At 55.8% G+C, this 57671-nt stretch carries 56 protein-coding genes and 1 tRNA gene (2 of these 57 only partly in view); 20 read left to right on the forward strand and 37 right to left on the reverse strand.

Annotation, left to right across the window (positions count from 1 at the left end; genetic code table 11):
* Positions 1-341, forward strand: partial view of an FAD:protein FMN transferase ApbE gene (apbE, locus tag M2406_RS18265; RefSeq protein WP_259190973.1) — the end only. 691 nt of this gene lie to the left of the window's left edge; the window shows 341 of its 1032 coding nt (coding positions 692-1032); its start codon lies beyond the left edge, outside the window; it ends in the stop codon at positions 339-341.
* Positions 342-388: 47 nt separating this feature from the next.
* Here apbE and M2406_RS18270 read toward each other — a convergent pair whose 3' ends face one another.
* The 7 genes from M2406_RS18270 to fabB all read right to left on the reverse strand — a co-directional run bounded on the left by M2406_RS18270 (position 389) and on the right by fabB (position 8889).
* Entirely contained in the window at positions 389-3508 is a 3120-nt protein-coding gene (locus M2406_RS18270; RefSeq protein ID WP_012146076.1) for an efflux RND transporter permease subunit, read from the reverse strand.
* Positions 3505-4956 (reverse strand): efflux RND transporter periplasmic adaptor subunit, encoded by a 1452-nt coding sequence (locus tag M2406_RS18275; RefSeq protein ID WP_259190974.1) that lies wholly within the window; start codon positions 4954-4956, stop codon positions 3505-3507. Before M2406_RS18275 ends, M2406_RS18270 begins: the two co-directional genes overlap by 4 nt.
* Positions 4953-6212, reverse strand: coding sequence for a TolC family protein (locus M2406_RS18280; protein ID WP_017893529.1), 1260 nt, complete (start codon positions 6210-6212; stop codon positions 4953-4955). The genes M2406_RS18275 and M2406_RS18280 overlap by 4 nt, the downstream gene beginning before the upstream one ends.
* Positions 6213-6222: 10 nt before the next feature.
* Positions 6223-6546, reverse strand: a complete 324-nt coding sequence (locus tag M2406_RS18285) for a copper-binding protein (RefSeq protein ID WP_012146079.1) — start codon at positions 6544-6546, stop codon at positions 6223-6225.
* 68 nt (positions 6547-6614) lie between these two features.
* The gene (locus M2406_RS18290; RefSeq protein ID WP_259190975.1) at positions 6615-7037 is read right to left on the reverse strand and encodes a hypothetical protein; all 423 of its coding nucleotides are present in this window, start codon (positions 7035-7037) and stop codon (positions 6615-6617) included.
* A gap of 204 nt (positions 7038-7241) precedes the next feature.
* Positions 7242-7463 (reverse strand): hypothetical protein, encoded by a 222-nt coding sequence (locus tag M2406_RS18295; RefSeq protein WP_004947462.1) that lies wholly within the window; start codon positions 7461-7463, stop codon positions 7242-7244.
* A 211-nt stretch (positions 7464-7674) separates the two neighbouring features.
* Positions 7675-8889 (reverse strand): beta-ketoacyl-ACP synthase I, encoded by a 1215-nt coding sequence (gene fabB, locus M2406_RS18300; RefSeq protein WP_012146081.1) that lies wholly within the window; start codon positions 8887-8889, stop codon positions 7675-7677.
* A gap of 170 nt (positions 8890-9059) precedes the next feature.
* Here fabB and mnmC point away from each other — a divergent pair, with 170 nt between their 5' ends.
* Positions 9060-11081, forward strand: coding sequence for a bifunctional tRNA (5-methylaminomethyl-2-thiouridine)(34)-methyltransferase MnmD/FAD-dependent 5-carboxymethylaminomethyl-2-thiouridine(34) oxidoreductase MnmC (gene mnmC / locus M2406_RS18305; RefSeq protein WP_259190976.1), 2022 nt, complete (start codon positions 9060-9062; stop codon positions 11079-11081).
* Positions 11082-11125: 44 nt separating this feature from the next.
* On the opposite strand, the gene M2406_RS18310 is transcribed toward mnmC, so the two are convergent.
* The 6 genes from M2406_RS18310 to prmB all read right to left on the reverse strand — a co-directional run bounded on the left by M2406_RS18310 (position 11126) and on the right by prmB (position 15778).
* Positions 11126-11407: a YfcL family protein gene (locus M2406_RS18310; protein WP_012146083.1), complete on the reverse strand. Its 282-nt coding sequence runs from the start codon at positions 11405-11407 to the stop codon at positions 11126-11128.
* A gap of 31 nt (positions 11408-11438) precedes the next feature.
* Complete coding sequence (locus M2406_RS18315; RefSeq protein ID WP_012146084.1) at positions 11439-11996, reverse strand: elongation factor P hydroxylase; 558 nt, start codon at positions 11994-11996, stop codon at positions 11439-11441.
* A gap of 64 nt (positions 11997-12060) precedes the next feature.
* Positions 12061-12861 (reverse strand): sulfite exporter TauE/SafE family protein, encoded by an 801-nt coding sequence (locus M2406_RS18320; protein WP_012146085.1) that lies wholly within the window; start codon positions 12859-12861, stop codon positions 12061-12063.
* 3 nt (positions 12862-12864) lie between these two features.
* Entirely contained in the window at positions 12865-13692 is an 828-nt protein-coding gene (gene mepA / locus M2406_RS18325; RefSeq protein WP_012146086.1) for a penicillin-insensitive murein endopeptidase, read from the reverse strand.
* 5 nt (positions 13693-13697) lie between these two features.
* Positions 13698-14783: a chorismate synthase gene (aroC, locus tag M2406_RS18330; RefSeq protein ID WP_012146087.1), complete on the reverse strand. Its 1086-nt coding sequence runs from the start codon at positions 14781-14783 to the stop codon at positions 13698-13700.
* Between the two features lie 62 nt (positions 14784-14845).
* Positions 14846-15778 carry a 50S ribosomal protein L3 N(5)-glutamine methyltransferase gene (gene prmB, locus M2406_RS18335; RefSeq protein WP_037410747.1) on the reverse strand — a complete coding sequence of 311 codons (933 nt, stop codon included), beginning with the start codon at positions 15776-15778 and terminating at the stop codon, positions 14846-14848.
* Between the two features lie 170 nt (positions 15779-15948).
* Between prmB and smrB the strand changes: the two genes are divergently transcribed.
* The gene (gene smrB, locus M2406_RS18340; protein WP_012146089.1) at positions 15949-16479 is read left to right on the forward strand and encodes an endonuclease SmrB; all 531 of its coding nucleotides are present in this window, start codon (positions 15949-15951) and stop codon (positions 16477-16479) included.
* A gap of 65 nt (positions 16480-16544) precedes the next feature.
* On the opposite strand, the gene sixA is transcribed toward smrB, so the two are convergent.
* From sixA to M2406_RS18360, 4 genes are all read right to left on the reverse strand, one after another.
* A complete protein-coding gene (gene sixA / locus M2406_RS18345) occupies positions 16545-17027 on the reverse strand; it encodes a phosphohistidine phosphatase SixA (protein ID WP_115184144.1) in 483 nt (160 codons plus the stop codon).
* A 405-nt stretch (positions 17028-17432) separates the two neighbouring features.
* The gene (gene fadJ / locus M2406_RS18350; protein ID WP_259190977.1) at positions 17433-19598 is read right to left on the reverse strand and encodes a fatty acid oxidation complex subunit alpha FadJ; all 2166 of its coding nucleotides are present in this window, start codon (positions 19596-19598) and stop codon (positions 17433-17435) included.
* Complete coding sequence (gene fadI, locus M2406_RS18355; protein ID WP_259190978.1) at positions 19598-20908, reverse strand: acetyl-CoA C-acyltransferase FadI; 1311 nt, start codon at positions 20906-20908, stop codon at positions 19598-19600. The genes fadJ and fadI overlap by 1 nt, the downstream gene beginning before the upstream one ends.
* Before the next feature lie 191 nt (positions 20909-21099).
* Positions 21100-21396: a YfcZ/YiiS family protein gene (locus tag M2406_RS18360; RefSeq protein WP_012146093.1), complete on the reverse strand. Its 297-nt coding sequence runs from the start codon at positions 21394-21396 to the stop codon at positions 21100-21102.
* Between the two features lie 405 nt (positions 21397-21801).
* Between M2406_RS18360 and fadL the strand changes: the two genes are divergently transcribed.
* Positions 21802-23124: a long-chain fatty acid transporter FadL gene (gene fadL, locus M2406_RS18365; RefSeq protein WP_012146094.1), complete on the forward strand. Its 1323-nt coding sequence runs from the start codon at positions 21802-21804 to the stop codon at positions 23122-23124.
* Positions 23125-23236: 112 nt separating this feature from the next.
* Here the strand turns inward: fadL and mlaA are convergent, their stop codons facing one another.
* The 10 genes from mlaA to ccmA form a co-directional block, all read right to left on the reverse strand.
* Positions 23237-23995: a phospholipid-binding lipoprotein MlaA gene (gene mlaA, locus M2406_RS18370; RefSeq protein ID WP_012146095.1), complete on the reverse strand. Its 759-nt coding sequence runs from the start codon at positions 23993-23995 to the stop codon at positions 23237-23239.
* Positions 23996-24030: 35 nt separating this feature from the next.
* Entirely contained in the window at positions 24031-25242 is a 1212-nt protein-coding gene (ccmI, locus tag M2406_RS18375; RefSeq protein ID WP_012146096.1) for a c-type cytochrome biogenesis protein CcmI, read from the reverse strand.
* Positions 25242-25715, reverse strand: a complete 474-nt coding sequence (locus tag M2406_RS18380) for a cytochrome c-type biogenesis protein (RefSeq protein ID WP_012146097.1) — start codon at positions 25713-25715, stop codon at positions 25242-25244. The genes ccmI and M2406_RS18380 overlap by 1 nt, the downstream gene beginning before the upstream one ends.
* The gene (locus M2406_RS18385) at positions 25712-26263 is read right to left on the reverse strand and encodes a DsbE family thiol:disulfide interchange protein (protein WP_259190980.1); all 552 of its coding nucleotides are present in this window, start codon (positions 26261-26263) and stop codon (positions 25712-25714) included. The genes M2406_RS18380 and M2406_RS18385 overlap by 4 nt, the downstream gene beginning before the upstream one ends.
* Positions 26260-28230: a heme lyase CcmF/NrfE family subunit gene (locus tag M2406_RS18390; protein WP_259190981.1), complete on the reverse strand. Its 1971-nt coding sequence runs from the start codon at positions 28228-28230 to the stop codon at positions 26260-26262. The genes M2406_RS18385 and M2406_RS18390 overlap by 4 nt, the downstream gene beginning before the upstream one ends.
* The gene (gene ccmE / locus M2406_RS18395) at positions 28227-28721 is read right to left on the reverse strand and encodes a cytochrome c maturation protein CcmE (protein WP_012146100.1); all 495 of its coding nucleotides are present in this window, start codon (positions 28719-28721) and stop codon (positions 28227-28229) included. The genes M2406_RS18390 and ccmE overlap by 4 nt, the downstream gene beginning before the upstream one ends.
* Positions 28718-28954 (reverse strand): heme exporter protein CcmD, encoded by a 237-nt coding sequence (ccmD, locus tag M2406_RS18400; RefSeq protein WP_012146101.1) that lies wholly within the window; start codon positions 28952-28954, stop codon positions 28718-28720. Before ccmD ends, ccmE begins: the two co-directional genes overlap by 4 nt.
* Positions 28951-29688: a heme ABC transporter permease gene (locus tag M2406_RS18405; RefSeq protein WP_012146102.1), complete on the reverse strand. Its 738-nt coding sequence runs from the start codon at positions 29686-29688 to the stop codon at positions 28951-28953. Before M2406_RS18405 ends, ccmD begins: the two co-directional genes overlap by 4 nt.
* 118 nt (positions 29689-29806) lie before the next feature.
* The gene (ccmB, locus tag M2406_RS18410; protein ID WP_012146103.1) at positions 29807-30466 is read right to left on the reverse strand and encodes a heme exporter protein CcmB; all 660 of its coding nucleotides are present in this window, start codon (positions 30464-30466) and stop codon (positions 29807-29809) included.
* On the reverse strand, positions 30466-31098 hold the full coding sequence (gene ccmA, locus M2406_RS18415) for a cytochrome c biogenesis heme-transporting ATPase CcmA (protein WP_112363914.1): 633 nt from the start codon (positions 31096-31098) through the stop codon (positions 30466-30468). Before ccmA ends, ccmB begins: the two co-directional genes overlap by 1 nt.
* Positions 31099-31349: 251 nt before the next feature.
* Here ccmA and M2406_RS18420 point away from each other — a divergent pair, with 251 nt between their 5' ends.
* The 4 genes from M2406_RS18420 to dsdC all read left to right on the forward strand — a co-directional run bounded on the left by M2406_RS18420 (position 31350) and on the right by dsdC (position 34322).
* Positions 31350-32279 carry a formate/nitrite transporter family protein gene (locus M2406_RS18420; protein WP_135345105.1) on the forward strand — a complete coding sequence of 310 codons (930 nt, stop codon included), beginning with the start codon at positions 31350-31352 and terminating at the stop codon, positions 32277-32279.
* A 130-nt stretch (positions 32280-32409) separates the two neighbouring features.
* Positions 32410-32484: transfer RNA gene (locus M2406_RS18425), tRNA-Arg, on the forward strand.
* A 185-nt stretch (positions 32485-32669) separates the two neighbouring features.
* Positions 32670-33209 (forward strand): DUF2058 domain-containing protein, encoded by a 540-nt coding sequence (locus tag M2406_RS18430; RefSeq protein ID WP_041419001.1) that lies wholly within the window; start codon positions 32670-32672, stop codon positions 33207-33209.
* Between the two features lie 183 nt (positions 33210-33392).
* On the forward strand, positions 33393-34322 hold the full coding sequence (gene dsdC / locus M2406_RS18435; RefSeq protein WP_259190982.1) for a DNA-binding transcriptional regulator DsdC: 930 nt from the start codon (positions 33393-33395) through the stop codon (positions 34320-34322).
* A gap of 337 nt (positions 34323-34659) precedes the next feature.
* Here dsdC and M2406_RS18440 read toward each other — a convergent pair whose 3' ends face one another.
* Together M2406_RS18440 and M2406_RS18445 are read right to left on the reverse strand one after the other, a co-directional pair.
* Positions 34660-35583 carry a DMT family transporter gene (locus tag M2406_RS18440; protein ID WP_259190983.1) on the reverse strand — a complete coding sequence of 308 codons (924 nt, stop codon included), beginning with the start codon at positions 35581-35583 and terminating at the stop codon, positions 34660-34662.
* 90 nt (positions 35584-35673) lie between these two features.
* Entirely contained in the window at positions 35674-35964 is a 291-nt protein-coding gene (locus M2406_RS18445; RefSeq protein WP_017893546.1) for a hypothetical protein, read from the reverse strand.
* Between the two features lie 422 nt (positions 35965-36386).
* On the opposite strand from M2406_RS18445, the gene M2406_RS18450 reads away from it, so the two are divergent.
* Positions 36387-37538, forward strand: coding sequence for a porin (locus M2406_RS18450; protein WP_259190984.1), 1152 nt, complete (start codon positions 36387-36389; stop codon positions 37536-37538).
* 56 nt (positions 37539-37594) lie between these two features.
* Here the strand turns inward: M2406_RS18450 and mltB are convergent, their stop codons facing one another.
* Positions 37595-38680 carry a lytic murein transglycosylase B gene (gene mltB, locus M2406_RS18455; RefSeq protein ID WP_026142471.1) on the reverse strand — a complete coding sequence of 362 codons (1086 nt, stop codon included), beginning with the start codon at positions 38678-38680 and terminating at the stop codon, positions 37595-37597.
* 289 nt (positions 38681-38969) lie between these two features.
* Between mltB and M2406_RS18460 the strand changes: the two genes are divergently transcribed.
* Together M2406_RS18460 and ypdK are read left to right on the forward strand one after the other, a co-directional pair.
* Positions 38970-39410: a hypothetical protein gene (locus M2406_RS18460; protein ID WP_259190985.1), complete on the forward strand. Its 441-nt coding sequence runs from the start codon at positions 38970-38972 to the stop codon at positions 39408-39410.
* Positions 39411-39968: 558 nt separating this feature from the next.
* Complete coding sequence (gene ypdK, locus M2406_RS18465) at positions 39969-40043, forward strand: membrane protein YpdK (protein ID WP_112349011.1); 75 nt, start codon at positions 39969-39971, stop codon at positions 40041-40043.
* Between the two features lie 234 nt (positions 40044-40277).
* On the opposite strand, the gene alaC is transcribed toward ypdK, so the two are convergent.
* Positions 40278-41513, reverse strand: coding sequence for an alanine transaminase (gene alaC, locus M2406_RS18470; protein WP_012146114.1), 1236 nt, complete (start codon positions 41511-41513; stop codon positions 40278-40280).
* A 121-nt stretch (positions 41514-41634) separates the two neighbouring features.
* On the reverse strand, positions 41635-42174 hold the full coding sequence (locus tag M2406_RS18475; protein ID WP_259190986.1) for a GNAT family N-acetyltransferase: 540 nt from the start codon (positions 42172-42174) through the stop codon (positions 41635-41637).
* Positions 42175-42362: 188 nt separating this feature from the next.
* On the opposite strand from M2406_RS18475, the gene M2406_RS18480 reads away from it, so the two are divergent.
* The 5 genes from M2406_RS18480 (at position 42363) to M2406_RS18500 (ending at position 48390) form a co-directional block, all read left to right on the forward strand.
* Entirely contained in the window at positions 42363-43610 is a 1248-nt protein-coding gene (locus tag M2406_RS18480; RefSeq protein WP_112363875.1) for a DUF1479 domain-containing protein, read from the forward strand.
* 109 nt (positions 43611-43719) lie between these two features.
* The gene (locus M2406_RS18485; protein ID WP_135345200.1) at positions 43720-45411 is read left to right on the forward strand and encodes a sensor histidine kinase; all 1692 of its coding nucleotides are present in this window, start codon (positions 43720-43722) and stop codon (positions 45409-45411) included.
* Positions 45408-46142, forward strand: a complete 735-nt coding sequence (locus M2406_RS18490) for a LytTR family DNA-binding domain-containing protein (RefSeq protein ID WP_112363872.1) — start codon at positions 45408-45410, stop codon at positions 46140-46142. The genes M2406_RS18485 and M2406_RS18490 overlap by 4 nt, the downstream gene beginning before the upstream one ends.
* Positions 46143-46466: 324 nt before the next feature.
* On the forward strand, positions 46467-47693 hold the full coding sequence (locus M2406_RS18495; protein ID WP_017893556.1) for an OFA family MFS transporter: 1227 nt from the start codon (positions 46467-46469) through the stop codon (positions 47691-47693).
* A gap of 181 nt (positions 47694-47874) precedes the next feature.
* Complete coding sequence (locus M2406_RS18500) at positions 47875-48390, forward strand: DUF4823 domain-containing protein (RefSeq protein WP_259190987.1); 516 nt, start codon at positions 47875-47877, stop codon at positions 48388-48390.
* Positions 48391-48478: 88 nt separating this feature from the next.
* On the opposite strand, the gene glk is transcribed toward M2406_RS18500, so the two are convergent.
* A complete protein-coding gene (glk, locus tag M2406_RS18505; protein ID WP_112363913.1) occupies positions 48479-49444 on the reverse strand; it encodes a glucokinase in 966 nt (321 codons plus the stop codon).
* Positions 49445-49784: 340 nt separating this feature from the next.
* On the opposite strand from glk, the gene M2406_RS18510 reads away from it, so the two are divergent.
* Positions 49785-51032: an ion channel protein gene (locus M2406_RS18510; protein WP_017893558.1), complete on the forward strand. Its 1248-nt coding sequence runs from the start codon at positions 49785-49787 to the stop codon at positions 51030-51032.
* Here the strand turns inward: M2406_RS18510 and M2406_RS18515 are convergent.
* On the reverse strand, positions 51029-51721 hold the full coding sequence (locus M2406_RS18515; RefSeq protein WP_259190988.1) for an aspartate/glutamate racemase family protein: 693 nt from the start codon (positions 51719-51721) through the stop codon (positions 51029-51031). The genes M2406_RS18510 and M2406_RS18515 overlap by 4 nt on opposite strands.
* A 66-nt stretch (positions 51722-51787) precedes the next feature.
* On the reverse strand, positions 51788-52240 hold the full coding sequence (locus M2406_RS18520) for a multidrug/biocide efflux PACE transporter (RefSeq protein ID WP_012146123.1): 453 nt from the start codon (positions 52238-52240) through the stop codon (positions 51788-51790).
* A 99-nt stretch (positions 52241-52339) separates the two neighbouring features.
* Between M2406_RS18520 and M2406_RS18525 the strand changes: the two genes are divergently transcribed.
* Positions 52340-53230 (forward strand): LysR family transcriptional regulator, encoded by an 891-nt coding sequence (locus tag M2406_RS18525; RefSeq protein WP_012146124.1) that lies wholly within the window; start codon positions 52340-52342, stop codon positions 53228-53230.
* Here the strand turns inward: M2406_RS18525 and M2406_RS18530 are convergent.
* Positions 53206-54867, reverse strand: a complete 1662-nt coding sequence (locus M2406_RS18530) for an alpha-keto acid decarboxylase family protein (protein WP_259190989.1) — start codon at positions 54865-54867, stop codon at positions 53206-53208. The genes M2406_RS18525 and M2406_RS18530 overlap by 25 nt on opposite strands.
* A gap of 248 nt (positions 54868-55115) precedes the next feature.
* Between M2406_RS18530 and mgrA the strand changes: the two genes are divergently transcribed.
* On the forward strand, positions 55116-56105 hold the full coding sequence (gene mgrA / locus M2406_RS18535; RefSeq protein ID WP_259190990.1) for an L-glyceraldehyde 3-phosphate reductase: 990 nt from the start codon (positions 55116-55118) through the stop codon (positions 56103-56105).
* Between the two features lie 230 nt (positions 56106-56335).
* Positions 56336-56737 (forward strand): DUF2502 domain-containing protein, encoded by a 402-nt coding sequence (locus tag M2406_RS18540; protein ID WP_012146127.1) that lies wholly within the window; start codon positions 56336-56338, stop codon positions 56735-56737.
* Positions 56738-56958: 221 nt separating this feature from the next.
* On the opposite strand, the gene M2406_RS18545 is transcribed toward M2406_RS18540, so the two are convergent.
* Positions 56959-57671 carry the 3' portion of an Nramp family divalent metal transporter gene (locus tag M2406_RS18545; RefSeq protein ID WP_259190991.1) on the reverse strand. The gene runs 520 nt beyond the window's last position, so only the last 713 of its 1233 coding nucleotides appear in the window; its start codon lies beyond the right edge, outside the window — the gene reads right to left on this strand; the stop codon is at positions 56959-56961.

Consider the following 57671-nt stretch of genomic DNA (forward strand, 5'->3'; position numbering starts at 1 on the left):
ACCGCGAAAATGCAGTACAGGCTTTGGTCGATTTACAAGGTTATGGCATCAGTACCGCCGGTAGTTACCGCAATTATTTCGAACAGGATGGCCAGCGCTATTCGCACGTGATCGATCCCACCACCGGCCGGCCGATAACCCACCGTCTGGTGTCCGCCACGGTGATCGCCCCGACCGCGCTGGAAGCCGACGGTTGGGATACCGGACTGATGGTGCTGGGGACGGAAAAGGCCCTGAAACTGGCGCAGGAAAAAGGGCTGGCGGTCTATCTGATCAGCAAAACCGACGAGGGATTCAGCGCCGTGATGACGCCGCAGTTTAAAGCCTTCCTGGTAAAGTAATTTCTGGTTCGGTATTAAGGGGCGCAGCATACCGCGCCCCCTCTCCATCATCCCTTACGGTGCAACAACAAATACACCACCGGGACCACCAGCATCGACAGCAGCGGTGCACTGACCATGCCGCCAATCATCGGTGCCGCAATGCGCCGCATCACCTCCGAGCCGGCACCATCGCCCCACATGATCGGTAATAACCCGGCCATAATGGTGGCGACGGTCATTACTTTCGGCCGCACGCGCAGTACCGCCCCCTCGCTGATGGCCGCCATCAGCTGTTGTTGGGTTAACGGTTGCCCCGGTTGACGGTGTTTTTCCAGCGCATGGTTCAAATACAGCACCATAATCACGCCAAACTCCGCCGCCACGCCAGACAGGGCAATAAAACCGACGGCCCCGGCCACCGAAAGGTTGTAGTTCAGCAGGTACAGCAGCCACACGCCGCCGATCAGCGCAAAAGGCAGCGTCGCCATGATCAACAGCGCATCGCGCACGTTGCTGAAGGTGACAAACAGCAGCACGAAAATGATCGCCAGCGTCACCGGCAGCACGATTTTCAACTGGGCGCTGGCGCGTTCCAGATATTCAAACTGTCCGGACCAGCTCAAAGAGACACCGGCCGGTAACCGCACCTGCTGCGCGACCGCCTGCTGCATTTCTTCCACCGCCGATTTAAGATCGCGTCCGCGCAGATCGACATAAATCCAATTGGAGAGCCGTGCGTTTTCACTTTTCAGCATTGGCGGCCCTTCGGTCACCCGAATATCCGCCAACATCGACAACGGCACCTGACCTCCACTGGCCGTGAGTACCGGCAATGCCTGCAGTTGTTGCACCGAATCACGGATTTCGCGTGGGTAACGCACATTGATCGGATAGCGCGCCCGGCCCTCAATGGTTTCGCCAATGTTTTCACCGCCCACCAGCGTCGCCACCATCGATTGCAGCTCCTTCACCGAGACGCCATAGCGCGCAGCCCGCTGACGGTCGATATCAATATCCACATAGCGCCCACCGGTGATGCGCTCTGCCAATGCCGAGGTGACGCCCGGCACCCGTTTCACCACTTGTTCAATCTGCCCGGAAATCCGTTCGATATCGGCCATGTTATTGCCGTTGACCTTGATGCCGACCGGGCTTTTTATGCCGGTGGCCAACATATCCAGCCGATTGCGAATGGGTGGAACCCAGACGTTGGCGATGCCCGGCACCTTGACCACGCTGTCCAATTCCGCCACCAATTTGTCCATGGTCATGCCTGGCCGCCATTGGTCACGCGGCTTGAAACGAATGGTGGTTTCCAGCATGGTCAGCGGCGCCGGGTCGGTAGCGGTTTCCGCCCGCCCTGCCTTGCCGAATACCGTCGCCACCTCCGGCACGGTTTTGATCAACCGGTCGGTCAGTTGCAACAGCCTGCTGGCCTCGCGTGCCGACATGCCCGGCAATGACGATGGCATATACAACAGATCGCCTTCATCGAGCTGCGGCATAAATTCGCTGCCCAACCGGCTAAGCGGATACAGGGTCAACAGCAGCAATAGTAACGAAACCCCGAGCGTGGTTTTCGGGCGTGCCAACACCGCCGCCAGCACCGGCTGATAGCAACGAATCAGCCAGCGGTTGATCGGGTTGGCATGCTCATCGGGAATGCGGCCACGGATGAAGTAACCCATCAACACCGGCACCAACGTAATGCCCAGCCCGGCCGCCACCGCCATGGCGTAGGTCTTGGTGTAGGCCAACGGAGAGAACATCCGCCCTTCCTGCGCCTGCAGGGTGAAGACCGGAATGAAGGACAACGTGATAATCAGCAAACTGCAAAACAGCGCCGGCCCCACTTCCACCGCCGCCTGCTCCGAAATGCGCCAGTAATCCGTTGACGTCGGCTGTTGCCCTGGATGACGCTGTCGCCACTGCTCCAGCACCTTATGCATGTTCTCGATCATCACGATCGCCGCATCCACCATCGCGCCTATCGCGATGGCTATCCCGCCCAGCGACATGATATTGGCGTTCACCCCCTGATAATGCATCACCACAAAGGCACCGAGAATACCCAGCGGCAACGTGATCATCGCCACCAGCGCCGAACGGAAATGGAACAGGAACAGAGTGCAGACCAGCGCCACCACGATAAACTCTTCCAGCAGCTTGTGGGACAGGGTTTCGATGGCGTGTTCAATCAGCTGAGAGCGATCGTAAACCGTAACGATTTCCACTCCCGGCGGCAGCGTCCGCTGAACCTCCTGCAGTTTCACCTTCAGCGCGTTAATGGTTTCCAGCGCATTTTTACCGTAGCGCATCACCACAATGCCGCCCGCCACTTCCCCTTCCCCGTTCAGTTCCGCCACGCCCCGACGGATCTCCGGCCCTTCACGCAGCGTCGCCACCTGCGACAGCAGGATCGGCACGCCATCGCGCACGGTGATCACCACATTGGCAAAATCACTGAGTTTTTTCAGGTAGCCCGAGGTGCGCACCATGTATTCCGCCTCGCCCATTTCCAGCAGCGCTCCGCCACCTTCCTGGTTGGCGTCCTGAATGGCCGTCACCACCTGTTGATGGGTGATATTCAACGCACGCAGGCTTTGTGGGTCCAACACCACCTGATATTGGCGCACCATACCGCCCACGCTGGCCACCTCTGCCACGTTAGGGACGGTTTTAAGCTCAAACTTCAACGTCCAGTCCTGTAATGCACGCAGGTCGGCCAGGCTGTGCTTGCCGGTTTTATCCACCAGGGCATATTCGTAAACCCAGCCCACACCGGTGGCATCCGGCCCCAGCGCCACCTTCACCTGCTCAGGCAATGAGGATTGCACCTGACTGAGCGATTCCAGCACCCGCGAACGCGCCCAGTAAAGATCGGTGCCGTCCTCAAACAGCACATAGACGTAGGCATCGCCAAACATGGAAAAACCACGCACCGTTTTGGCCCCCGGCACCGTCAACAACGTGGTAGTCAGCGGATAAGTGACCTGATCTTCAATCACCTGCGGTGCCTTGCCTGGGTAAGTGGCACGGACGATGACCTGAACGTCGGACAGGTCCGGCAGCGCATCCAGCGGCGCTTTCTGCAGTGCCCACACACCCCAACCGGCCAACAACACCGAGGCCAATAACACCAGCAGCCGGTTGCGCAGCGACCAGCGGATCACGAATGCAATCATAAGTGGCCTCCGTGCCCGGCATTGATCGGCAGAACCTGGCTGATATGTGAACCGCTGTCGTCGACGCTAAAGTGAATTTTTACCCGGTCGCCAGGCTTGATGCCTGCCGGTAATCCCCCCGGCGGCAGAGCAAAATCCATGGTCATCGCCGGCCACTGCAATTCCGGCACTGGTCCGTGGGACAACGTCATGGTGTCGCCATTGAGTGCCTCAATCACCCCTTCGGCCTGATACTGTTTAACTTCGGTTTGTGCCGCCATCTGCGGCAAGGCACTGCGCATACTGGCCTCGGAGTCGATCAGGAACTGACCGGAGGTCACCACCTGTTGCCCGGCGCTCAGCCCGCGTTTGATCTCCACCCAGCCATCCTGTACGCGCCCGGCCACCACCTCCACCGGCGTGAAATGGCCGTTACCTTCGGCAACCAATACCCGGTTACGATCGCCGTTATCTATCAGCGCCTCCTGCGGGATTGCCAGCACCGGTTTGCCGACGGCGTTCTGCGATAGCGTCAGTTGCAGGTACATGCCTGGCCGCAGCCTTTGCTGAGGATTTTTTAACAGAATGCGCGCTTTGAAGGTGCGGGTTAGCGGATCGACATTGGCCAGCAGTTCACTCACCTCGCCTGCAAACCTTTCCCCCGGCCAGCTGGCAGAAGCGGCCTGCACCTTGTCGCCCACCTTGAGTAACCCGGCCTGCGCCTGCGGATAGTCGGCCACGATCCACACCGGATCCAGCCTCGCCAGCTCAAATAACCCCTGCGCCGCGGTCACCTGAGCGCCCTCAAGCACGCTTAGCTTGTTCACATATCCGCTCTCCGGCGCCAGTATCTTAATACGTGGCTCGGGCTTCCCCGTGCGCTCAACCTGCCGTATCACCGCCTCGGGCATAAATAACAGCTGCAACCGCTGGCGGGCGGCGGCGGTCAATGCGCGATCGCCCAGTTGCCGTATCGCCAAATACTCCTGCTGCGCCGCACTCCACTCCGGGATCCACAACTGTGCCAGCGGCTGGCCTTTTTTCACCTGCTGCTGGCTGGCACGGACATAGAGTTTTTCCACCAGCCCATTGGCACGGGCGGCAATAATCTGCACCCCACGCTCATCCGTCGCTACGCTGCCAAAAGCGTCAAGCTGCTGATCCAACGCGCGCAACTGAGCGGTCTCAATACGTACCCCCAGATTCTGCTGCTGGCGCGCACTGATGGTCACACCGCCCTGCATCTCGGCCTCATCGGCATAGCGCGGCACCAGTTGCATATCCATAAAGGGGGATTTCCCCGGTTTATCAAAGCGCTGGGCAGGCATCATCGGATCGTACCAATACAGTACCTGTCGTTCCGTTTTGTCTGCCTGCGGCGCGGCCTCCCCCGCCGAACCCAACCCATACCCGGCCAGCCCACCGCCGATCAACGCCGCTAACAGCGCCAGCTTAAATGGCATTCTCATTGCATTGCCTCCTGAGGGGTGAGATAGCGGATGGCAGCCCAAATCTGCGCCAGTCCACGGGCGGCTTTACCGGCGCTGAGGCGGCTGTCGAGCAGCGCCCGCCGTGCCTCCAGCAGCGCAGACAAGTCGCTTTTTCCACTGCGATATTGCGCCAACAGCAAAGTCACTCGCTGTTGCTGCAGGGGGATCGCCTGTTGCTGCTGTCGCTGCCATTGCGCCTGCGCCGCCTGGTACTGTGCCAACAGCGTGTCGAGCTGCGCCTGATGATCGCGGATCAGCAACGTCAGCCGATCGTTGGCCTCCATGTTGCGGGACACGTCAGCGGCATAGTCTTTATCCTGCCGCTGCGAACGAAATAGCGGCAGATCAACGGTAAACATCACCCCGGCCAGATCCTCATAATCGTCGGCGCGCTTGCCGTAATACACCTCAACCCCCACGTCCGGTATGGCCGCCACCTCTGACTGTGCCGAACGCGCCCTGGCCACGTCGGCCTCGCGACTGGCCTGCTGCACCTCAGGATGTTGTTTGATTGCCTGGCGCAAGACGTCGCTGTCGGCCGGCAAACGTTCAAAGCGTGGCATTGCCCCGGCAGTGTCCGTGGTTGCCTGACCGGTCAGTTGCGTCAGGCGTGCCTGCGCTACCGCAACGTCGCGCTGCGCCTCACTGATGCGGTCCTGCATGGCCAGCAGCGTCAGTCTGGCGTCCAGCACGCCGCTGGCAGGAGTGCCGCCACCGGCCACACCGGCATGCTGAGTGGCTATTTGGCGTTCACTCTCCGTAACCAGTGCGGTGGCGTCACGCAAGGTTTGCCGGCTCAGCGCCAGTTCCAGCCACGCCTGCGCAGTTTGCTGCTGCAAACGGGCACGGATGGTAGCGCTGCCGGCATCCGTCTGGCTGGCTTCGGCACGCAGGGTATCCGCCTTGCGCTGGCGTTTGGTGCTGCTGACGTAATCCTGCATGATGCCGACCCGCCCCATCGTCATACCTTCACGGGTGAGTCGCCGGGCGTTGCCACCCTGCACCGGCACGTTTTCAATCCCGAACTTCAGTTTGGGATCGGGCAATTGCATCGCCGAATCCGCCATGTTCTCCAGAGCATTCACCTGATGCCGATTGGCCGAAAGTTCCGCCGAATAGCGTTCCGCCGCCGTCAACGATTGTTGCAGCGTCAATTCCGCTGCCAGGCTGGCCGGTGCCCAACAGGCAAGCAGCAGCCAGCCCACCCGTAAAGGGTGAGAAAGGATAATGGTCATGACGCCTCCGTTATTGCCGAGCGGTTGCGATAGCAATCAGCCGATAACCGCCGTCGACCGGCAGGAAGCTGAAATCAACCGCCGTTCCCACAGGCAGTACGGTGAGCGATGGCGATGAGGGGAGCTGGAAACTCATGGTCATGGGCGGCCAGTTGAGCGCCGGAATGGCCTGGTGTGCGATGGATACCTTGCGCTCATCCCAGGCCTTGATGACGCCCTGGCTATGGATTTCGACGGTAGGTTTTACGGCAGAATGCTGCATCGCCATATCGGCGGCGCTGACGGCAGAGGAGAAAAACAGGGTGATCAGTACAGCGGCAAATAAATTACGCATAACGGGTACTCCATTAAATAGTTAACAAACGCGGGTGGCCGTCAGGGACGGCAAAGCGGTTGTCAGAGCTATTCACGGAACCGGCAGAAAACAATCTCCGCCGGCGGACCTGTTATCGGTGGCGTTTGCCAGGTGTTAAGTGGGATAGAAATTAATGGGGAAAGAGCAATAACGGCCAATTCGCTGCTGACCGGCAAGGCGGCTAACGTCAGGCTGGCATGATCCTGTTGAGCGGACTCAGGGACACAATGCTTCTCGCACAGCGGCCCCTGAGTTTGCATCTGGTCTGACGAAGGCAGGCTGTTTTGCATATGCATCATATGCTGGGCCATGGGGGCTTCACCGCTGAACTGCAGGTTGCAATTATGGCTGGCCAACGCCAATTGGGTATTCAACAACAGCCAACTGACGACCAATAGCCATGCACAGGCCCGCTTTTTAGCGAAGCGCAAACGGTGCATGGATAAAGAGATGGACGCCAAAGCCGACATCAGGTGATTCCAGAGTGTGGGATAGCCGGAGTATATCGGCCAAGCGCTTGCGCAGGAATGGAATTTACACCCGCTGACAAAGCCGTGTTTGCCAACTGACTGGAAATAAAAATACTTTGATATCAATCAACCGGCGGTGTCTCAGCCAAAGAAAAACCCAGCGCGGAGGCTGGGCTTGATACGGGGAAACTCACCGACGGAAGGTTATTTGGTTAACGCGATAATACCCAGCGTCAGACCGGCAACCGCCGCTGCACCACCGGCGATAGCGCCTGCGGTTTCCCAGTTATCCTGAGTGGTGCCTTTCATGCAGGTGTTGGTGTGCACCAAACGCCCCTGATCGTCATAGACCGGGACACAAGGTGATTCAGTCGCGCACCCAGCCAAAAATACCGACAGCAGCCCAACTGCAATTAACTTTTTCATACTATTGCCTCAATGTTCGGTCACTCTGAAATGCTACGCCGAGTGATATTCGCGCTATTGAGCCATTGTATGCGCAAAAGGCTGAACGAAGCGTTAATGATCCGTCAGAAGATGTAATTTGAGATAACTCCGAGCGGCCAACCGGCAGGATCGACAGGCATTAAAAAGCCCGCGAAAAGCGCGGGCTTGATCCACAATCTTGAAGCCGGAATTACTTCTGCAGCTTACGCATTACCAGCGTGGCGTTGGTGCCGCCGAAACCGAAGCTGTTGGACATCACGGTAGTCAACTCGCGTTGAGTCGGCTGAGTCACGATGTTCATGCCTGCGGCTTTCTCATCCAGGTTTTCGATGTTGATGCTCGGCGCAATAAAGCCGTGCTCAACCATCAACAGGCTGTAGATCGCTTCCTGCACGCCGGCGGCGCCCAGTGAGTGACCGGTCATGGCCTTGGTGGAGGAGATTGCCGGGGTGTTGTCGCCAAACACTTCACGGATAGCACCCAGTTCCTTCACATCGCCAACCGGCGTAGAAGTCCCGTGCACGTTCATGTAGTCGATTGGGGTGTCAACGCCCTGCATTGCCATCTTCATGCAACGCACTGCGCCTTCGCCTGATGGCGCAACCATATCGGCACCGTCGGAGGTCGCACCGTAGCCGATGATCTCAGCGTAGATGTGTGCGCCACGCGCCAGAGCATGTTCCAGCTCTTCTACTACCACCATACCGCCGCCGCCGGCGATGACGAAACCGTCACGCGCTGCATCATAGGTACGGGAAGCTTTTTCCGGAGTGTCGTTGTAGCTGGTGGACAGAGCGCCCATCGCATCGAACTCACAGGCCATTTCCCAGCACAGTTCTTCACCGCCGCCGGCAAAGACTACGTCCTGCTTGCCCAGTTGGATCAGTTCAACCGCGTGGCCAATGCAGTGTGCAGAGGTTGCGCAGGCAGAGCTGATGGAATAGTTAACGCCACGAATTTTGAACGGGGTTGCCAGGCAGGCGGAAACGCCTGAAGCCATGGCTTTGGTCACCATGTACGGGCCAACGCCGCGCAGGCCTTTGGCACGCATGCCGTCGGATCCGGCAACCTGGTTGCGCGGAGAGCCGCCACCTGAGCCAACTACCAGACCGGTGCGATCGTTGGAAACCTGATCGGCAGCCAGACCTGAGTCTTTGATGGCTTCTTCCATGGAAAGATAGGCATAAACGGACGCATCGCTCATAAAGCGCATCACTTTACGGTCGATCAGACCTGTGGTGTCCAGTTTAACATCGCCCCATACGTGACTACGCATGCCGGAATCTTTCAGTTCCTGGGAGAAAGTGATCCCAGAACGTCCTTCCTGCAGGCTCGCCAGGACCTCCTGCTGGTTGTTACCAATGCTGGAGACGATTCCCAGGCCAGTAATCACTGCACGTTTCATTCAGTACCTCTTCCACATTTTTACATTCGGGATTTTGCATCGCACTTTAGCGTACAGATGTACGCCGAACAAGTCCGATCAGCGTTTTTCAGCTTTATTCTTATCCAGTTTGCGCCATAGCGCCAGCGCCGTTAGAATCCCGTCACCCCTTGAGTTACGAGCAACCAACCGTGAGCCACGCCCCGATCCAAACCGCAGCGTTATCCTGGAATGAACAGGGTACACCTGTTTCGAAACAGTTTGATGACGTCTACTTTTCTAATCAGGATGGGCTGGAAGAAACCCGCTACGTGTTTCTCAAGGGCAACCGGCTGCCGTCACGTTTTGCCGAACACCCTCGCCCGCTGTTTATCGTGGCGGAAACCGGCTTCGGCACCGGACTTAATTTTTTAACCCTGTGGCAGGCCTATGCCGATTTTCATGCCACAACGCCGGATGCCACGCTGCAGCGGCTGCACTTTATCAGCTTTGAAAAATTCCCGCTGCTGCAGGCCGATCTGGCGGCGGCACATGCCCGTTGGCCAGAGCTGGCTCCCTATGCCGACGAGTTACGCGCCCAATGGCCGTTGCCGCTGCCGGGCTGCCACCGCCTGTTGCTGGCGGAAGGCCGCATTACGCTGGATCTGTGGTTCGGTGACGTGAACGAATTGCTACCGCACTTCGACGCCAGCATGCACCGCCAAATCGATGCCTGGTTCCTCGACGGCTTCGCCCCGTCGAAAAATCCGGATATGTGGACCGAGCAATTGTTCGCCGCCATGGCGCGCTTTGCCCGGCCGGGGAGCAGCCTGGCCACCTTCACCGCAGCAGGTTTTGTTCGGCGCGGGCTGCAGCAGGCCGGATTTGAAGTCATAAAAAGCAAAGGTTTCGGCCAGAAACGTGAAATGCTGATTGGCGAGCTGCCTGCCGATGCACCAGCGGTGGCCCACCCCACGCCCTGGTTACTGCGCCCGGCAGCCGACAATACCGACGATATTGCTATCATTGGCGGCGGCGTTGCCAGCGCCTTGACTGCCCTCGCCTTGCTGCGCCGTGGTGCGAAGGTCACGCTGTATTGTGCCGATCCTCAGGCGGCCGAAGGGGCATCGGGCAACCGTCAGGGGGCGCTCTACCCGTTGTTGAACGGTCGGGGAGATGCACTGGAAAACTTCTTCAGCGCCGCTTTCCTTTTTGCCCGCCGCCAGTACGATGCGCTGGTAAAACAGGGCGTGACGTTTGACCACCAGTGGTGTGGCGTCAGCCAATTGGCCTATGATGAAAAAAGTGCCGGGAAGATTGCCAACATGCTGGCGGTTGAATGGCCACAACAACTGGCCGTGGCGGCCGATCGCACCACGCTCAGCGCCCTGTGCGGTATCGACAGTGGTTTTGGCGGCATTAACTACCCGCAGGGTGGCTGGCTGTGCCCGGCCGAGCTGACGCGCAATGCCATAGCCCTGGCGCAACATCAGGGGTTAAGCTGTCACTATGAGTCTGACGTCAAGGCCCTGACCGCCACCGACAGCGGCTGGCAGCTCAGTTTCAACCAGGGAGAAACCCGACAGCATGCGACGGTGATCCTGGCCAACGGCCACCGGCTTGGCGAACTGGCGCCCAGCGAAGCGCTGCCGGTTTATGCGGTGCGCGGTCAAGTCTCCCATATTCCCACCACCCCAGCGCTGAGCGAATTGAAACAGGTGCTGTGTTACGACGGCTATCTGACGCCGGTCAATGTCAACAACCAACAGCACTGCATCGGTGCCAGCTACCAGCGCGGCGAAACCGCCACCGAATACCGCGAGGAAGAACAGCAAGACAACCGTGCTCGCCTGCTGCGCTGCCTGCCGGAACAGACCTGGCCAGCACAGGTTGATGTCAGCGGTCAGCAGGCCCGCTGCGGCGTGCGCAGCGCCACCCGCGATCACCTGCCGATGATCGGCGCAGTACCGGACTATCAGGTTACGCTGACGCAGTATCAGCATCTGCAGCGCCAGCATCAACGCGGCGAGGCTATCGCCAATGCGCCAGGATACCCCAATCTGTTTGTGATTGGCGCGTTGGGCTCCCGTGGCCTGTGCTCAGCACCGCTGGCGGCGGAAATTTTGGCGGCGCAGCTGTTCGGCGAACCCTTGCCGGGCGACGCAGACATGCTGGCGGCATTGAATCCGAACCGGATGTGGGTAAGGAAACTACTGAAGGGACGTGCGGTTTAATGGCGGTGTTACGAGGCGCTGTTTTCAGCGCCTCGTAAAACGGATCAGGCGGTCGGTAGTGCGGTTTGGTACAGATTTTCCCACATGCCATACACCAACACCTGGTCCGGCGGCGACAGCTCACCGGCAGCAATGGCTTTATGCAGGCTGCTTTCCACCTGCGTTTTCAGCGCTTCGGCGCTGTGTTCGCCCAGCTCTTCCACTTCGGCAACCGCCAATGTCAGATGACCGCGCAGGTAGCCACCGGCAAACAGTTCATCATCGCTGGCGTGCTCTACCATGTCATCAATCAGCGCCAAAATGCGCGCTTCGAATTCTGCGATCATCAAATTTCCTCATTAAATAACAACCTGACGGTCAGTTGAGATCTTCCGGATAGGGGAAAAGCTCAGCCGTCAGCGGTGGCGTATTGTAAAACGATTGTAACGCCTGAATAAAGCGCGCAGGTCTTGTGGGTATTCCCTGTTCCAACAGCAACAGTACCCGTTCGCGTACCTTACGCTGGAAGGCGATGCGATCCGGTTCGCAGTCACCGTTCAGGTTGTCGCAACTGACGTTGAACGGGAATCCCGCCGCCACGCAGAACATCCACTCCAGCGACTGCGGTTTAATTTCTACCGCTTCAAATTCGCTTTGCGTCTGTGCGTCGCGCCCGTCCGGGCAGTACCAGTAACCGAAATCGACCAGTTTACGGCGCTGCTCACCGGCAATGCACCAGTGAGAAATCTCATGCATGCCGCTGGCGTAATAGCCGTGAGCGAAGACAATGCGGTGGTACGGCAGTTGGTCGTCGGCCGGCAAATAAATCGGCTCATCGTCGCCTTTAACCAGCCGGGTGTTGTAATCATCACTGAAGCACTGATTAAAGATATCAATCAGCTGTTCGTATTGATGGGTAGCCTGTGTGTCTGACATAAACAAATCCAATAACCACAAAAATAAAGCGGTAATTATTTCATGTTACCGCTCGCTTGGCATGCTAAAAATGCAACGCCAGCCACTGCTGAATTTCCGTACCGTGATTGTCGTACAACAGCTTGCAGCTCATCACCAGAGAAACGATGACGATCATCGGGCGGATCAGCTTTTGCCCACGAGTCATCACCATATGCGCCCCGAGGCGCGCCCCCAGCACCTGCCCTACCAGCATCACCAGACCGATACTCCACACCACCTTGCCGCCGATGATAAACAACACCAGGCTGCCAAAATTGGAAGTGAAGTTCAGCACCTTGGCGTGAGCGGTAGATTTGGCCAGGTTAAAGCCGCACAGCGTCACATAGGCCAGCGCGTAGAAGGAACCGGCGCCAGGGCCAAAGAAGCCGTCATAAAAGCCCACGCAGCCCCCGGCCACCAGCCCGAACGGCAAGGCACTCAAACGACGCTGCCGGTCACTCTCCCCCAGACGCGGGGTCAGCAGAAAGTACAGGCCGATGCCGATCACCAGCAACGGCAACATTTGCCGTAGCAGATCGGCACGCATGTGCTGCACCAGGATCGCCCCGGCGACAGAACCGATCAGCGCCAACAGAATTGTCAGCTTTTGATCGTTGAGATCAACGGCTCGTCGGCGAATGAAGTACAGGCTGGCGGATAAGGAACCACCCACCGACTGCAGTTTGTTGGTTGCCAGCGCCTGCGCGGGAGACACCCCCACCGCCAGCAGTGCCGGTACGGTCAACAACCCACCCCCACCGGCAATGGAGTCGATAAAGCCCGCCAGCAATGCCACCACAAACAAAACCCCGAGCATCTCGGGGCCAACAACGAACCAATCCATTTATTATTCCGCAGCGAAATGGTTATTCAGCAAAGCCTGACAGGTAGGCGGTAATGGCGGCGGTACCGGTTTACCCGGCTTGGCACTCGGCTGATGCGGAATGAACCAACTTGCCAGTTCGGCACCACAGCCGTCGCCCGGCGGTGGGGTATCCTGTTCTTTACACTCCAGGCTACCGGCCGGACAACGAAGGCGCACATGCATGTGCGCACGATGGCCAAACCACGGCCGCACCTTGTGCAACCAGTCACGATCGGCACCGGCATCCAGGCACAGGCGCTGCTTGATCGCCGGGTTGACGAAGATCCGCGTCACTTCCTGATCCTGCGCAGCTGCTTTGATCAAGGTTTCAATCTGCGGCTGCCACTGGCGTGCGACCACCTGCTTGCCGTCACTGGAAACCAAATCGATCGGTTGCGGCTTCAGTAATTGCTGTGCACTCCAGCGTTGACGCGGCAACTGTAACCAGATGTCGACATCAAGCCCTGACTGATGGCTGGCATGGCCACTGCTGAAGCGCCCACCGGCCGGCATCGCCATATCGCCAATCAGTACCGTACCGAGGTTTTTTTGGTTCGCCTTACTGCTCAGGCGCTGGATAAACGCCAGCAGATCCGGATGGCCGAAATAGCGGCGTTGATCGGGGCGCATCACCTGATAATCCGGCGAGTTCAACGGCAGCGGCTGGGCACCGATAATGCAACCATTGGCAAAACCGCCCACCGCCTGCGGTGAACCGGCCACCGGGTTCTCGATTTTCTGCCACGGCGTCAACGCCATGGCGGAGCCCGAAGCCATCAGGGCAAGGATGCCCAACATCCAGTTTTTCATGGTGATTACCAGCGTGGGACGTTAGAAACTACATCACCGTTCTGCGCACGTTGGCGCAACAGGTGATCCATCAGCACAATCGCCATCATCGCTTCGGCAATCGGTACCGCACGGATGCCTACGCAAGGGTCATGGCGACCACGGGTAACCATTTCCACCGCTTCGCCCTGGCGATTGATGGTTCTGCCAGGCACCATGATGCTGGAGGTCGGTTTCAGCGCCAAATGGGCGATCACCGCCTGCCCACTGCTGATACCGCCGAGGATGCCGCCCGCATGGTTGCTCTGGAAACCTTCCGGGGTGATTTCATCGCGGTTTTCGCTGCCGCGCTTGGTCACAACGCTAAAGCCGTCGCCAATTTCCACGCCTTTTACCGCATTGATGCTCATCAGCGCATGTGCCAAATCCGCGTCAAGGCGGTCAAACACCGGTTCACCAAGGCCTACCGGCACGTTTTCTGCCACTACGCTGACCTTGGCGCCAATGGAGTCGCCCTCTTTCTTCAATGCGCGCATCAGTTCGTCCAGGGCTTCCAGCTTGTCCGGATCCGGACAGAAGAACGGGTTCTGTTCGACCTGCTCCCAGTCTTTCAGCTCGCAGACCACGTCGCCGATCTGCGCCAGATAGCCACGCACCTGTACGCCAAATTTCTGCTGCAGGTATTTCTTGGCAATCGCCCCCGCTGCAACACGCATGGCGGTTTCACGCGCCGAAGAACGGCCGCCACCACGATAGTCGCGCACGCCGTATTTTTGTTCGTAGGTGTAGTCTGCATGCCCCGGACGGAACACGTCTTTAATCGCACCGTAGTCCTGCGAGCGCTGGTCGGTGTTTTCGATTATCAGCCCGATGCTGGTACCGGTAGTCACACCTTCAAACACGCCGGAAAGAATACGGACCTGATCCGGCTCGCGGCGTTGGGTGGTATAGCGCGAGGTGCCTGGACGACGGCGGTCCAGATCGTGCTGCAAATCAGCTTCGGTAAGCGGAATGCCCGGTGGCACACCGTCTACGATACAGCCCAGCGCCACACCGTGAGATTCACCAAATGTGGTGACGCGGAAAATCTGCCCAATACTGTTTCCTGCCATCGCGGATCCTTACCCTTAATTATTATCTTTGTTGGGCCCGCGAGGACAGGCCCGGAGAATGCTTAGCTGCGGTAGAGGCTGAAATGCTCTTTGCAATCTACCAGTTGCTGTTTGGTCAGCATGAACACCCCGTCACCGCCGTTTTCGAACTCCAGCCAGCTGAACGGAATATCCGGATACTGTTCCATCAGATGTACCATGCTGTTACCCACTTCACAAATCAGCACGCCGTCGTCGCTCAGGTAATCCGGCGCACAGGCCAGAATGCGACGCACCAGCTTCAGACCGTCGCTACCCGCCGCCAGACCCAGTTCAGGTTCAAAGCGGAACTCTTCCGGCAGATCAGACATGTCTTCTGCATCAACGTACGGTGGGTTGGTGACAATCAGATCGTACTGGATCGCCGGAAGATCGCGGAACAGATCGGAACGGATCGGAGTCACCTGCTGTTCAACGCCCAGCGCCTGAATATTGCGCTCGGTCACCGCCAGCACGTCGGCGGAGATGTCTACCGCGTCCACTTCCGCATCCGGGAAAGCATAGCCGCAGGCAATGGCAATACAGCCGCTGCCGGTACACATGTCGAGAATATGGCTCGGCGAATGAGGGATCAGTGCGCTGAAGCGATCGTTGATCAGTTCGCCAATCGGGGAACGCGGTACCAGCACGCGCTCATCGACATAAAACTCCAGGTCGCAGAACCAGGCTTTGTTGGTCAGGTAGGCTACCGGAATACGCTCATTGACGCGGCGGATCACGCGTTCAACGATGCGGTGGCGTTCGCTGGAGGTCAAACGTGCAGTGTGCATGTCCTCTGGAATATCCAGCGGCAGGAACAGGCTTGGCAGCACCAATTGCACCGCTTCGTCCCACGGATTATCGGTTCCGTGACCATAGTAGATATCGGCGGCGTTAAAACGGCTTACTGTCCAACGCAGCATATCTTGAATGGTGTGCAGTTCATTCACTGCTTCCTCGACGAAAATTTTGTCCAATTTGCCCTCCGGCAGGCACTGTGATTCATGATTTAGCCGCATAGTTTGCCATGAAGCCCGCGACAAATCACGCTAACCCCTTGCGCTTTTCATTTTGGCGCGAATTTTGCGTCGACAGATACCCGCGACACGGTAAACTACCGCGATAAATGATTTCCGGTGAATGAAAAATGAAGAACAAGCACCCTCTGAGCAAAGATGAATTGCAGCTCTTCAGAGAGTCGGTAGTAGACGCAAAAAAGCTGCGTCAGGACACCATTGTCCACCGTAAACCCAAGCCAAAAACCAAACAGATTGCCCCGCAGCGCCTGCTGCAGGAACAGGTGGACGCCAGTCATTATTTCTCGGATGAATACCAACCGCAGTTGGAAGAGGAAGGCCCGACGCGCTATGTTCGCCCAGGTTACAGTGCTTTTGAGCTGAAAAAACTGCGCCGCGGTGACTATTCACCGGAGCTGTTTCTCGATTTGCACGGCCTGACCCAAATGCAGGCCAAGCAGGAACTGGGCGCACTGATCGCCGCTTGCCGCCGCGAACACGTGCACTGTGCCTGTGTGATGCACGGCCACGGCAAGCATATCCTTAAACAGCAAACACCGCTGTGGCTGGCGCAGCATCCCGACGTATTGGTGTTCCACCAGGCGCCCAAGGAATGGGGCGGGACCGCGGCCATCTTGCTGCTGGTCGAACTGGCCGAGTAAACTGCAGAAATGACAAAAGGGCGATATTTAACATCGCCCTTTTGTTTGGAACCGGCCTGCGGCCCCTACACTTTAGCCATCACCTGCGACGGACTGACCTGCCATTCAAATTTACCGTAGCTACCGTCTGCCGCCAAATCAACGTTGGCGATTGCCGAGGTGGCAAACATCGGCGGACATTCACCCGGGCAAAGCTCAGCCACCAGGTAACCCACCAGCGGCAAGTGAGAGACAATCAGCACCGAGCTGATCCCCTGCTGTGCCAGCACCTGCAAATAACTGCCCACCTGGCTGGCGTCCCCGCCCGGCGTCAACTCAGGCAGCACTTCTTCGCTCGCCGGCAAGGTCAAGGCTTCGCGCACCGTGGCCAGCGTCTGCTCGGCCCGCAGATAGGGGCTGACCAGCACTCGTTCAATATCCACAGACTTGGTATTTAACCAGGCCGCCATCTGACGTGACTCATCACGGCCACAAACAGTAAGAGGTCTTACCGAATCGCTGGCCGCATCGAGTGCCGCCTCTCCGTGACGCATAATCAAAACTTGCATATTGCACCGCTGTTGTTGACAAAATAACGCTATACAGAAACGCCGAGCGTGCTGTATCGCCGAGTTTTACAACCCCAAAGCAAAAGCTTTGAAACGATAACGCGCCGTCTCTCTATGGCGGCCGGGCATTTTGCCTGAAAGTTCACGTAAAGAAAACGCTGTTTTTTACATCAAAGGCGTCTCGACACGAATTCAATGCTCACATAACAACCAATTCAACAGGTTAAATTTTAACCTTCTCAACATGAATTTTATTGATGGCGGCCAGTTTTACACCGCCATCGGGCTACGTTACCTCGTCCCTATCCCCCTGTACAGCGAGTGGAATTGCCGGTAGTGCAAGGAGTGATAACGATCACAAAGCCCCTTGCTCCTACTCTAGTACAAATCACGTCACCGCGCTGCTCAAGACCCCTGCGGATAGAAGCGCTCGCCCTGCTGGGCCATGCGCTGCAAACGTTCACAGGGCGCAAAATATTCCCCGTGCTGGCGCTGCAGGTACTCCAGCGTTTTAACCACCTTCTCGACGCCCAGCTGATCCATATAACGGAATGGCCCGCCAAGGAACGGTGGGAAGCCAATGCCGAACACTGCGCCGATGTCACCGTCGCGTGCGCTACGGATCACACCTTCATCCAGACAGCGCGCCGCTTCGTTCAGCATCATCATCACGCAGCGCTGGGCAATAACCGCCTGCTGCAAATGCGACTTCGGTGTAATGCCAAGCAGAATATATACCGAGGTATCGGCACGTTTGTGCCGCTGACGTTGCTGGCCTTCGCTCGGATACAGATAGAAGCCACGGCCGTTCTTGCGCCCTTTACGTCCGTCTTTCAGCACCGCATCGAAGGCCGCCGGGGCGGCAAAGCGCGGCCCCAACTGCTCCACCAGTACCGGACTTATCTTGGTACCGACGTCAATACCCACTTCATCGAGCAGGGTTATTGGCCCGACCGGGAAGCCGAAATCGACCAGCGCCTTGTCCAGAGATTCGATCGGCTCACCTTCCAACAGACAACGCGCTGCTTCATTTATATAAGGAGCCAAAATGCGGTTAACGTAGAAACCGGCGCGATCGGCAACCACAATCGCCGTCTTGCCCTGCTTGTGCGCCAACGCCACGGTGGTGGCAATGGTTTCTTCGCTGGTCGTGGCATGGGGGATCACCTCCACCAGCGGCATTTTATCGACCGGGCTGAAATAATGCAGGCCGATCACCTGCTCCGGCCGCTGCGCCTTGGCGGCAATCTGGCCAATCGGCAGCGATGAGGTATTGGAGGCAAAAATAGTGTGCGGGGCCGCGTGTTGTTCGATTTCGGCTACCATCTGCTGCTTGAGTGACAAATCTTCAAACACCGCCTCAATTACCACGTCCACCCGATCAAAACCGCTGTAATCGGTCGAGCCGGAGATCAACATCATCTGTTTTTGTCGCTCTGCCGGGCGCATGCGTTTACTGCGAACCCGTTTGCTGAGCACATCCCAGCTGTATTTTAATGCGTGGTTAATGCCCGTTTCGTTAACGTCTTTAATTCGTACCGGCAGGCCGCCGCGCGTAGCGGTCACGCAGGCAATCCCTCCGCCCATCAAGCCGCCACCGAGGATACCGATACGATGCAATGCGTGAGGTTGCGCATTGCCACCGCGCTCTTTCTTCAACGCGGTAGAGGCAAAGAACAGGCTGCGTAACGCCGCTGACTGCGGGGTCATAGCCAGCTCGCCGAAGGCTCTGGCCTCGGCTTCATAACCGCTGGCGATACCACTATCCAGGCCGGTACGCACCACCTGAATAATGCGCTCCGCCGCCGGATAGTTACCGTGCGTTTTCGCCAGCGTTTTCTTGCGTACAATGCTGAACAGCAGGCTTTTACCCAAGGGGCCGTTGAGCAAACGCTCCTGCCATGGCAATTCGCGTCGGCTCTGCCAGCCCTGTTTGACTCGTTCGATGGCGGTCTGCAGCAAGATCGATTGCGGCACCGCGTCGTCCACCAGCCCCAGACGCAGCGCCTGGCGCGCCCGAATGTGTTTGCCGGTCAGGATCATGTCCAGCGCCTTGCTGGCACCAATCAACCGCGGCAAGCGCTGAGTGCCGCCGGATCCCGGCAGCAAACCCAACTGAACTTCCGGCAGGCCGAGTGCGGTTTTATCATCCAGTGAGCAGACGCGGCCGTGGCAGGCCAAAGCCAGCTCCAGGCCGCCACCCAGGCAGGCACCGTGAATGGCTGCCACGACCGGAACCTGGAATGCCGCAATCTGTGCCAGGGTGCTTTGGCCTTTTTTCGCCAGCGTTTCGGCTTCTTTGGCTGTGGTACAGGCGGCAATCATGGTGATATCCGCACCGGCAATAAACGAGTCCGGCTTGCCGGAAACGATCACCAGCCCTTCCAGCGCTGGATGCTGCTGCGCGCGGATCAGTACGTCGTTGACCTGTTCGACAAACTCGGCCTTCAGCGTATTGACCTTCTCGCCGGGGACATCAATGGTGATCACGCCTATGTTGTCCGGACGTATCGTCAGCTGAAAGGCTGAGGGTTTGGCTCGCTGTTCGTGCAATGCGTTTTCAAAACTCATTATTCCACCTCTACGATCATTGCGGCCCCTAACCCTCCGGCCGCGCAGGCGGTGGTCAACCCCAGCCCGCCACCACGGCGTTTCAGCTCGTGCAGCGTTTGGGTGATCATGCGCGCGCCGGTAGCGGCAAACGGGTGGCCATAGGCGATCGAGCCGCCCAATACGTTGAATTTATCCATATCCACTTCACCAATCGCCCGGCTGCGACCCAATTTTTGCTGGGCAAACTCGTCACTGGCAAACATCTTCAGGTTGGCCAGGGTTTGTGCGGCGAAAGCTTCATGCATGTCGATAAGCGTCAGATCCGCCAGGCCGATACCGGCGCGATCCAACGCCAGCGGTGTAGCATAGGACGGCCCAAGCAACATATCTTCCCACACGTCGATGGCGGAGAAGGCAAAGCTGCGCAGGTAGCCCAGCGGTTGTAAGCCCAGCTCTTTCGCCCGCGATTCACTCATCATCAGTACCGCCGCCGCACCGTCGGTCAGGGGGGTGCTGTTGGCTGCGGTAACGCTGCCATGCTTGCGGTCAAATGCCGGTTTCAGCTTCGCGTAGGAAGCCAGGCTGGAGTCTTTGCGGACGTTGTTGTCTTCGCTAATTTGGGTGCGATACGGCGGCACGTAGGCGGTCATCACCTCATCGTGCAGCAGCCCCTGTTCCCAGGCTTTGGCCGCTAACTGATGCGAGCGGTGCGCCAACGCATCCTGCTCTTCACGGGTGATGCCGTGGCTTTTCGCCATTTGTTCGGCGGTATCGCCCATTCGCAGACCCGTAGAGTATTCCGCTACCGCCGGGGGAACCGGCATCAGGTCACGGAACTTCAGTCGGCTGAACAATTTGAGGCGCTGTGACAGGGTTCGGGCCTTGTTAACGTCCACCAGCATGCGTGCCAGCGCTTTGCTGACGCCAATAGGCAAAACGGAAGAAGAGTCAGCGCCGCCGGCAATACCGATGCTGATGCTACCGGCCATAATGCTCTCTGCCACGTTGGCAATCGCCTGGAAACTGGTGGCGCAGGCACGCGACACGCTGTAGGCATCGGTATGCACGCTCATGCCGGTGCCGAGCACGATTTCACGCGCAATATTCGGCGCTTCAGGCATTTGCACCACCTGGCCGAACACCAATTGCTCGATCAACGCCGGATCGATGCCAGTGCGGGCCAACAGTTCACTCACCGCCGTTTTACCCAAATCTACCGCCGGAATACCGTGATAAGCGGTCGCCTGTTTGGCAAAGGGGGTGCGCAGTCCATTTACAATCGCAATACGGTCACCGTGACGGGTCACCAACGGCAGTGCCTTACTCATAAACGCTCCTGAAGAGAATAACGTCAGCACAACGGCCAAAAGAGGTCTGACCTGATGGGGCCATTGTTAACCAAATGTTTACATTTGGCAAACCGTCAGAAGCGAAAACTGAGAGCAGGAGCAACTTTCCAGCGAGGGATTATCGGACAGGTGAAGGTGCGGGTAAGCCCCGCACCCTTTTAAAGCAGCAATTAACGCAGGCCGAGCTGGAAAATAAAGGTTTCTGCCTGGCAGGCAAAGGTGAAATCAGCCACCAGTTCTACACCACCGTCAACCGGTTTAATGCTACTGCTGATGTCGCAAGGATCAGATTCCACACCCCGGGCTTTTTCAGTCAACGCGGCCAACATTTTCTCTGCATCCTGCTGATTGGTAAACACCTGGCTGTAGGACGCGGTGCAATCGGTATTGTCCATGACGGTGCCAACGTCAACACAGCAACAAGCGGCAGTTTCCTGGGCGCTACATTTATTAAGTGAATTTGACATGGTTAATTCTCCTCAGGGACCGCCATTACGCGCATCCAAATTGCCATTTAAACGCTGGCGCAAAGATACAAGATTCTGTGTCTATTTTACTCTGTGGCGAAACCGATCACTAGCACTTACTTTTTATAGGTGTTTTAAGTGATGGAAATCACAAATGAAAATCGTTGTCTGCTAAGGAATGGTAAGAATTTTGTTATGTACCACTGGTTTTTTGTTAGCCAGATCTCTCTTTTGATATCAATTTGGAAATATTTCAAAAACAATGTTGCAACATTCTCACAGGTCGGACCTATAATTCAGCCACTGGTCTGATTTGTCTGAATGAGATCGGACCCTACAATCGCGCGCTTCCTTGTTACCTTATGTAACATGTTTAAATAATAAACACATAATGAGGTTTTGGTCATGAGCCAGAAAAACCTATTTACTAAATCAGCTCTCGCAGCTGCAGTGGCAATTATTTCTTCAAACGTGTCTGCCGCAGGATTCCAGCTGAATGAGTTTTCATCAGCTGGTTTAGGACGTTCGTATTCTGGCGAAGGCGCCATGGCAGATACCGCGGCTTCCGCCAGCCGTAACCCGGCCCTGTTGATGATGTACACCCGCCCGGAACTCTCCCTTGGCGCGGTATTTATCGATCCGGACGTGGACATTACCGGCAAGTCACCTTCCGGTGCCAGCCTTGACTCCAAGAACATCGCCCCTACCGCCTGGGTGCCAAACCTGCATTATGTTCAACCGATTAACGATCAGTTTGCCGTAGGCGGCTCTGTCACCAGCAACTACGGCTTGGCGACCGAATTCAACGACGGTTACACCGCCGGGGCTTACGGTGGTAAAACCGATCTGACCACCGTGAACCTGAACCTGAGCGGTGCTTATCGCCTCAATCAACAATTCAGCTTCGGCCTGGGCTTCGATGCGGTTTACGCCAAAGCCAAGCTCGAGCGTTATGCCGGCGAATTGCCGAAATTGATCGCAGGCTCTGGCCAGTTGCCTCCGCAATTGGCGGGCCCGGTATCACAGATCCCGGCGGATACCCAAATTTCTCACCTGAAGGGTGACAAATGGGGCTTTGGCTGGAACGCCGGCATTCTGTATGAAGTAGATGAAAACAACCGTTACGGTTTCACCTACCGTTCCGAAGTCAAAATCAAGTTTGACGGCGACTACAAGAGCAGCCTGCCATCCGCCTATAACCCGCTGCTGGGCGCTCTCGGTCTGCCTATGGGCACCGACGGCACCACCATCCCAGGCTCTCTGGACCTGAACCTGCCGGAAATGTGGGAAATCTCGGGTTACAACAAGGTTGCACCGCAGTGGGCCATCCACTACAGCCTGGCTTACACCAGCTGGAGCCAGTTCCAGGAGCTGAAAGCTACCGGCAACAATGGTCAAACGCTGTTTGAGAAGCATGAAGGCTTTAAAGACGCTTACCGTATCGCGCTGGGTACCACCTACTTCTATGATGATAACTGGACCTTCCGTACCGGTATCGCCTTTGATGACAGCCCGGTGCCGGCCCAGAACCGTTCTATCTCTATCCCGGATCAGGACCGCTTCTGGCTGAGCGCAGGTACCAGCTACGCATTCAACAAAGACGCCTCTGTTGACGTCGGTGTTTCCTACATGCACGGCCAGAAAGTCACCATCAAAGAAGGTCCATACACCTTCGAATCCGTGGGCAAGGCCTGGCTGTACGGCGCCAACTTCAACTACCGCTTCTAATCCTTTCGACGATGAAGCCAAAGCGCCCTGCGGGGCGCTTTTTTATTGCCTACTATTTGCGGGCGAAAAAAAACCCGCCAGTCGACGGGTTGTTTCTGTTCGCTAACCGAGGTTATTGCGAGTCGATCTCGTCCAAATCACCCTGGATCGCCTGGGCGTTCGGGTTAACTTCCGGTTTCAGTGAACCGCCGTTCGCCAGGAAATCGTTGCGCTGGAAGTAAGCCTCACGCACCATCAGGTATGGATCGGAAGAGTTACGCAACAGGCCGTCGGAATCGAGCAGCTCGGCACGGGTTTCAATCCCCTCAACCACCCACTTGCCTGCCGACATCCAGAAGGTCAGGTAGCTCAGCACCGGATAAAGGTCATCTGCCCAGTCACCGCCCTCTTCACGCAGGGTGAAACTGCCATAGCCCGGCAACATCACATAAGGACCATAGCCGACACCGTAGTGCCCCAGAGTGCTGCCGAAACGGTTCGGCTCTTCGCGTGCCAGTTTCGGGTTAGCCATGCCAGCCACGTCGATCAGGCCGCCCATCCCCAACAGGGTGTTGAGGAAGAAACGGTTAAAGTGGATCATCCCCTTGTACGGATCACCTTTCAGGAAGGAGTTGACCATGCTGGCCGGCTCTTCCAGGTTGGAGGTGAAGTTGCTGATGCCATTACGCGCCGGCATCGGCAGGTAGTCACGCCAGGCCACGGCCACCGGGCGCAGGACATACGGATCCAGGACGTTATAGTTAAAGTTGAACATCGTCCGGTTAAATCCTTCCAGAGGATCGGATCGCCCTTGTGGTTCATCTTGTGGCGTGCTGGCACAGCCCACCAATAACACCGTTGTGAAAGCCAGCCCAGTCAGGCGAAAGTTCATATTCTTCTCCATGAAAACACGTTCGGTCTTTTTATTCAGGGGACCTGTTTGTTTATCTGAACGTCAATCTGCTCTTTACCGCTGAAATTCTGCAGCGCACTCTCACCGAACCAGTCACCCGCCTGCGGCGTGGCCAGACCGTCCTGAGAAATCCGCACCCGCACCTTGACCTGATGCTGGGCCGAAAGCAGCCGCTCAGGCATCATGGCATTGCTGTCATCCAGAGAGAATGACAGGGGGAAACGGCTTAAAGGCAGTTGTTTTACCGCCACCGGCACCGGATTGGCACCATCGGTCACCGAGATTACCAGCGTCCCCTGCGGCGGCAAAGCGTTAGTCGCCTGCGGCGATAACGTCACGTTAACGCCAAGTTTAACAGTTTCTCCGCCTGCCTGTGTTTTTGCTTGTGCAATACTGCGCTTTATCACTTCGGCGCGTTGATCATTGGCCGGCAACAGTTTCAGCATGACCTGCCAGGCACCAATAGCCTGCTTGAAATCGCCCTGCTCAAAGGAATTAAACGCCAACAGGCTCAACACGCGCAGATTGGTATGATCTTCGGCGATCATCTTGCGCAGCATCTGGGTGGCCTGCTTGTTATCCTCTGGATCGTTGGAGCGCGTCAAGACTTCCGCATAACCGAGGCGCACTTCCAGACTATTCGGATCGAGTTGATAAGCATGGGCGAATGCCTGAGTGGCGGTGGTGGCGTTATTCAATGCCATGCCGACCCGGCCCAGCATCATCCAGTCGTTGATATTGCGGTCGTCCTGTTGCAACGCAGTACGCAGCCCCAGGCCGAGACGAGCAATCTCTTCCATGCTCAGCGGTTGGGCGCGCTCATTGCTAACCCGAGCGCGCAGTTCCGGCATTTGAGCTTCCACCTGCTGCCAGTCCAGCACCTGCGCCAACCCACCGGTTTTCAGATAGAACCCCAGGGTGACCACCACCAGTAACGCTACGCCGGGCACCAGTGCCCAACGGTTGATCGGCTTCGCCTGCACGTCCTGTTGACCGGGGATATCATTGAGCAGATTTTGCTGCAGTTCCTTCACCATCTCCGGACGCTCGGTAACCACGCCCTGATCCTCGTCCTGCTCCAGTTCGTGCAGACGATCCTGATAAAATGCTTTATTCAGCGTATCGCGGCTAGCGGCAGTGCTTTTGTCACTTTGACGCATCGCCGGCACCACCAGTAACGCCGCAGCGCCGACCAGCAATACAATAATAATCAGCCAAAAAGCCATTAGGGTTTCTTCCTGTCAGTCTCTTTCAGCAGCGCTGCCAAACGCTGTTGCTCCTGCTCGGAGAATTCATCGTTAGCGTTAGCAGCACCGGCGCGGCGACGGCGAGTGCGCAGTATCACTACCGCCCCGCCGATCAGCACAAACAGCAACGGGCCAAGCCACAGGATCAGCGTCGCCGGCGTCACCGGTGGTTCGTAGGTGACGAAATTGCCGTAGCGCGCCACCATGTAATCGATGATCTGCGGCTTACTCTGCCCCTGCATCATCAGCTCATACACCTTGGTGCGCATGTCCGCCGCAATGATGGCGTTAGAGTCGGCAATGCTGTTGTTCTGGCATTTCGGGCAGCGCAGCTGCTCGGTTAGTTCACGGTATTGCTGTTCCTGCTCCACCGATTTGAACTGATAGGTATCAATAGCCGCAGCCGCGCTCCAGCTCAGCAGCAGAGCGAAGACCAGGGTCATCAGCCTCATGCCTCACCCCCGTATTTTTTGTACAGCGGCAACACTTCCTGCTGCCAGACGCGCTCATTCATATCCCCGGCGTGGCGATAGCGAATAATGCCTTGTCCGTCGATCAGGAAGGTTTCCGGCGCGCCATACACGCCCAGATCCAGCCCCAGCATGCCGTCGCCGTCATACAGGCTGAGCGCATAAGGGTTACCCAGCGAATTTAGCCAGGTCACCGCCTTGCTGCGATCGTCTTTATAGTTCAGCCCCACTACGCGGATACCGCGCGCGGCCAACGTATTGAGATATTGATGTTCGGCACGGCAGGTCGGGCACCAGGTGGCCCAGACGTTCAGCAGCATGGGTTTGCCATTGCGCAGCACCGCCTGATCGTAAGTCTTGCCGGGGCTTTCGAGCGATTCCAGTTTGAAGGGCGGAACCGGTTTGCCGATCAACGCCGACTCCAGCATGGTCGGATCCTCGCCACCGGCATTGCGCGTCAGTTGCACCATAAACGCCGCCACCAGCAGCAGGAACAGGATTAACGGGATAAACAGCAGTTTACGGTTCATGCCTGCTCCTCCAGCTTGCCTTCACGCTTGAGTTTTTTGCTCATCCGGTAGCGCGGGTCGAGAATACACAGGATGCCGCCGACCGCCATAAATACCCCACCGAACCAGATCCAGCGTACGAAGGGTTTATAGTACAACCGCACGGCCCAGGAGCCGTCGTCCAGCTCTTCGCCCAGTGCCGCATACAGGTCACGGCTGAAGCCACCGTCGATGGCCGCTTCGGTCATCATGCTGCGCGCCACGCTGTAGTAGCGTTTCTCCGCGTGCAGCGTCGCTTCCGGCTTGCCGTTACGCGTGACGTCGATGATACCGACGCCGCCGGTATAGTTCGGCCCACGGATATCGTGCACATCACGGAACACAAAGTGATAGTTATGGATATCCACGCTGTCGCCAGCCTTCATGCGGACGTCGCGTTCCACGCTGTAGTTCTGGCTAAAGGCAATACCGATTACCGTCACCGCGACGCCAAGGTGACCCAGCACCATGCCCCAGTGACTGCGGGAAAGATGGCTCAGGCCACGCCAAAAACCGTGGCGATGAGTAGCACGTTCGTGCAGTTCCATCAGCGTCAGGATAATGACCCAGACCGCCATAATCAGCCCCACCACCGTCATACCGGCGATGCTGTCTTGCAGCAGCCACGGCAACAGGACTGACAGCAACAGCGTAATCACCAGCGCCACGCTCAGGCGACGCCACAGCTTGGTCGGTTCATCACGGCGCCAGCGCACCAACGGGCCGATGCCCATCAGCAAGGCCATCGGGGCCATCAGCCAGGTAAACATGGTATTGAAGAACGGCTCGCCGATAGAAATACTGCCCAGGCCAAGCTGTTTATGCACCAGCGGCAACAGCGTACCCAGCAATACCACCAGCGTCGCGGCAATCAACAGTACGTTGTTGCCCAACAGGAAGGTTTCACGCGAGAAGGTTTCATGCTGCACCCGGCTGCGCACCTGGCCGCCTTTGACCGCGTACAGCAGCAACGAACCGCCGATCACAATCACCAGATAGGCGAGGATAAACATGCCGCGCGCCGGATCGGAGGCAAAGGAGTGTACCGACACCAGCACGCCGGAACGCACCAGGAAGGTACCCAGCAAGCACAGCGAGAAGGCGGTAATCGCCAGCAGCACCGTCCAGGCCTTGAAAGTCCCGCGTTTTTCGGTCACCGCCAGCGAGTGCATTAGCGCCGTACCGGCCAGCCACGGCATAAATGAAGCGTTCTCTACCGGATCCCAGAACCACCAGCCGCCCCAGCCCAGTTCGTAATAAGCCCAGGCAGAGCCCAGCACGATACCCATGGTGAGGAACACCCAGGCCGCGGTAGTCCAGGGCCGCGACCAGCGTGCCCAGGCGGTATCCAGCCGGCCGGCCATCAGTGAGGCAATAGCAAAAGCAAAGGCCACCGAGAAGCCGACATAGCCCATGTACAGCAATGGCGGGTGGAAAATCAGGCCGATGTCCTGCAACAGCGGGTTGAGGTCGCTGCCGTCGATCGGGAAATTCGGCAAGGTACGGGTGAACGGGTTGGAGGTCATGATAATGAACAGCAGGAAACCCGCGGTAATCATGCCCATCACCGACAGCACGCGCGCCACCGCGTCTTGCGGCATCGCACGGCTGCACAACGCCACCGCCAGTGACCAACAGCTGAGCAGCAACACCCACAGCAGCAGTGACCCTTCATGGGCGCCCCAGGTGGCGGCGATGCGGTAATACACCGGCAGTTGCGTGTTGGAGTTGGCGGCCACATAAGCCACGGTAAAATCATTGACCACAAAGGCATGCACCAGGCAGATGAACGCCAGCGCGATAGCGGCAAACATGCCGTAGGTCAGCGGACGCGCCACCGCCATCATGCGGCGATCCTGACGCGCTGCGCCCCACTGCGGGTAAATGCTCAGCAGTAGCGAAATCGCCAGCGCCAGACACAGCAGAAAACTTCCCGTTTCCGGCATCATGATTTAGCGCCCTCGTTCTGCGGGGTGGCGTAAGCCGAAGCCGGCCCCTTATGGTTTTCTTTCATTGCGTCGGCCACCTCCGGCGGAGTGTATTTTTCATCGTGTTTCGCCAGCACTTCGCGCGCGTTCACCACGTTGCCTTCGCCCAATACGCCCTGCGCCACCACGCCCTGCCCCTCACGGAACAAGTCCGGCAAAATACCGGTGTAGGTGACATCGATGGCACCGCGCGCATCGTAGACCTTGAAGCTGACCTGCAGCGTTTTCTGATCGCGTTTTACCGAACCAGGCATCACCATGCCGCCGATACGCAGGCGTTGGCCCACTTCCGGCTTTTCATGATTTTCGCCCTTGCCCTGCAGAATTTCGCTCGGGGTATAAAACAGATCGATGTTGGAGCGCAGCGCATACAGCATCAGGGTCGCGGTAAGCGCAACGCCGATCAGCACTACGATCGCCAGATACAAGCGACTTTTACGACGTGGATTCACAATGATTTCTCCCGCGGGTTGGCGGATTTTTGTTTCGACTGCTGCGACTGACGAATGCGTCGTTCGCGCGCCTGACGGCGGCCGATCTCATCGAGCAATTGCCGGCGCTGCCAGAAAGTATGCGCCACCAGGCCCAGCAGCGAGAGCAGCGTAACGGCCACCGCCAGCCAGACGTAGAAGGCGTAGCCCCCCATGGCGAAAAACGCCTGCCAGGAAGTAAATGCGGCATTCATGGTTGGCGCTCCTTATTGACCAGCCCGGCGACCCACGGACGCTGACTTTCCTGAGACAAAATCAAATTGCGCAGGCGCATCAAAGTAAGAGTAATGAAGAACAGCAGGTAGCCGAGGATCGCCCAGCGCAGCGGGGTGCGCATGCTTGGCGCGATGCTCTGTTGCATATTGGTCGACCCCTGATGCAACGTGTTCCACCATTCGACCGAGAAATGAATAATCGGGATGTTCACCACCCCCACCAGCACCAGAATACCGGCGGCGCGGCCCGCCAGGCGGCGATCCTCAAAGGCGTTGTACAACGCGATAATGCCGATATACAAGAACAGCAACACCAGCTCGGAGGTCAGGCGTGCGTCCCACACCCACCAGGTGCCCCACATCGGCTTGCCCCAGGCAGAACCGGTGACCAGGGCAATAAAGGTAAATACCGCGCCGACCGGCGCCATCGCCGCCACCACCGTATCGGACATTTTCATCTGCCACACCAGGCCGATAAATGCCGCTACTGCCATGGAGCCATAGATCCCCATCGACCACATGGCGGCCGGCACATGGATATACATGATGCGGAAGCTGTCGCCCTGCTGATAATCCTTGGGTGCGAAACCAAAGCCCCATACCCAACCCAACAGCAGGCAGGCCGCTCCGGCCAGCCCCAGCCAGGGGATAAAGCGGCCACAGACACGATACAGCCGTTCAGGCTGGGCAAACTGATGTAACCATTTCCACATTGTCGTCATTGCTCACGGTAAATTTATACGGTGGCCGCCCTGTTGACCAAGGCGACGAAAATTACTGGTGCGGTGCAACACGCTCTTGATGGCGTTAACCCGCATTTCAATATGTTAGCTAGTGCACGCTCACTCGCAGCGCTGCTGCGGTAGCGAACGGTGCCAGCGTGATGCTGCCCGCCAGCATGGCGCCCAGAATCGCCAGGTAACCGTCTATTGGCATCCCCATAGAGGCGGCATCGATGGCCGCGGTGGAAAATATCAACACCGGGATATACAGCGGCAGCACCAGCAGGCTAAGCAGCACGCCGCCCTTGCGCAGCCCGACGGTCAGCGCCACGCCGATAGCGCCAATCAGACTCAGCGTCGGCGTACCCAGCAGCAGCGTAAATGCCACCGCCAGCCAGGTATTGATATCCAACGACAGCAGCAACGCCACCAGCGGCGACAGGATTAACAGGGGTAGGCCTGTTACCACCCAGTGAGCACATACTTTGCCTAACACCGTCATTGGCAGCGGCGTCGGCAACAACAGCAGTTGCTCCAGCGAGCCATCAAGAAAGTCATCGCGAAACAAGCGTTCCAGCGACAACAGCGCCGCCAGCAGCGCAGCGACCCAAATAATCCCCGGCGAAATACGCGCCAGTAACTGCGGCTCCGGCCCAATCCCTAACGGAAACAGCGTGATAACAATCAGAAAGAACCACAGCGGATTAACGATTTCCGACCCTTTGCGAAAGGCAATCTTCAGCTCGCGGCGCAATACGGTCAAAAACATCAAACAGTCTCCATGCGGTTTTCCGTCAGGCTGATTTTACCTACCGCCTGAGTTACGCCGGCCAAATCCTGATGGGTGGTCAACAATACCATGCCGCCCTGCTGCGCATGTTGCTCAAAAAGGCTAATTAATTCAGCCACGCCCTGCTTGTCGATGGCCGTCAGCGGCTCATCCAGGATCCACAACGGGCTGTCGCTGAGCCACAAACGCGCCAGGGCAACCCGGCGTTGCTGCCCGGCGGAAAGCTGCGCCACCGGTAAATCCTCATAACCCACTAACCCTACCTGCTCCAGCGCCTGCCAAATGGCCTGACGATCGGGAACGCTACTCACCGCCTGGTAAAACTGCAGGTTCTCAAAGGGCGTTAACATGGTTTTAATCCCCGGCTGATGGCCAAGGAACAACAAATCCTGATGGTAACGTTCACGATGGCGCAACGTATTTTGCCCGTGCCAGTGGACTTCACCGCCCTCCGGGCGCGCCAGGCCGGCCAAAATGCGCAGCAGGCTGGTTTTGCCCGCACCGTTCGGCCCTTCCACCTGAATAATATCGCCCGGTTTCACCGTAAAGCTTAACGCGCTAAACAGGGTGCGTTCATCGCGGACGCAACTCAGATTTTTAGCTTCCAGCATCGGAGAACTCATATTTTTCTTTGGGATAGCGATCATAGCATAAGCCATCTGCGGCACGTAGCCCGCCGCAGGGCACTCAGCTACTCCAATAGGGGTAATATTGCGCCCCAGATCAATAATGCGAAGAAAAAACCGGCGGCGTTAAACTCTTGTTACTTTTTTCTGCAATTTGCGACCTGGCTTTCGGCCTATCGGTGGGCCAGCTATGCTTAATCCGTGACCCCAGCAGCAGTTTCAGGAGAGAGCAGATAATGAGCGACTCACAACAGCGCCCGAAGACGGACAGCGACGATCCTCTGCAGGTGGAGAGCAAAGAGCATGAACAGGGCAAGAGCGAAATCGAGGTAAAGGAACAGAACCTGCCCTCACGCGCGGCGGCGGTGCATGAGCAGATCCGCATGGAGGGTGAGAAAGAACTGGAGCGTGACTGGCTGGCCTTGCTGTGGTCAGCGGTGGCCGCCGGGCTGTCGATGGGGGCCTCCCTGATGGCCAAGGGTATTTTTCACGCCCGTTTGCCGGACGACCCCAGCCGCTTCTTTATCGAGAATATTGGCTACACCTTTGGCTTTATCATCGTGATTATGGCCCGCCAGCAGCTGTTTACCGAAAACACCGTAACCGCCGTACTGCCGATCATGCACAAACCGACGCCGAGAAATTTCGTCATCCTGTTTCGCCTGTGGGGCGTGGTGTTGCTCGGCAACCTGATTGGCACCGGGCTGGTGTCACTGGCGTTTATTCACATGCCGATTTTTGATGAAAACACTCGCAGCGCCTTCGTTAGCCTGTCGGAAGAAGTGATGCAAAACTCACCGTCAGAAATGTTCGCCAACGGTATTTTGGCCGGCTGGATCATCGCCACCATGGTGTGGATGTTCCCTTCCGCCGGGGCCGCCAAGATTTGGGTGATCGTCCTGATGACCTATCTGGTGGCGATCTGCGATCTGACCCATATCGTGGTCGGATCGGTAGAGATCCTTTATCTGGTGTTTAGCGGTGTCATCCCCTGGCAAAATTTTATCTACCCGTTCGCCATTCCGACGCTGGCCGGCAACATTATCGGCGGCACCTTTATCTTTGCGTTAATCAGCCATGCGCAGATCCGCAATGATATGAGCGATAAAAACAAAGCGGCGCGGCTGGAGGCAGAAAAACAGACCGCCAGGGCGAGAAAACCGTGATCGCGGTCAGTGCAGCACGCGAAAATCAGTGCATATTGGCGATGGAATGAGCAAACGCACCGCTAAGCGCTTATTCTGCGGGTAAAAAAAGGTATACTGCCCCGGCAGCCTCAGGTTGCCAGCCCGCAGCGTCCCCGTAGTTAAACGGATATAACAAGCCCCTCCTAAGGGCTAGTTACTGGTTCGATTCCAGTCGGGGACACCATAAGCCTATTACCCCCCACTATCGAAATCCGCAAAAACCGCGCCACACAAGGCCTTAAACCATTTTAGTCGTCTAAATACTTCGCTGTTATCAGCATGATGCGTGAGCACATCCCACAATCTGGCACAGATTCCAGGATTAAAGGTATAATCGCAGATACTATTTACTCGATTTTAGAAACGAACATGACAAAACTAACATTACAAGAGCAGATGCTTAAAGCCGGATTGGTCAACAGTAAGAAACTGGCGAAAGTGCAAAAAACCGCTAAAAAATCACGCGTTCAGGCTCGTGAGGCCAGAGAGGCGGTGGAAGTCAATAAAAAGGCACAAATCGAACGTGATAAACAGCTGAGTGAGCAACAAAAGCAAGCTGCCCTGTCTAAAGAGTATAAGGCTCAGGTAAAACAGTTAATTGAAATGAACAGGATCGTTATTTCAAAGGGAAATATCAGCTATAACTTCACAGACAATAATTTAATTAAAAATATCAATGTGGATAAAACGACTCAAACTCAGCTAATTAATGGTCGTCTCGCCATTGCGCGTCTGCTTGCGGAGAATGGCGTTGATAGCGAATACGCAATTATACCCGCGATCGTGGCCGATAAAATTGCGCAACGTGATGCGAGCAGTATTGTGTTAAATGCAGCGCTTAGTCAGGAAGCACAGGACGAAGAAGATCCTTATGCCGACTTTGTTGTTCCTGATGATTTGATGTGGTAGGAAAAAGCACGTATTGCTATCACATAGCTGTCATATATTTCGGCATGTTAGTTTAGGGCAATGGGCTGTGACCATTGCCTTACCTCAAAAACCCTATTCTCACAGTCATCCAAGAATAAATCGTATTTTAGTTCCACTGATTAAAATGTTAATATTGCTCTGTGTCGCGAATGGAGTAATAGCATGTTCCCCAACAAGAAATATTCACAACGGGCCAATCCGTTAACCAGCTATCAATTTTCACGGTTGCATACTTTTGAATGCGTCGCTCGTCACCTCTCCTTTTCATTGGCGGCGGAAGAACTGTCAATTACCCCCAGCGCTGTAAGTCACAGAATCAACCTGCTGGAAAAAGAGCTGGGCTTTCTTTTATTTCAACGTTTTCACCGCAGAATTACGCTCACACCGGAAGGAGAGCGGATGCAATGGTCGTTAAGCAACTCCTTCGATGCCCTGACTCAGGAAATTCTTGATATTAAAAACCGAGAGCTGACGGGCACCCTGACCATTTATTCCCACCCCTCCATCGTCCAATGCTTGCTGATTCCGCGGATCGGCGAATTTATTGCCCAGTACCCCACCATTCATTTGAACATTCTCACCGGGCAGGAGAATATCAACCTGGCCAACCGGGGCGTTGATTTAGCACTGTACTTTGGGCTTCTGCCGTCAGGTAAACAGCTGGACGAAACCTTTATGTCGGAGTCCATGGTGCCGATCTGCACTGCGCAATACGCCAAAACGCATGACCTCTACAATGCTCCTGAAAACCTGGCGCACTGCACCCTGTTGCATGACCGATATAATTCGGGTGAAGACGAATGGCTGACCTGGGCACAACATTTTGATTTAGGGCTGGATACCGACAGTAAAAACATGGAGTTCGATCGTTCAGATTTGGCGGTGCTGGCGGCGACACAGCATCTTGGCGTCGCCATGGGCCGACTCAATCTGGTGCAAGACTGGATCAAAAGCGGTGAGCTGATTATCCCCTTTACCAACATGACCCTGCCCTGCGAACACTGCTATTTTGTGTCGACCATATCCGAACGTCAGTGGCCGAAAATTATCGCGTTCAAACAGTGGATGATGAAAATAGAGCCTCTGGTCTGATTGCCAGAGGCATTGGCCGGTGGTTTAAAAAGGATTACCAAGTCTTGGGAGTATAAGAAAAATCGAGTGCGCAGCTGTATAACTGCCCGGCCTTTGAGTAATAAATATGTTTGCGGCTGTTATCCCATACCACAGTATAGTTATTGGAGAACTTTATTATCTCGACCGGCGTCTGGTTAGATAACCGACCGCGCTTAGTACTTTTCACCACAAAAAAATCGCCATTATCACTGAGCGTGATCAAAGGATAACCCCAGGCATATTTCGATATTTGCATAGTGATGGTGAATTGGCTTTCACAACTTATTTGATAGGTATTAACATCAACATCCATAGTTTATATTTTAGGTACAATCCCTCTGTTGAGATAAAATAAATAAGAACAGCTCACGACAATCAAACCTAAAACGATCAGGATAGAACCCAATACAAACTCAATCTGCAACGGCTCCCCCAATATTACTACCCCGGCTAAAATACCAAAAATAGGCGTCATAAAGGTCAGAATGCCCAACGAGGACGCCTGATAATGACGCAGCAGAGAAAACCAGATCAAATAGCTGATAAAAGAAACCACCAGCGTTTGGAATATCAGGCTGGTCCAGGCCAATGCCGTCAGGTTGAAATGAACGCTCTGCGTGGTTATCGCCAGCAGAGATAACAAAATGCAGGCTCCCGAGAGCTGAAACAATAATGTTTGTTTTGATGAGCAGTTTGCCAACCCGGTAGTGCGAATGACAATGGTTGAGCCGCCCCATGACATTCCCGCCAACAGCCCGTAAATATCGCCACGCAATGAGTTCTCTGCGCCCGAACTGTCACTCATCCCGGAGATGGCGAGCACCACGCCGCCAAAAGCGATGGCAATACCGACCCATTGTATCAACGACAACCGCTCATGGCGGATAACAAAATGCAGACCGATGGCGGAAAACAAGGGGGCAGTATACAAAAAGACCGCCATATGCGATGCGCTGGTATAGCGCAACCCTTCGGAAACAAAGAAGAACTCCAACGCGAACAAAAAACCGACGCACAGACCTGCTAACAGCGTGGGGCGATCAAACACGAACTTTTCGCGACGGTAACGCGCCAGGAGATAAACCGCCAAAGCGGCAATGCCCGACCGAATGGCGATTTGCAGTACGGCAGAAATGTCCGGCTCGGCGGCCTTGATCGCCACCTGCTGCAGCCCCCATATGGCGCATATCATCATCATGGCGGCGGCAGCTCTGCTATCTATGTTTTTTCTGGCACTCATCACACCACCTCAAGCCGCTTAAATAAAAACACACCCTTCCCTCACCGCTAATAAAAAGGTGATGGATAAATCCGAGAAAAATATAAAAGGTTAGTCTTTATAAACCACTATTTCCTGGTACATCTTAATGACTTCATTATCACTGTCGACTTCACCGGTATATTCCGTTTGTTGCGCCACGTGGGTCACCTTCCAGCCCCGCTTGGCCAACTCAGGGATGGTGACGCGCCCAATATCACGACAGGTAAAGACCGTGTCATCACTCAGCCTAAGATTACCAATACTTGCATAATCATAAGCTTGTGACTGGCAAACGTGCGACTCAGCCGCCATCAAGGGTAATGGCAACAGACCAATAATCAACATTAAACACTTTTTCATAGCCCTCTCCATGCCTCTTATTAACCTTATCCATTTTGCAGATATCAGCTTGGTCAATTACGTTATATCCGCTTATTTAAATATCTTTCTGCGCGATGAAATTACACGACATATACCATTCACTGACAAGTGAAAAATATAAACCTTCGTGTTAGCTGAATTCATCCGAACATCATCGTCATTGCTGCGCCATTAAGTTAGGTTTTTACACCGCCTGACGGCATCGCGGCACTTCCCTGCTGACAGTTACAGAAAAAACCAATAATTAGCAGGAAAAGTAACTTTTTGTGACGCACATTGTGTTACATATGCATTTCGCTTTACCCACGCTAAAAGCAATGAAAACGCTCAGAAAATTTCCTGAGCAAATCACTGATGCCAGAAGGTTCAGTGAGGTCGGCAAGTACACACAGGGATAAAAAATGACATACAAATTGCGCGCATTAACCCAGGCAATTGCTCTGGGACTGATCGTTGGCAGTGCTTCTTTCGCCGCCCAGGCTGAAATTACCCTGCTAAAGCAGGATCCACAGGCGGGCGATCCGCTGAGCCGTCTTAATTTTACCGTCGGCGGCAGCATCCGTCCGCAGTTCAACAATATGACCGGCGATGGTGATAAAGGCTCTTACAAGCGTAACGGTTTTGACGGCGGAACCCGCTTCCGCTTCGCCGCCGATTACTACCTGTTCGACGACATTAGCTGGATCAGCTACTACGAGCTGGGGGTGAATATCCCTGCGCTGTTCAACTGGGATAACCACTATGCAGAGGGCGCCAACAACACCAGCCGCCGCATGTTGTACACCGGTTTGAAAAGCAAAACCTGGGGACAATTGACCTTTGGCCAACAAAACAGCGTGTATTACGACGTGGTTGGCGCCAAAACCGATATCTGGGATTACGACATGCTGGCCCAGGCTCCGGGGAACGGCATCAACGGGGATTACGACGGATCTTACCGTTCACGTAAAATGCTGAAGTACAAAAATACCTTCGGCGATGCGGATGTGTATGCCTCTTACCTGTTCAGCGATAACGAGTACCTGCCGGGGAATGGCCTGCGCTACAAGCGCGAGGGCGGCGGTTCATTGGGTGTGGATTACCACCTGACGCCGGACCTGACCTGGGGTACCGCGTGGAACTATACCCGCGCCGAGATGCGTGACCCTGCCACCCACGCTACGAAAGATTATGACCAGAACATCCTGGGTACCGCGCTGAGCTGGAAACCGGATAACTGGACGCTGACCTTTGGCGGCGGCTGGTACAACAACTTCCTGACCACCAAAAAAGCCGACGTTAACGACTACTTTGCCGGTGACGCCTGGGGTATTGAATATCTGGCCGGTTACACCGTGCCGGTAGGGCAATATGCGGTGAAATCCGTGATGCCGTACTTTATGGGCGACCGTTTGCAGTACGTCAGCGGCCGCGATTATCAGCGTATTGATAACGGCCTGGGCGTGACCGTACAGTTTGATTACGGTTTCCGCGTCGATGTGGAACACGTGCTGACGTCAAGCACTGACAACCTCGGCGATATGACGCTGGTGCGTCTGCGTTACGATTTCTAATCGCTACCGATGTAAAAAAGGCCGCTTCCGCGGCCTTTTTCAGTTTTGGAACCCAATCAGAATCCGCCGCGCGCCGAACGGCCCACCGCTTCGCCCAACTGCCACACCGCCATCGCATAATGGGTACTGTGGTTGTAGCGGGTAATGGTGTAGAAGTTGGGTAAACCGTACCAATACTGGTAGCTGGTCCCCATATCCAGGCGCAGCAGGCTGGCTTCCTGATTGCCACCAAGCGACCCTTGCGGCGTCAGCCCAGCTTCCGACAAACTGGCCACCGAATAGCGGGTTTTAAAGCCATTTTCCAGCCCCGGTGCCTGGCCGCTGGCCGGCACGGCCACAGGTTCGCCCTTGGTCCAGCCGTGCGCTTTAAAGTAGTTGGCGACGCTGCCGATGGCATCCACCGGATCCCACAGGTTAACGTGGCCGTCACCGTTGAAATCAACCGCGTAACTCTTGAACGAGGACGGCATAAACTGACCGTAACCCATGGCGCCTGCGAAGGAGCCGCGTAGCTCCAGCGGATCATCCCCTTCGGTACGTGACATCAACAGGAAGGTTTCCAGCTCGCCGGCAAAGTAATCGGCACGGCGCGGATAGTCGAACGCCAGGGTAGACAGCGCATCGATAATGCGGGTTTTACCCATCACGCGGCCCCAACGGGTTTCAACGCCGATAATGCCGACAATGATCTCTGGTGGCACGCCATAGGTCTGATAAGCACGCTGCAGCGCGTCCTGATACTGATTCCAGAACTGCACGCCGTTTTGCACGTTATCCGGCGTAATAAATTTATTGCGGTAACGCAGCCAGGAACCATTAGGGCCGGACGGTGCCTGGGTCGTTGGCGTCGGCGCCTGACGATCCATCAGCCGCAGTACAGAGTCTAACCGCCTGGCCTGGGCCAGCACGTCATGCAACTGCTGCCGATCGAAACCGTGTTCCTGCACCATTTTATCGATAAAACGGGCGGTGTTCGGATTGTTGGCAAAATCGCCCCCCAACGGCTGACCGGAATGCGCTGGTGTCAGCAGAAAACCGCCTTTCACGGTGTTGTCCTGAGGCGTGGCTGGGGTCGACTTCGGCCCGCTGCTACAGGCAGTGAGTAAGGTAAGCAGAGGGAGAAGAACAACTAAATGACGCATCGGATATCCATATAAGCCAGGCCAGTGATAAGTGTGGGTTATGTTAATCCATTGTCAGGTGCGAACAAACCGGATTATGTCGCCGATCACACCGCCACAAGCCAAAACTCAAGAAAACGTGACGGACAGCACAGAAACAACGAAAGACTTAGGGTAAGTAGCTGCACCAACGGCAACCAATACCTGCTGCCAATGAGAACAACTATCATCTCCACCCGGTACAACACTGGCTATCTGTGGGCCAAGCGGTCACAATGCCGCACCACTCCCGGCCCAAACAGGAAATACCATGTCTTGCCACTACCCCGCCCAATACACCTTTGATAACGACAGCGACGCCTGGCAGATTCAGTTTCGTGATTTTCCTCAGCAACAGGCTGCCTGCTATAAGCGTGAAGACATCGAACTGGAAGCACAGGAAAGCCTGCTGATTGCTATCGCGCTGGAAATGGAAGAAGGCCGCCCGGTACCGCCCCCTTCTCGTGCCTTGCCGGATGAGCTGGCGATCCACCTGCCGGTGCTGGTTAAACTCAAGCTCGAGTTGCATAACATTATGCTGGCCGATACCACTTCCAAAGCCAGCCTGGCGCGTAAACTGGGCTTTAACGCCAGCCAAATGGACCGCCTGTTGGATGTGGCCTATGCCTCCAAGGTAGAAGCGCTGGAACAGGCTCTTTACCTGTTGGGATATGAGGTACAAACCTCGGTAGCAGAGATCCGCCAGCAATAAGAAAAATATTTTATTCGGGGGCTAAATTTTCTCCATTTTTCGCCGATGTGTTCATTACCGAATCATCAAGAGCAAAAAGTGAAGGCTAAAAATGGAGTGGAGCCGCCGCAATATCTGGGCCGTAATTCTGCTGTGTTGCCTTGTCTTCTGGGCCATCCTGCTGACCGGTGCCAACGCCGTCGCCTGATCCCTTTTCATAACATCACAGCAAGCATAATTATAAAGCCCGCTTCAGCGGGCTAATCCTTTTTTGCCTGATGAAAAAGGTAAATAAAAATCGTTTAGAAACAGTCACGGCTGGTTAAAAAACCGTCAAAAAGTGTGATCAAAAACACAGTATTGTAATCAGGCTGAGATTGGGAGTACATTAACGCCGATCCTGTCGTGGTTCATGTTTTACCTCACGGACTTTGAAGCACGACAACCGGGTAATCTGTGGTCAAGGACGTTGTTCTTCCTCTTGAAGGATCCGCCTCTCCACCACCGACTATCCACAAAATACTCAGCACAACAATCGGGATCATTGGCTTGCGAGGGACTCCAGAAGGGAGTTGTTCAGTGAAATATTTCGTATTTGGCGTTTCATTCATGTTGGTTACATGGATTGGCACCTTTATGCTGATGGTTGCATAACCAAGGCATAACCGGGAATAAAGATCGGGAATATAGATAAAGGGGCGCACAGCGCCCCTTTGTTGTTTCTGAATGGGGCTATTTCCCCGGCATCATGCGGCGCAGAGTGTTATCGACTGCGGTACCTGCCACTCTTCGAGCGGCGAGTGGTAGCCGGTGTGCCATGCCGCCGATGCAATCCCAACCGAACCAACATCAGTAAAAAACCGGCGTGAATACGCCGGCCTGAAGTGATTATTTGGTGGTTGCCGGGCTGCTCTTGGCCGGTTTGATCAGCCCATCAGCCCGGAACATGGCTTTGATGCCGCGAACTGCCTGACGGATACGATCCTGGTTTTCTATCAGCGCGAAACGCACGTGGGTGTCACCGTAGTCACCAAAGCCAATGCCCGGCGATACGCACACCTTGGCTTCCGCCAACAGACGTTTGGCAAACTCCAGTGAACCGAGATGCGCATAAGGCTCGGGGATTTTGGCCCAGACATACATCGCCGCTTTCGGGTTTTCCACCATCCAGCCCGCTTCATGCAGCCCTTTCACCAGCACATTGCGGCGCTGACGGTACTGTTCCGCAATATCCCGCACGCACTGCTGATCGCCTTCCAACGCGGCAATGGCAGCCACCTGCAACGGGGTGAAGGTCCCGTAGTCGTGATAACTCTTAATCCTTGCCAGCGCGTTGACCAGCTCCGGATTACCGACCATAAAGCCGATACGCCAGCCCGCCATATTGTAACTTTTCGACAGGGTGAAAAACTCCACCGCGATATCCTTAGCGCCGGGTACCTGCATAATCGAGGGCGCTTTCCAGCCGTCATAAACGATATCGGCATAGGCCAGATCGTGGACCACCAGCACGTCGTACTGTTTGGCCAGCGCGACCACGCGTTCAAAGAAGTCCAGCTCTACGCACTGGGCTGTCGGGTTTGACGGGAAGCCGAGGATCATCATTTTCGGACGTGGAATGGTTTCACGAATGGCGCGCTCCAGCTCACCAAAGAAATCCACTCCCTCCACCAGCGGCACCGAACGCACCTGAGCGCCGGCAATCACCGCACCGTAAATGTGGATCGGATAGCTCGGATTCGGCACCAACACGGTATCACCGTGGTCGAGCGTCGCCAGCATCAGGTGCGCCAGCCCTTCTTTTGAACCTATGGTAACAATGGCTTCGCTTTCGGGATCGATCTCCACCTGGTAGCGATCGGCATACCAGCGTGAAATGGCACGGCGCAAACGCGGGATCCCCCGCGAAGTGGAGTAGCCATGGGTATCGTCACGCTGGGCAACGGTACAGAGCTTTTCCACAATATGCGGCGGGGTTGGCCCGTCGGGGTTGCCCATGCTGAAATCGATGATATCCTCGCCGCGACGGCGCGCAGCCATCTTGAGTTCGGCGGTGATGTTGAATACGTAAGGGGGAAGACGTTCAATACGCGTGAAACGGCGTTGCGGACTATTATCAGCCATAGATACCTCGAAGAGACGTTAGCGCCCGGACCATCCGAGCGACGCTGGCCAACCTAAAGATTGACCGGATATTGAACATATCCCAGCCTCGACTGGCTTGTCGAGACCCAGTACAACTTTTTTATTCCCCGGCCTTAAATTCCCTCGCCAACAGCCCGAAGTGCCAGTCATCACGCCACTGCCCCGCCAGCCGGTAATTATCGCGCAGCGTACCTTCCAGCAGAAAGCCACAGGACTCCAGCAACCGGCGCGAGGCAATATTGCCTGCGGTCACCGTCGCAGTCAGCTTATGGAAACCGCAGCCATTAAAGCCAAAGTCCAGCACCGCACGCAGTGATTCCTTGCCATAGCCCTTACCTTGCGCGGACGGCAGCAAGGCGTATCCCACTTCCGCCTGTTGATTAGGCAACCACATCGGACGAAAACCGGTCATGCCAGCCACTTCACCGCTCTCTTTCTCTCGCAACACCAGGCACAACCATTGATCCAAATGCTTGTCCCAGGTTGGTAAGCGGGCCTCGAAACGACTGAGGATGCCCTCATCGCTGTACGGGTCGGAGATGTAACGGATCACATCAGGATCCTTATACAGGCTTAAAAACAGCGGCCAGTCATCGGCAGTCAACGACTCCAGGGTCAAACGCTCAGTTACCAACTTCATTGCTTCTGTCTCCTAAAAACAAAGATCTCCGAAAAACGAAAATGAGGAAGTTACGAATGAAAGATATCCCTTTATTTTCCCCTATTAAATCCAGATAATCATTAACGTCAAAACAACAAAACCATAACGCCTTACCCGGTCCCCTACAACCGTCCGTCGTTGCTCATCCGCAACACGAGGAGAACACCATGGCTTCCTTACAGATTGACGATATTCCAGGCGCAATTAAAACCATCAAACAACAACTGCGCCAGGCATTACCAAATTACCGTGAGACCTTCCTGGCACTGGAAGACAATATCCGTCAGCAGGTCGAACAAATCCGCCAGGAGCTGGCCGCCGGTCAAAACCCGGTGCCGCAAATCGATGCCGAAGATATCCTTCAACAGCGCGTCAGCGAGCAGCAAAAAGCGCTGATTAAACAGCGCGGTGCCTGCGCCATTCGCGGCGTTTTTCCCCGTGATAAGGCTACGGCCTGGAACCGGGAAATCGGCGACTACCTCGACCGCAACAACTTCGTCGAACGTCTGAAAGGGGCCGCCGAAGACAACTACTTCGGCAAACTGGCCGCCAGCAAGCCCCAAATCTACGGCATTTACTGGTCAAAACCGCAGGTGGAAGCCCGCCAGGACGCCCGCATGCACGCGGTACAGGTATTCCTTAACAGCCTGTGGGAAACCGAAAGCAACGGAAAACAGCATTTTGATCCGACACGCGTCGCCACCTACGCCGATCGCACCCGTCGCCGTCCGCCGAACTCCTCTTCGCTGGGCCTGTCGCCGCACGTAGACAGCGGCACCATTGAGCGCTGGCTGGATGAGAACTTCCGTTACGTCTATCGCCACGTGTTCTCCGGCAACTGGCAGGATTATGATCCGTTCGCCGCCGACGGCCGCACCGAAGTGCGTGAAATCGCTTCACCGGCAGTGTGCTCGATGTTCCGCACCTTTCAGGGTTGGACGGCGCTGACGCCGCAGCGCACCAATGCCGGCACGCTGAACCTGGTGCCGGTGGCCAACGCCATGGCTTATGTGCTGCTGCGTGCGCTGCAGGATGACGTCGCCGACGATGATCTGTGCGATGCCGCCCCAGGACGGGCACTTTCGATCTCCGAAAAATGGCATCCCCTTTTAATCAGTGGGATTTCCCCTATTCCCGATTTAGAGCCGGGTGATACGGTTTTCTGGCACTGCGACGTGATCCACGCGGTGGAAAATGAGCATAACGGCGAATTCGACAGCAACGTAATGTACATCGCTGCCGCGCCGGGCTGCGAGAAAAATGATGCCTACCTGCAACGTCAGCTGCCGAGCTTTATCGCCGGCAAAACCCCGCCGGATTTCGCCCCTGATGATTTCGAAGTGGACTTCGTCGGCCGGGCCACGGTTGACCTGCTGACAGCGCTCGGCAAGGAACAGTTGGGCATTAATAAATAATACGCTGCCCCGTGGCGCGCCGCCCGGCCGTCACGGGGTCAATTCGCTGTGATATACTCCCGGTATCTTTCCGCCGCAGCGAGAGCCCGCCGTGCACCCCTTTTTTGAAATGCTGTTAGCGGTATTTGATCGCGCCGCGTTGATGTTGATCTGCCTGTTTTTCCTCACCCGCACCCGGTTGTTCCGCCAGTTGCTGCAAAAAGAGGACCATACGCCGCTGGAGTTGGCCATGGTCACCGCCATCTTCTCGCTGTTTGCCCTGTTCAGCACCTATTCCGGCGTTAACGTTGAAGGTTCGCTGGTCAACGTACGGGTGATCGCCATCATGGCCGGCGGCATTCTGTTCGGCCCCTGGGTGGGGATCATTACCGGCATCATTGCCGGGGTGCATCGCTACCTGATAGATATCGATGGCATTACCTCGGTTCCCTGCCTGATCACCAGTATCATTGCCGGGATCGGTGCCGGGTATATCAACCTGAAGGTGAAGAAAGAACAGCGCTGGCGCGCCGGGATCATCGGCGGCATGCTGTGTGAATGCCTGACCATGCTGTTGATCGTGCTGTGGGCCAGGCCGACCGAACTGGGGCTGGATATCGTCTCCAAAATTGCCCTGCCGATGATCCTCGGCACGGTGTGCATTGGCCTGATCGTGCTGCTGGTGCAGAGCGTGGAAGACGAAAAAGAAGTGATCGCTGCCCGCCAGGCCAAACTGGCGCTGGATATTGCCCGCAAAACGCTGCCATATTTTCGCAATATCAACAGTGAAACGCTGGCCACCATCTGCGATATCATTCGCCAGGACATTCAGGCCGACGCGGTAGCCATCACCGATACCCATCAGGTGCTGGCCTATGTCGGGGTGGGGGAAGAAGCCTACCCGATTGGCCGCGAAGGCCTGAGTCGCGTGACCCGTGAAAGCATCCGGCACGGCAAGATCATCATCAAAAATAATCTGGAAAACCCGGCCACGCCGCAGATCCACTCGCAATTGGTGATCCCGCTGTGGGAGAAAGGCGAAGTGACCGGCGCGCTGAAAATTTACTACTGCCACGCCCATCAGATCACCAATACGCTGAAAGTGATGGCGGTCGGCCTGTCGCAGATTATCTCCACCCAAATGGAAGTCTCGCGTATTGAGCATCTGCGCCAGATGGCGGACAAAGCGGAAATGCGCGCCCTGCAAAGCAAGATCAACCCGCACTTCCTTTTCAACGCGCTTAACGCCATTTCGTCCTCGATCCGCACCAATCCGGACACCGCGCGCCAACTGATTATCAACCTGTCACGCTACCTGCGCTATAACCTGGAGCTGAATGACGAGTTAATCGACATCCGCAAAGAGCTGCACCAAATCCAGGATTATATTGCCATCGAACAGGCACGCTTCGGCGCCAAGCTGACGGTGATTTATGACATCGATGACGATATTTCGGTACGCATCCCCAGCCTGCTGATCCAGCCACTGGTGGAAAACGCCATCGTGCACGGTATCCAACCCTGTAAAGGCAAAGGCGTGGTGGTGATTGCGGTGAAAGATCAGGGTGACCGGGTCAAGATTTCAGTCAAAGATACCGGCCACGGCATCGACCCACAGGTCATCGAACGGGTGGCCCGCAACGAGATGCCAGGGCACAACATCGGTCTGCTGAACGTGCATCACCGGGTGTCCCTGCTGTACGGTGAAGGGCTTCGCATCCGTCGCCTGGAACCCGGCACCGAAATTGCCTTTTACATCAGCAAAAATGGCGGCAAACTGCCGGTAGAGAACAACATACTGCCGGCCGGGGAGCTCTCATGAAAGCCATCATCGTTGAAGACGAGTTCCTCGCGCAGGAAGAACTCAGTTACCTGATTAAAAAACACAGCAATATCGTTATCGAAGCCACCTTCGAGGACGGGCTGGACGTGCTGAAATACCTGCAGACCCATCAGGTTGACGCCATTTTTCTCGATATCAATATCCCGTCGCTGGACGGGGTACTGCTGGCGCAGAACATCAGCAAATTCGCACACCGTCCTTCTATTGTGTTTATCACCGCCTATAAAGAGCATGCGGTGGAAGCATTCGAAATCGAGGCCTTTGACTATATCCTCAAGCCCTATCACGAAGCGCGTATCGTCACCATGCTGCAGAAGCTGGAAGCGCTGCATAACCGCCCCGCCACTTTACCGGAGCAGGCCAGCGCACCGAATCGCAGCAGCCACAGCATTAACCTGATCAAAGACGAGCGGATTATCGTTACCGACATCAACGACATTTACTATGCCGCCGCCGATGAGAAAGTGACGCGGGTTTATACCCGGCGTGAAGAGTTTGTGATGCCGATGAACCTGACCGAGTTTTACGGGCGCCTGCCTGAAGAGCATTTCTTCCGCTGCCACCGTTCCTACTGCGTCAATCTGTCTAAAATCCGCGAGATCGTGCCCTGGTTCAACAACACTTATATTCTGCGGCTGAGCGATCTGGATTTTGAAGTGCCGGTCAGCCGCAGCAAGGTGAAAGATTTTCGCAAACTGATGCGTTTATAATCGCCGGCCGTTACCAGCGGCTACCGTCCAATAATGACCGTGATTATCGCGATCGCCTGCGGGTGATCGGCGATAAATCGCTAACATTCTTGATTTAGATCACGCGCCACCCGCTGCATTTCATCCCCTTTTAAGCCTTAAAACGGCAACTCATGCCGCGGTAGATGCATTTCATTCCTTCCCTTGTGCAACTCATTCCCGATCCGCCGCCGGCTGGTACTACCAGCCATATAATATGCCCATACCGCGGGGTTCAAGACAGCGCCCGCAAATTTCAGCCAACGGCTAACGCCCGGCAATGCACACACAGGAAGGAGCCCGGCCATGAACACCAAACCGGCAAATCGCAGCTTAATCGTTCTGGGTACCATCATCTGCCAGATGGGTCTCGGTACTATCTATACCTGGAGTCTGTTCAACCAGCCGTTGGTCGACAAGTTCCACTGGGGCCTCGCTGACGTCGCCACCACCTTCTCCATCACCAGCTTCTTCCTGGCCTTCGCCACTTTATTTGCCGGCAAACTGCAGGAACGCTTCGGGATCCGTAACCTGACCCTGTGCTCTGGCATCCTGGTGGGGCTGGGCCTGATTGCCAGCGCCTACGTCAGCTCACTGAATATGGTTTATCTGCTGGCCGGGGTGGTGGTCGGTTTCGCGGTAGGTATCGCTTATATCTCTACCCTGTCCAACCTGATCAAATGGTTCCCGGCCAACAAAGGGCTGATCTCCGGTATTTCGGTGGGGGCTTTCGGTAGCGGTAGCCTGCTGTTCAAATACGTTAACGCCGCGTTGATTGCCGACGTTGGTGTGTCCTCTGCCTTCTTCTACTGGGGTGCCATTGTGATGGCGCTGATTGTACTGGGCTCCCTGCTGTTGAAAGAGCCGGTACTGGTGAGCCAGTCTGCACAGCAAGGGACCAACGGCCTGGGCAATGACTTCAGCGTCCGCCAAATGCTGGCGACCAAAGAAGCTTACCTGCTGTTCATCATCTTCTTCGCGGCTTGTATGAGTGGTCTGTATCTGATTGGTATCGTGAAAGACATGGGCGTACAACTGGCTGGGATGGACCTGGCTACCGCCGCCAACACCGTTTCCGCCGTCGCCATCTTTAACACCGCAGGCCGTATTATTCTGGGTACGCTGTCCGATAAAGTGGGCCGCATGCGCGTCATCAGCTTTACCATGCTGGTCACCGTTCTGGCGATTGTGGCGCTGAGCTTCCTGACTCTGAACCACACCCTGTTCTTCATCTGCGTCGGTGCCGTCGCCTTCTGCTTCGGTGGCAACATCACCGTATTCCCAGCGATTGTCGGTGACTTCTTCGGCCTGAAAAACCACAGCAAAAACTACGGCATCATCTATCAGGGCTTCGGTCTGGGCGCACTGGCCGGTTCGTTTGTCGCCAAATACTTCGGCGGCTTCCATGCGACCTTCATCGTGATTGGCGTGCTGTCAGTGGCTTCTCTGATAATCACCCTGTTCATCAAGGCACCGAAAGCGGTAGCGCAGGAAGAAGAACACTTCTCGCAGGCGCAGCTGGCAAAAGCCTAACGCCTAAAACGATAAAAGGGGCGCAACTTAACGGTTGCGCCCCTTTTAGCATTGAGACATTAATAGCGAAACAATAGCAATTGACACAATAATTAATAATTAGCAAGGAAATTAATAATTATTGTTCTGGGTTTGTAAAACATTGTTATGATGAGCAGAATTTAATGTCGAGGATAGGGAAGTGAAAAGTTTATTACTGTTTTCTTCTGCAATATTATTGCTGGCTGGTTGCTCAGCCAAATACAACACAAATAACATTCAAAAAAATACAGAGCTTTTAATTAAAGATACCCCCGTAGTCATAGCGAAACCTGCTGATGGCGTGTATGAAACACATAGTTATGCAGGTTCTGGTAATGCGACAGCAGCAGCTGTTAAAGCTGCCTTTTTGCGATACTCAGATAACGTAAGTATTTTTGCAAACTGCGAGGACACTGCTTGCCTGAAGAGTAATCACCCAATTAGTAGTGGGTATTACGTAATTCCACAGATATTACACTGGGAAGACAGAGCTACTGAATGGTCCGGCATACCTGACAAAATAGAAGTAAAAATCACCATATACAATGCAGAATCAAATGTTCGAGTTGCTTCAACAATTATTAACGGGAAAAGCAAGTGGGCTACATTTGGAGGAGATCATCCACAAGACTTATTGCCTGAACCTGTTAACGCATATATCTCCAGCCTGTATTAAATGAACTTGCCGCCAAGATTCAGTCCTAAAAATCTTGGTATAAATCATTCCGGCAAAGCAGCGGTATGCTGCTTTGCCGGTGTTATGATTACAGATGCATACCCAGCGTCTGGCGCAGGTGAGCGCCGGCACCCAGCAAACCGGGTTGTCCATGGGTGATCATAAAGACCGGAATGTCATGCACGTAATCCTTGAAACGCCCCTTATCCTCGAACGCCGCACGGAAACCGGAGGCTTTGAAGAACTCCATAAAGCGCGGCACGATGCCACCGGCAATGTAAACGCCGCCAAAGGTGCCGAGGTTCAGCGCCAGGTTGCCGCCGAAGCGCCCCAAAATAACGCAGAACAGCGACAGGGCGCGGCGACAGTCGATACAACTGTCAGCCAGTGCGCGCTCGGTAATGTCCTTCGGCTCCAGCTTTTCCGGCAGGCGGTTATCGGACTTGACGATAGCGCGGTAAAGATTGACCAGCCCCGGCCCGGACAGCACTCGCTCGGCAGACACATGGCCCACTTCAGCGCGTAACACCTCCAGAATGATATCTTCCTCTTCACTGTTCGGTGCGAAATCAACGTGGCCACCCTCGCCCGGCAGGCTCACCCAGCGACGATTAACGTGCACCAGATGTGCCACCCCCAAACCCGTCCCGGCGCCATACACCGCAATAGGTTTGTCTTTCTGCGCGCTACCACCGCCGAACTGCAATACATCCTCTGGCGACAGCATCGGGATCGCCATCGAAACGGCGGTAAAGTCGTTGATCACTTCCAGATGGCTCAGCCCCAGACTGGCCTTCATCTGTTTAATCGAAAACGCCCAGGTATGATTGGTCATCGCCACCCAGTCTTCAGTGACCGGACAGGCAATGGCAATACAGGCGTCCTGTACCTGGATATCCTGATCTTTTAAGTATTGGCGGATTACCGCCTCCAGGCTGTCAAACTCCAGGCCGGAATAGGTTTTCGCCTGGGTAATTTCACCCGTCGCCACAGTGCACAACGCCAGGCGGGCATTGGTGCCGCCTACATCACCTACGAGGGCATAAGTCATCAGTATCTTCTCCGCGAAATGAATAATAGAAAGCTGCCCACACTGTAAAATCCCGCTGCAAAAACAACAATCACCATCCGCTGCGCGGCCATCCATTAGCGATCCGGATCACAAAAAACGTTTCAGCCAACCCTTTTCAGCCCCATCTGAAACAAATTGCGGCAAAAAACGCGCCATAGTCACTGTTAACCGTCATGACAGAAAGGCACTATTAACCGGCTGCGGCCTTCACGCCCGGCCGGAAATATCATTGCGTGCCAGAGTGCCGATTGTCTGGCAAGCTGTGGCCATAACCATCACCCGTTCGGCCTGCCATCCAGCGCCATTGAAAAGGGATCCCTGCATGCTGCACCCGCGCGCCAATGCCATGTTGGCTTTCGCTCTGCCCGCTCTCGTTATCGGTTCGGCCTCAAGCCTGGTGCTCATTCTGGTGATGAAGTTCGCCGATGCGCTGCAGCGGTTGCTGTGGGTGAATATTCCTGCGGCTATGAATATCGATACTCATTCGCCCTGGTGGCTGATCGGCATTCTGACGCTGACCGGCGTCGCCGTTGGGCTGATAATCCGCTATATGCCTGGTCATGCGGGGCCTGATCCGGCCACTGAATCTTTGATTGGGATGCCGCTGCCACTTTCGGCGCTGCCCGGTCTTACGCTGGCACTGATCGTTGGCCTGGTGGGTGGCGTCAGTCTGGGGCCGGAAAACCCGATCACCGCCATCAATATTGCGCTGGTGGTGGCAATAGGTTCGCGCCTGCTACCGAAAGTCCCACGCATGGACTGGATTATTTTGGCCGCGGCCGGCACCATCGGCGCACTGTTCGGTACCCCGGTTGCCGCTGCGCTGATCTTTTCACAAACGCTGGCAGGCAATAATGACGTGCCGCTGTGGGATCGGCTATTTGCCCCGTTAATGGCGGCAGCGGCCGGTGCGGTCACTACACAGTTATTTTTCACGCCGAACTTTGCCCTGCAGCTTGATCCCTACACCGTCACCCGACTGACGGATATTTTCAGTGGTTCCATCGTCGCCCTGATCGCCATCGCACTGGGCATGGTGGCGCTATGGGGCTTCCCGCACGCCCACCGTCTGTTCCACTCGATAAAAAATCCGGTGCTGATGCTGGGATTGGGTGGTTTTGTGCTTGGGTTGCTGGCGTTAATCGGTGGCGACATCACCCTGTTTAAAGGGCTCGATGAGATGAAGCGGCTGGCGATCGGAGAGAATTATTCTGTCACGGAGCTACTGCTGATTACACTGAGCAAATTGGCGGCTCTGGTGATTGCTGCCGCCAGCGGCTTTCGTGGTGGACGTATCTTCCCGGCGGTGTTTGTCGGGGTAGCGCTGGGCCTGATGCTGCATCAGCATGTTCCGGCGGTACCGGCAGCGATTACCGTTTCCTGCGCCATTATGGGGTTGGTATTGGTGGTCACGCGTGACGGCTGGCTCAGCCTGTTTATGGCCGTTGCCGTGGTGCCGGAACTGCATCTGCTGCCCATACTCTGTGTGGTGATGTTGCCCGCCTGGCTGGTGCTGGCGGGCAAACCGCTGATGCTGGTGGGCAAGCGCCACTCTGCGCAGGACGATTAAGCGAGCGCGTATTCCGCTGCGGCGCGCGCATGGATGGCGGTGGTGTCGAAGACCGGCACTGACGCATCCTGCGCGCCGACCAGCAGGCCAATCTCGGTGCAGCCGAAAATGATGCCTTGCGCCCCCTGCTGTTCCAGGTCGCCGATGATGCGGCGGTACTCATCACGCGACGCATCACGGATTTTCCCCAGGCACAGCTCTTCATAAATAATACGGTGCACAATGTCGCGATCGGCCGCCACCGGGGCCACCACTTCGATGCCGTATTTTTCCTGCAAGCGCCCACGGTAAAACTCCTGCTCCATGGTAAAACGCGTGCCGAGTAGCCCGACGCGGCGAATGTCCTGTTGGCGCACCTGCAATGCCGTGGCGTCGGCAATATGAATCAACGGCAAGCCGCTGGCCTGTTCAACCGCATCCGCCACCTTGTGCATGGTGTTGGTACAAATGACGATGGCCTGCGCACCGGCGGCACGCAGCGAGGCCGCAGCGGCAGCCAATAAACGCCCCGCGCCGTCCCAGTCGCCCTGATGCTGCAGGCGTTCAACCTCGTGAAAATCGACGCTGTAGAGCACAATTTTGGCCGAATGCAGGCCACCGAGGCGCTCTTTCACCTGTTCATTGATCATGCGGTAATAAGGTATGGTTGATTCCCAACTCATGCCGCCCAGCAGGCCCAACACTTTCATCGTTTGCTCCTCCGTCATTGCTGCAATGATCCGACATTACCTGAGAATCGCAGTGATGACGACGCCTTATTTAGCCGAGGAATTGACCGGCTGGCGCGCCTCGAACCAGCGCTGACGCAGGGTATCGTACGCCCAGTTATAGAACATGGTGTACGGCAGGAAGAACAGGAAGAAACCAAGTTCCAGCATAAACGCCTGCACAAAAGAGATGCTCAGCATCCAGGCGGCAATCGGTACGCCGATCAACACAAACCCGGCCTCAAAACCCAGGGCATGAAACACCCGCACCTTAAGATTACGCACCACGCGGCCCACTGGCCACAGGCGGTCAAAAACGGTGTTATAAACCATGTTCCATACCATGGCGACGGTGGACAACATCACCGCCAACGCACCGACCTGTACCATCGAACGGTTTAGCAACCACGCGCCCAGCGGGGCGCAGATCATCACTGCGATGGCTTCAAAACCGACGGCGTGGACGATACGTTCAATGAAAGACTTGTTTTGCAGTTGCATACATCACCTGTTTTTTTACTGTTATTGCTAAAGTCAGGTGATTATCATCGATTTTTTGGGTAGATTAAAAATAGGTTCCATCGATAAAGTAGATACATCATGCGCTATTCCCCTGAAGCCCTGCAGGCGTTTGTTGAAGCTGCCGCCCTCGGCTCGTTCTCTGCCGCCGCCCGTAAGCTACGCAAAAGCCAGTCCACCATCAGTACGGCGATCGCCAACCTGGAGGCCGATCTCGGGCTGCTCCTGTTCGATCGCCAGGCGCGCCAACCGGTGTTGACCGCCGCCGGCCACAAAGTACTGGGCCATGTGCAGGAGATCCTTGCCGCCAGCGAACGGCTGGACGCACTGAGCATTCGGCTGGCGGACAATATCGAGCCACGCCTCAGCCTGGTGTTCTCCGATACCTATCAGCCGAAACACCATGATCGACTGATGCAACTTTTCGAACAGCGCTATCAGGATATCGAACTGGAGTGGATGATCGCCGAAGACGGCGACGTGCTTGACCTGTTGCAAAGCGGCCGCGCGCATCTCGGCATGGTGGAGGTTCAGGCCAGTTACCCGCCGGACATCGGGTTTGCGCGGCTGCCGGAACAAACGGAAATGGGGCTGTTCGTCACCCACTCGCACCCGCTGGCACAGACGGCCTCCCCCACGCCCGAACAACTGTCCAGCACGCGCCAACTCATCCTCAATACCTATAGCGGCGCTGAAGCCGCCCGCTCCGGCGGTCTGGTGTGGTCAGCTCCCAGCTACCTGCTATTGCTGGAAATGGCGGAACAAGGGTTTGGCTGGGCCGTACTGCCGAACTGGTTGGTAAAACAATACGGCCATGACAAGTTGACCGAGCTCAAGCCCCGCGGCTGGCCGAAGCTGATTTCAGTGGATGCGGTATGGTCGAAACTGACCCCGCCGGGGCCGGCGGGGTATTGGTTACTGGAACGCCTGCTGGAGAACGCGGCGGATCAGGCGGCCGCGTTACGCGAGTGAATGGCGCGTGAAACGCTATCGAGCAGTTCGGGAATGTCCATCTTCGGCAGCATCACTTCCACAAAGGCCAGTTGTGGGCTGTCGCCAACTTCTTTCAGCGCCTGGCGCAACTGCTGCGGATCGGCGACCCGCAGCGTTTTCACCTGATGCTCGCCCGCCAGCGCCTGCGGTAACTGCGTCCAGTTCCACTGGGCGATGTCGTTGTAACGCTGTTGCGGGCCGTGAATGGCCCGTTCAACGGTATACCCCTCATTATTGAGCAGGAAGATCACCGGCTTTTGTCCATCACGCAGCATCGAACCCAGTTCCTGCGCCGTGAGCTGAGCCGAACCATCGCCGATCAGCAACACCACCCGCCGATCCGGCTCCGCCGTTTGTGCACCGAACGCCGCCGGCAGGGTGTAACCGATAGAGCCCCACAGCGACTGGACGATAAACCGGCAGCCTTGCGGCAGGCCAAGAGCCGCCGCACCAAAGCAGGCGGTGCCCTGTTCGGCGATCAAAATATCGCCCGGGCGCAGAAAGTCCTGTATCTGTTGCCAAAAACCGTGCTGATCCAGGCCGCTGCCGTTCGGATCGGGCAACGTCGGGCGTTTAATGGCCGGTACTGGCCATTGTTTTGCCAACGATAGCGTCAACTGGTGCAGTGCTATTACCGCATCACGCAGCGGGATGTGGCTAAATACCTGTTGCCCTACCCGTGCTTCAAACGGCTGAAGATCAATGCATTTTTCCGCAGGCAGATGGTGGCTGAAACCGGCGGTAATGGTATCGGTAAAGCGCACGCCGACGTTAATCACCACATCGGCCCCTTCAATCAGTTGCTTCACCTGTGGATCGCTGGCGGCACCGGCGTAAGTGCCGGTAAAGCAGGCATGGGTTTCATCCAATACACTCTTGCCCAGCAGCATGGTTGAATGCGGTATCTCAACCTCATTCATCCACTGTTCCAGCACTTTTTCCGCCCCAAAACGTTCCGCCAAAAAATCTGCCAGCAGGGACACCCGCCTGGCCGGTAACAGCATTTGCCGCGCGGCGGCGATAAAAGCTTGCAGTGACGCCTGGGAAAGATGCGCCTGCCGTAACACCAGCGGCGCAGGCCGGGATGCCAACGGTGCTTCCGCCACCTCACTGGGTAACACTATATAGACCGGACGGTGCTCAAACAGCGCGATGGTCAGCAGACGGTCGATTTCCGCCTCGGCGTTGTCGGGGGTAAGGCTGGCCTGCGCGACGGTTACCTCTTTCGCCATACGGGCAAAGTGGCCAAAGTCACCGTCCCCCAGCGAATGGTGCAGCAAATCACCGGCCTGCTGCGCGCGTAACGTTGGCGCACCCACCACGTGGATCACCGGCAGATATTCGGCGTAGCTGCCGGCAATACCGTTGAGCGCGCTCAGTTCGCCCACGCCAAAGGTGGTCAATAAAGCGGCGGCCGGTTTACAGCGTGCGTAACCATCTGCGGCATAGGCAGCATTGAGTTCATTAGCGCAGCCTACCCAGGTAATTTGCGGATGACTGATGACATGATCGAGAAACTGCAGGTTGTAGTCACCCGGCACGCCAAAGAAATGTCGGATGCCGATCTGAGCCAAACGATCGAGTAGGTAATCAGCCACTCTATAGGTCGTATTCATGATCATCACCTGCCAACACTTGAGATTGTCAGTATTAAGTATCGAAGATGTGGTATGAATTTCGAGCTTTGTGTATAAAAAACGACTGGCAACCCAGCGTTACATCTACGCCCTATTGGCAGGCATGGGGAATACCTCACCCGCCGTATTTGTCCCGTTATGGCGATTAAGCGTGATCGGGGACTCTGACAACCCTTGTGAAAACGCATACACTAAAATTCATTTCACCTCTGCTGAAAAGGGTTCCTATGCTCTACCAGGCTGATTCTTCACGTTACCAAAATATGGAATATCGCCGCTGCGGCCGTAGCGGCCTGAAACTGCCGGCCATTTCACTCGGCCTATGGCATAACTTTGGCGACACCACGCTGTATGACAACGCGCGTAAGCTGATCCACTGCGCTTTCGACCGTGGGATCACTCATTTTGACTTGGCCAACAACTATGGCCCGCCCCCCGGTTCCGCCGAGGAAAACTTCGGCCGTATTCTCAGCGCGGACCTGAAGCCCTGGCGCGATGAGCTGATCATCGCCTCAAAAGCCGGTTACACCATGTGGCCAGGCCCTTATGGCGACTGGGGATCGAAAAAATATCTGGTTGCCAGCCTGGATCAAAGCCTGCAGCGCATGGGGCTGGACTACGTGGATATCTTCTACCACCATCGCCCGGATCCGGATACGCCGCTGGAAGAAACCATGGCAACGCTGGATTTGCTGGTGCGTCAGGGCAAGGCGCTGTACGTCGGGCTGTCCAACTACCCGGCCGACCGCGCGCGCCAGGCGTTTGCTATTCTGCAAAAACTTGGCACGCCGTGCGTGATCCATCAGCCGAAATACTCAATGTTCGAACGTTGGGTTGAGCCAGAATTACTGGACACGCTGGAAGAACACGGCGTGGGTTCCATCGCCTTCTCACCGCTGGCCGGTGGCCTGCTGACCGATCGCTATCTGCAGGGGATCCCGCAAGATTCACGCGCCGCCAGCAGCAGCCAATTCCTGCAACCCGGCCAACTCACCGACGATAAGTTGGATAAGGTGCGTCGGCTCGATGCGCTGGCGCAACAGCGCGGGCAGAAGCTGTCGCAAATGGCACTGGCCTGGGTATTACGTGGCGACCGCGTCACTTCGGTACTGATCGGGGCCAGCAAGACTGGCCAGATAGAAGATGCCGTCGGCATGTTGGCTAATCGCAGCTTCAGCGATGACGAAATAACTCAGATCGAACAAATACTAATGTAATCGCTTACAATTATCGCCGGTTTCCCCACCGGCGATATCCTATTTCGGCCAGACAAATCTTAAATCACTCGCCCCCGATCGTTTTTCAGATTCTCTCTAAGATTCAACCCTATCCGCAAAGGCTAAGATGCCGCTATTGCAGGTAAAACTATAAGGCCATTTTATAAACTGATGAACGCGCTTCATTACTTATAAAAAGGGCCGGGCCGCTGCGGCGGAAAGGAGAATTCATGTTTAAACCTCTGTTATTGGCCGCCCTGTTGGTGGCGTCGACACTGCCAGCCATGCAGCAAGCTCAGGCTGACGGCCTCAGTATCGATCTGATGCCAGGCGTTTCATTACGCATCGGCGAACAAGACAACCGCGGCCGTTACTGGGACGGTTATGACTGGCGCGACCGTGACTGGTGGCAGGGCCATCAGGGGCGCTACCTGGGTGACCGCAACCGCCGGGGCTACAACTGGGACGGTTATCGCTGGCGCGACAACGACTACTGGCGCAAAAATTATTACTATCATGAAGGCCGCTATCGCAAATACGATAAGCACTACTACAAGCATCATGAAAAGCACCACTGGAAGAAAAAACATCATGATGACCGTGATCATCGCCACCATGATCACGACGACTGACAGGCATCATGCCGTAATGCCTGCCAGCTAAGGTGAAATTGTTCCCTCTCCTTTGGGAGAGGGTTAGGGTGAGGGGATACATACTTACGCGAAAGCCCCTCACCCCGGCCCTCTCCCTCTGGAGAGGGGGACTATCGCTTTAGCAAAGTCGTACATTATTATTCAGAACTTTGCTTAGCTGACCGGCATTAGGCACTGCCGGCCTTTCATTTAATAGACGCTCACAGCAGGCTACTGACCAGCAGATAACCGTTCAACCCCACCACTACCACCACGATCAACTTACCTATCGTCTGTATGGTGCGGCTATTCACCATCTCACCCATCAACTCACGATTCCCGGTGAACGACAGCAACGGCACCAATGCCAGTGCAATACCGAAACTCAGTAATACCTGGCTCAGTACCAAAATGCGCGTGGCGTCCATCCCCAACATAATGACGATAAACGATGGCAGCATGGTGACCACACGGCGCACCCACAGCGGAATGTAAAAACGCACAAACCCCTGCATCACCACCTGCCCCGCCAGCGTGCCCACCACGGTAGAAGATAACCCGGCGGCTACCAGGCTCAGCCCGAAGATCGTGGCCGCCGCCTGCCCCAGCAAAGGTTGCAGCGTCAGATAGGCCTGGTCAAGATCGGTAATACCGCTGTGACCATTAAAGTGAAAGGCCGCGGCGGCGGTAGCCATCATCGCCAGGTTTACAAACCCGGCAATGGTCATGGCAATGGCCACATCGACCTTGGTGGCAGCATACCTGTCGGCCTTTGAGTTTTCCCCGGCCGCCTGAGTTAACGACGAATGCAGATAAATCACGTGCGGCATAATGGTGGCACCAAGCACCCCGGCGGCCAGAAACACCGCATCACCGTTCGGCAAATCTGGCAGCGCCATGCCTGTTAATAGCGGGCCTAACTGCGGTCGGGAAA

Source organism: Serratia sp. BIGb0163 (assembly GCF_024809935.1).
In the GTDB taxonomy this organism is placed as follows: Bacteria; Pseudomonadota; Gammaproteobacteria; order Enterobacterales; family Enterobacteriaceae; genus Serratia; species Serratia quinivorans.

Bases quoted from the DNA above. Each gene is read 5' to 3' on its own strand.
- fadL (WP_012146094.1), top strand. From the start codon at position 21,802: ATGAGCCAGAAAAACCTATTTACTAAATCAGCTCTCGCAGCTGCAGTG.
- M2406_RS18490 (WP_112363872.1), top strand. From the start codon at position 45,408: ATGAAAGCCATCATCGTTGAAGACGAGTTCCTCGCGCAGGAAGAACTC.
- fadJ (WP_259190977.1), bottom strand. From the start codon at position 19,598: ATGAGTTTTGAAAACGCATTGCACGAACAGCGAGCCAAACCCTCAGCC.
- M2406_RS18405 (WP_012146102.1), bottom strand. From the start codon at position 29,688: ATGTGGAAATGGTTACATCAGTTTGCCCAGCCTGAACGGCTGTATCGT.
- M2406_RS18430 (WP_041419001.1), top strand. From the start codon at position 32,670: ATGACAAAACTAACATTACAAGAGCAGATGCTTAAAGCCGGATTGGTC.
- M2406_RS18275 (WP_259190974.1), bottom strand. From the start codon at position 4,956: ATGAGAATGCCATTTAAGCTGGCGCTGTTAGCGGCGTTGATCGGCGGT.
- mltB (WP_026142471.1), bottom strand. From the start codon at position 38,680: ATGCGTCATTTAGTTGTTCTTCTCCCTCTGCTTACCTTACTCACTGCC.
- M2406_RS18520 (WP_012146123.1), bottom strand. From the start codon at position 52,240: ATGCAACTGCAAAACAAGTCTTTCATTGAACGTATCGTCCACGCCGTC.
- M2406_RS18440 (WP_259190983.1), bottom strand. From the start codon at position 35,583: ATGAGTGCCAGAAAAAACATAGATAGCAGAGCTGCCGCCGCCATGATG.
- M2406_RS18270 (WP_012146076.1), bottom strand. From the start codon at position 3,508: ATGATTGCATTCGTGATCCGCTGGTCGCTGCGCAACCGGCTGCTGGTG.
- M2406_RS18380 (WP_012146097.1), bottom strand. From the start codon at position 25,715: ATGAGGCTGATGACCCTGGTCTTCGCTCTGCTGCTGAGCTGGAGCGCG.
- M2406_RS18280 (WP_017893529.1), bottom strand. From the start codon at position 6,212: ATGACCATTATCCTTTCTCACCCTTTACGGGTGGGCTGGCTGCTGCTT.
- alaC (WP_012146114.1), bottom strand. From the start codon at position 41,513: ATGGCTGATAATAGTCCGCAACGCCGTTTCACGCGTATTGAACGTCTT.
- ccmA (WP_112363914.1), bottom strand. From the start codon at position 31,098: ATGCTGGAAGCTAAAAATCTGAGTTGCGTCCGCGATGAACGCACCCTG.
- M2406_RS18420 (WP_135345105.1), top strand. From the start codon at position 31,350: ATGAGCGACTCACAACAGCGCCCGAAGACGGACAGCGACGATCCTCTG.
- ccmB (WP_012146103.1), bottom strand. From the start codon at position 30,466: ATGTTTTTGACCGTATTGCGCCGCGAGCTGAAGATTGCCTTTCGCAAA.
- M2406_RS18310 (WP_012146083.1), bottom strand. From the start codon at position 11,407: ATGATCGCAGAATTCGAAGCGCGCATTTTGGCGCTGATTGATGACATG.
- M2406_RS18475 (WP_259190986.1), bottom strand. From the start codon at position 42,174: ATGAAGTTGGTAACTGAGCGTTTGACCCTGGAGTCGTTGACTGCCGAT.
- aroC (WP_012146087.1), bottom strand. From the start codon at position 14,783: ATGGCAGGAAACAGTATTGGGCAGATTTTCCGCGTCACCACATTTGGT.
- M2406_RS18480 (WP_112363875.1), top strand. From the start codon at position 42,363: ATGGCTTCCTTACAGATTGACGATATTCCAGGCGCAATTAAAACCATC.
- M2406_RS18290 (WP_259190975.1), bottom strand. From the start codon at position 7,037: ATGTCGGCTTTGGCGTCCATCTCTTTATCCATGCACCGTTTGCGCTTC.
- fadI (WP_259190978.1), bottom strand. From the start codon at position 20,908: ATGAGTAAGGCACTGCCGTTGGTGACCCGTCACGGTGACCGTATTGCG.
- ccmD (WP_012146101.1), bottom strand. From the start codon at position 28,954: ATGAATGCCGCATTTACTTCCTGGCAGGCGTTTTTCGCCATGGGGGGC.
- mepA (WP_012146086.1), bottom strand. From the start codon at position 13,692: ATGAAAAACTGGATGTTGGGCATCCTTGCCCTGATGGCTTCGGGCTCC.
- M2406_RS18515 (WP_259190988.1), bottom strand. From the start codon at position 51,721: ATGAAAGTGTTGGGCCTGCTGGGCGGCATGAGTTGGGAATCAACCATA.
- M2406_RS18295 (WP_004947462.1), bottom strand. From the start codon at position 7,463: ATGAAAAAGTTAATTGCAGTTGGGCTGCTGTCGGTATTTTTGGCTGGG.
- dsdC (WP_259190982.1), top strand. From the start codon at position 33,393: ATGTTCCCCAACAAGAAATATTCACAACGGGCCAATCCGTTAACCAGC.
- M2406_RS18320 (WP_012146085.1), bottom strand. From the start codon at position 12,861: ATGGATTGGTTCGTTGTTGGCCCCGAGATGCTCGGGGTTTTGTTTGTG.
- M2406_RS18485 (WP_135345200.1), top strand. From the start codon at position 43,720: ATGCTGTTAGCGGTATTTGATCGCGCCGCGTTGATGTTGATCTGCCTG.
- M2406_RS18525 (WP_012146124.1), top strand. From the start codon at position 52,340: ATGCGCTATTCCCCTGAAGCCCTGCAGGCGTTTGTTGAAGCTGCCGCC.
- fabB (WP_012146081.1), bottom strand. From the start codon at position 8,889: ATGAAACGTGCAGTGATTACTGGCCTGGGAATCGTCTCCAGCATTGGT.
- M2406_RS18460 (WP_259190985.1), top strand. From the start codon at position 38,970: ATGTCTTGCCACTACCCCGCCCAATACACCTTTGATAACGACAGCGAC.
- M2406_RS18445 (WP_017893546.1), bottom strand. From the start codon at position 35,964: ATGAAAAAGTGTTTAATGTTGATTATTGGTCTGTTGCCATTACCCTTG.
- M2406_RS18510 (WP_017893558.1), top strand. From the start codon at position 49,785: ATGCTGCACCCGCGCGCCAATGCCATGTTGGCTTTCGCTCTGCCCGCT.
- mlaA (WP_012146095.1), bottom strand. From the start codon at position 23,995: ATGAACTTTCGCCTGACTGGGCTGGCTTTCACAACGGTGTTATTGGTG.
- M2406_RS18385 (WP_259190980.1), bottom strand. From the start codon at position 26,263: ATGAACCGTAAACTGCTGTTTATCCCGTTAATCCTGTTCCTGCTGCTG.
- M2406_RS18495 (WP_017893556.1), top strand. From the start codon at position 46,467: ATGAACACCAAACCGGCAAATCGCAGCTTAATCGTTCTGGGTACCATC.
- smrB (WP_012146089.1), top strand. From the start codon at position 15,949: ATGAAGAACAAGCACCCTCTGAGCAAAGATGAATTGCAGCTCTTCAGA.
- M2406_RS18540 (WP_012146127.1), top strand. From the start codon at position 56,336: ATGTTTAAACCTCTGTTATTGGCCGCCCTGTTGGTGGCGTCGACACTG.
- ccmI (WP_012146096.1), bottom strand. From the start codon at position 25,242: ATGGCTTTTTGGCTGATTATTATTGTATTGCTGGTCGGCGCTGCGGCG.
- M2406_RS18390 (WP_259190981.1), bottom strand. From the start codon at position 28,230: ATGATGCCGGAAACGGGAAGTTTTCTGCTGTGTCTGGCGCTGGCGATT.
- mgrA (WP_259190990.1), top strand. From the start codon at position 55,116: ATGCTCTACCAGGCTGATTCTTCACGTTACCAAAATATGGAATATCGC.
- M2406_RS18285 (WP_012146079.1), bottom strand. From the start codon at position 6,546: ATGCGTAATTTATTTGCCGCTGTACTGATCACCCTGTTTTTCTCCTCT.
- M2406_RS18315 (WP_012146084.1), bottom strand. From the start codon at position 11,996: ATGTCAGACACACAGGCTACCCATCAATACGAACAGCTGATTGATATC.
- M2406_RS18530 (WP_259190989.1), bottom strand. From the start codon at position 54,867: ATGAATACGACCTATAGAGTGGCTGATTACCTACTCGATCGTTTGGCT.
- M2406_RS18360 (WP_012146093.1), bottom strand. From the start codon at position 21,396: ATGTCAAATTCACTTAATAAATGTAGCGCCCAGGAAACTGCCGCTTGT.
- M2406_RS18450 (WP_259190984.1), top strand. From the start codon at position 36,387: ATGACATACAAATTGCGCGCATTAACCCAGGCAATTGCTCTGGGACTG.
- sixA (WP_115184144.1), bottom strand. From the start codon at position 17,027: ATGCAAGTTTTGATTATGCGTCACGGAGAGGCGGCACTCGATGCGGCC.